Consider the following 57,671-nt stretch of genomic DNA (forward strand, 5'->3'; position numbering starts at 1 on the left):
GGTTGGGATGACCAGTATCTGCTTAACATTCTTACCCTTTTTTAAATGCGTTTAACCTGATTGACATTAGTCAATTCGTTTTCGTGATATAGGTCAATGCATATTCACGTATACACCTGCTACTTTTGACCTATCAAAAACAGGCAATTATGGACCTATCAGCAACACTTTTGGAAGACAGTCTGCTCGTCATCTGGAATGACCGAAACGCAGAAAATAGATTGGAAGCAATGAAAGCGATTTATGCCGCTGATATTGTCTTTTACGAAACAAACGGAGGCCCCGCCATTACCGGTTACTCGGCCATCAATGAGGTAATTTCAGGATTACAGGCCCAATGGCCATCCGAATTCCAATTTGAATTGACCAGCCCAGCCAAAGTGAACCATCAGGTGCAACATATCTCCTGGCGACTTGGCATTCCGGGTCAACCTATGGTCGCTTCTGGAATGGATGTTGCCCTTATTGATAATCACAAAATAAAGTCGCTTCACCTTTTTTTAGACACTCCGGAAAACGCCTAGTGCTTTGGCAAACTAGATTCTAGGGGATTCTATAGATTCTCGGGGCCGCCCGCGCGGTTGGCCCTATTGTGCTGATAGTCAAAGACAATAGAATCCAAAGAAGCTATAGAAGCTAAATTGGACGAGTACTAGCTTGACAAGATCTCAGGTCGTTTAATCCTTACCCGAGTACTGTTTTTTCCGGATGCGGCTTAGGGTCTCGGGCGATATGCCCAGGTAGGAAGCAATCATACTTTGTGGAAAGCGTCGGATAAACTCAGGATATGTTCTAGCCAACAACTCATATCGCTCTTCTGCATCGAGGCTAATCGACGATTGAAGGCGCTTTTGAGTAGCAATTGTTCCTTTTCGGTCAATTTCCCGAATCATTCGATCAATGGCAGGTACCACGTTCAGCAACTCCTGCAAACCTTCATTGGTCACCAGAAGAACATTCGAGTCCTCGGTCATATCGATATAATAAAGCGACGGTGTCTGCAGGTTGTAGCTCTCATAATCGCCCAGCCACCACGATTCAATAGCCAGTCGAATAATCGATTCCTGGCTATTTTCTTTTATCGTATACATTCTCCCGGCCCCATTGACGATAAAGGCCATGTGCTTACATACGTCTCCTTCCTGCAACAAATACTGACGTTTTCGTAAGTGTCTCTCCTTAAACGTTTTTTGGATCAGTTCTTTTTCTGAATCGCTTAATATAAGTGAGGATTTAGATTCAATGTAGTCAAAAAGAGGTCCGTAGGTAGTCATAGAAGGCGTATTCATCCGTCCGATCGTGAAACAGTAGCTACGGGTAAAAGTAATCAAATCGTCAGCGACGCACAATTACGAATGGTTCGATCGTACTGTACATTGACAAATGTCAAGCCGAATTTGCTGCGTTTGTCAAGAGAGCTCCGTTTGAATAACCCCAATTTTGGCCTGTCAAAACAAGAGCAAAACAATGAAAACTACAGACAAAAGTGGGGTTGTTCGCATCAGCAGGCAAGGGTCGCCCGCTGTATTTGAGTATGTCAGCGAAACCGTTGTTGCCCCCAACGAACATGAAGTCTTAATCAGCCAGAAAGCTATAGCGCTCAATTTTGTTGATGTCCTGTTTAGAAATGGCAGCTTTCCTCTAAACCAGCTCCCGGCTACTCTCGGCGTGGAAGCCTCGGGGGTTGTTGAAGCCGTCGGTAGCGGTGTCACCGAGTGGAAAATAGGTGACCGGGTTGCGTATTACTTTTCTCTGGGAGCATATGCTGAAAAGCGATTGATTCATCAGGACCAGTTGATCCGATTACCCGAAGATGTATCCTTTGACGAAGCCGCTTCGCTACTGGCGAAAGGCCTTACAGCTCGGATGTTGGTTAAAGAGGCTTATTCAATACAAGCCGGTGATACCGTTCTGGTTCATGCCGCAGCGGGCGGAGTCGGGTCTCTCGTAAGCAGATGGGCCAAATCGTTAGGAGCTACCGTCATCGGCACGGTAGGCGTTGCGTCAAAAAAAGCCCAGGTACAAAGCCAGGGAGTAGACCTGGTCATTGCGCTCGATTCGGAGGATACAATTGAGAAAGTCAATTCCTTCACAAAAGACCAAGGGGTTCAAGCGGTATTTGATGGAGTAGGCAAAGCGACCTTCGGCATATCAACTCAAGTCGTACAAAAAAAGGGCACTGTTGTTCTGTATGGCGGTGCGTCTGGTACACCCCAAATTGACACCGCTTATCTCGAAGCCAAAGAAATTAACCTTGTCCGTCCGGCGCTTAGCCAATATCTACCCGACAAACAAAGTCTGAATACAGCGGTAGAAGAGTTATTTGAGGCTTTTCGCCGTGGTGTGTTTGGAGAGATTAAGCCTACTAGTTATCCCTTAACGGAGGTATCCAAAGCCCATCAGGATCTGGAAGCGGGCCGAACAACCGGCTCAATTATACTTCACCCTTAATTATTTAGTTCAAACGCATTCATTTTCAATCACATGTCAACGTTAAGAAACAAAACGACCCTGGTTACGGGTGGTAGTCATGACATTGGAGCTGGGAACAAAATGCCTAATCTAAATAGCTAGCCTGCTGACATTTATTCAATCTTGATCAATCTTAAGGCATAGATCGTTATCAATCAAAAAGCGGCCAGAATGAGCCGCTTTTTGATTAAGAGGTTGTTTAACGTTGAGTAAAATGGTCTATAGTAAAGCCGCTATAGGTAGCAGCGAACAACTGAAAGGAATAAACCACCTATACTTTTAGGAAACCTAAAGTAGGCCAGATTCAAAGCACTAACCCTACAGCCTCTGCTTATCTTGGCTGCACATATAGATTCGCTTTATTTAACTATAGTAAGTGTACGATTAGCTAAATTCAACAAATTAAGCGCCATCAAATAGGGCATAATGAAGGGGAAAGCAGGAATAGAGACTAAGTAGGTGGCAATCACCAATAGTTCAACCGAAAAGGAGGGCAACACACTCAGCAAAGCGCCGACCAGGCTGAAGATCAGATAAAGCCGGCAAGCGCTGGGCTTGAACCAACCAACCGATTGTAGGGCTTGTGCAAAACCAGCGGTAGCCAAATAAAATAGGGCAACCTCCACCCCACTGATCCACGTAAACAGGGCTCGCATAGCCAAATACCAATCGGGTCGCTTGGCGATGGAGACCGCTGAAAAGTGGGTGAACGATTCGACTAAAAAGCTCCCCCAATACACCATGTTGAGGATAAATAAAGGAAGCGCTATACCCATAGCCAGTAAGCCAAGTAACCAGTACGTCTTCTCACCACTTTGCCGAAGTTGGTTGGCCAGTAAGGCGAGTCCAGCCGTGATTGAAATTCCTCCTGCTAGTAACAATGCATAGCGAATCTGTTGTTCAGTAGCGGTGGCCACCCAGTCGGGAATAGAAGTAGGCGGAGGTCCCATGCCCGCGAACACGGTAAAAAAGATCCAAGGGATGATCACGAGTAAAGCAATGGCACCTCGTTGCCTTTGTTGAGGATCGAGGCTAGTTAGGCTATTATTTCCCAAACGCCAAACGGCAATGATCATCAGTAGGACATGAACTAGCCAGATGGGTAGATAGAGTTGGGGTTTGCTGTGGCCGATTGCTAACGCCACAGCAGCGGCTAAAAAGGGAACCAGGGTAAGGTAGATCCGGCTGAGTGCTTGTGGGTTGGTCATCAGGAAGTGGCTTGGCAAATTGGGCTACTTAAGGTAGCTAATCTACGCATTACTCAGCAAACTACGGTGAACGACGTTTTCCTACAAAAATGCTCCCAAGCGAGACGAACGAATCATCGTGCATTTACTTCAAGAATGTAACGTTTGATAAAATTAAAAACGCCCGTCAAATTGTCCGATTTGTCCAATTTACAGCGATGGCGAAAGAACAATTTTGTGCCATCACGTAAAGACAACGAACATGAAACTGAATCACATCAATATTGTCGTCACCGACGTTCCCAAAGCAATCCGCCTGTTTGAAAACCACTTCGGTTTCAAATGCATTAATAATCGAAAAGATATGATTGCGGTATTGACCAATACCGATGAGTTTGCCTTGGTTGTATGGTCTTCAAAACTCAACAAGGTGCAAACCGTACAATACCCAGAAAATTTCCATATTGGCTTTTATCAACCGAATCGGGAATCGGTAATCGCTATTTATGACAAACTTCAGGCAGAAGCTGTGGTGTTTGAGAGTGAGCCCAAGAAAATAAGAAATACCTTTGGGTTTTATTTTCACTTTGAGGGATTGATGATCGAAATCAGTATCATTCCTTCTTCATTTGAGTGAGCAGCACACCTATAGGGTCTCCACATTCGAGCAAAACTAGTCCTGGGTATAGTGGCCTAATTGGACAAATCGGGCATCTCGTTGCTGATAGAGTTGTTTGGGCGTACTACCCGTATGTTTTTTGGTTTGTCGGATAAAATGAGACTGATCATAATAATACGCCTGAGGGTAAAACTCCCCCTGACCAATCTGCGCTAAGGAAGAAAAAAACTGAAGTTGTTCTAAATATTCTTTTAGCGGTAAGCCAAACCTAGTCCTGAAATACCGATTGATTTGGCGAGCGGCCCAACCGGTTTCAAGAGCTAAGGCATGGACCGAAACGGCTCCTTTAGACTGATAGACGCACTCTAAAAGCTTGCGTTTTCTTGGGTCTATGATTGACCAATTGAGTTGTTGCTCTAGCAGCTCACTCATTGAATCGACAAACTTATCCAATGGTGTTTCGGCATGCAGCTCCACAGCCCCAAAATTCGTTGGCGGCTTTTGACTGGAATTGGTTGGCAAAGTAGTTTTAAGCAAGTATTCAACCGCTAAGAGTTTAAAGCGCACCCCGAATAAGACCCCTCCACTGGGGATGGTGATATCAAGTATATAAGTGGATAGACCAAAGAGGTCCATTTGGTTAGGTCGATCCGGTTGAAGTGAGATAATCAGTTCGATACCCGCGTCGGGCACTATTGTATAATGGCTATCTATGTCGGTGTTATTCTGGGTCTTCCAAAAAGTAAAGACGAAGTCGTTCAGGGGTCCGCTGGGCAGTTGATCGGAATAGTTGATAGTCATCAATGATCGTCACGAGGATTTAGTAAAGTAGTAACAAACAACTGAGCTAACAGAACAAACAGCAAAGGTCGGTCTTAGTTTTAACCTCCATTTAACCTCGTCGCAATAAATCCTCCCCAATAATACGAACGATCGTTCATATATCGGCTTCTTTCAATAGGGCGATTTGTAAAACGGAAAAGGAAAAAGTATCGAGCATAAATCAACGCTTTTAAAATCGGGAAGCTTGCCTGTTTATTCGTTTCACAAACTTTTTACTAGGTTTATTAACGCCACGTTTATACTCTGATAACTGATAGTGACAAAAGCAAGGCTGAGCGACAACACACCGGAGCCCGCAAAGACCCACTAGGGTAGATCCGCTTTATAGGTGTAACCCTGCAACCATCGACGTAATTGGCCTTGATCGTTTTGCGGATCTTGGTCGTTACCATACCCCCACCATACAACTACTATAAACACAACCTAATTTTATACAAAACTGAATGGTTGCAAAGGTGTTTCCCGAGGGTTTGCCTTACAGTTTATTCGCTTTGAGATAAAGCATCCCTTGTAGATAAGCGAAAACGGAACTTAAAAAGCTAATACAAAAAACGCCTGCCAGGATCGACAAAATCGCTTTGATTTCCATCGAATTAGCTATTATCGACAAAATGAAGTTGGTCATCGGTTAACACCAGCTGTGCGGTCATGCGCTGATATAAATCAGCTTCGGATGAGGTGCCAAAGAACGTGGTGAACGCCTTCAAACTAGCTGCATTTTGGGGTAGAAACGTTTCGGCATTACTTCGGGCATTGCCCTGAAATTTCTCAATGATCGGCTGCAGCAACGCATTGTAGTGCTGACAAGCCAGGTTGATATCATCGGGTGATTGGCTAATAAAATGCGCCAGTGCTTTAGCGCCGTAAAGCGATAAGGAAGCGCCCATGCCGGACAGGGCTGTAGGACAGTACCCGGCATCCCCAATCAGAACGATCCGCTTATTGATTAGATTGGGCGCATGAGCCATCCCCATTTTATCCGAAAAGAGCAGCCCATGTTGTAAGAAGCGCTCAATCAAGTGTTGCACCTCGCGACCATACCCTTTGAAAGTTTCCTTCAACAGGTGGTCCGCCTTGGCCTGTATGTTGGCTACTTCATCTGTATTGTAGATATAACACTGCATAGCCAACTCATCAGCACTGATGGGATAGATGGCCAAACTTTTGTTGACGTCGATAAACGTTTTGAAGGTACCCACAGGATAGGTGTGCTTCTCGTTCAGTCGACCACCCATATAGAATACATTGAAGTCTTCTACATGGCTATTGGCCATATAGCGGTTCCGGGTTGTGGATCGTAATCCTTCTGAAACCAGAAGAAGATCGGCTTCGATCAATTGGCCATTTGATAGGGTGACGTTTACGGTCTGTCCAGTTTGTTCGACTTGTTCAACACGGGTATTTAACCGAATGGTTACCTTATCCTGAATGGCATTGAGAAGTACGTGATGAAGTCCGCCCCGAGTGATTAGGCGGATCGATTGATTGATCTGCTGATTCATCTTCTGATAACTCACACTACGAATCAGTTGTCCATCCGAATCCAGGAAGTTCATAAACTCGGCCGGTGAGGAGGCCTCCAGCAGTTGCTGGCTCAGCCCCAATTCTTCCATAATGGTGACCCCAAAACTTTTTAAAGAAAGCAGAAAGCCAGCCTGAGTAAATTCGGTTGCTCTGTCGACGACAATGATCTGGTGACCTTGTTTTTGCAAGAGGTTAGCGGCCGTTAGACCCGCTATGCCGCCCCCTGAAATGAGGATGCGTTTTTTCATGATTGATACCAATTGTTTTTCTGCTACAAAATTCTTTACACCTTTACGAACAAAATAGTCGATTGACTAGGAAAAATAGTCCATAAGTATGGCTCTAGCACACAACCAGCAAACAATGCTTGAACTAGCGGTCAGATTGGGCATTCCCATGAGTACCCATCTGGAGGAGTTAGCCTTACTGGATCTTCACGAACTAAAGATTGTCGATCTACTTCCCAACATGATGGTCATGGTTCGTTCATTAGTCTCCAGGGAAGCGGTTTCATTTCGCAGAGATCCAATCACCCTACTGGAGCAGGGCTTGTTGATCACCTTTCAGAATATCGTTTCTGACCGAACGAAAGGAGTCGATGAGGTAAGTCAGGAACAGCCCCACGTACGAGTGATGCCGCTCCAACTGTCCAGTGAGATCCGTTTTCCGAAGCGATCCCGTATCCAACAGATTACGATCCTGATTGAGCTCGCTTATCTGCAGCAGTTCCTGGGAAACGATCAGCACCGGTTTAGTTATCTGTTTGAGCAGGAAAACACCTTCTGGATTGAAGATTTTATGTCCCCTCAAATGGCGTTACTGGTTGACGAGGTGGTCAATGCCCCCTCCGATGTAGCACTGTCAGCGTTTTATTATCGAACGAAGTCCCTTGATCTGCTGTACGTTTTATTCAACAACCTTTCCCGTCGGGAGTCGACCATCCATCATCCGATGCGCCCGGAGGAGATCGATGCGATTTATACCGTCAGAAATGCCCTGGCTTCCTCCCTGGATCGGCCCATACCCATTGAGGAGTTAGTAAAAGGAAGTGGCATGAATGAACTGAAACTACGGCAGTTGTTTACTCAGGTTTTTGGGAAAGGGCTGTATGGCTATTTCCAGCATCTTCGCATGCAGGAAGCCGCCCGCCTATTAAAAGACGAACGGCTAACGGTATCGGAAACAGGCTACCGATTAGGATTCAGCAACTTAAGTCATTTTGGGCGATTGTTCGAAGCGCATTTTGGGATGAAGCCCAAAAAATGGAGCAGTCGCTACTAATGGCTGACCGAAAAAGGAATCGTTCCCCTACTGGGCGTAGCTTACGGTAGATCGCCCTCCACGCTCAGTAATTGCTCCTGCCTAAGACGAGGGGGTGTCTATAATTCGGGCGTTTAGTGAATCAACTTTTATCCTATAATAAACAAATGGCTTCTTCCATTTAAAAGGCTTGGATTCAATCTAGTGCTTTGGCAAACTAGATTCTAGGGGATTATATCGATTCTCGGGGCCGCCCGCGCGGTTGGCCCTATTGTACTGATAATCAAAGACGATAGAATCCAAAGAATCTATAGAAACTAAATGGAACGAGTACTAGATAAGAAGAATTGGTTCTGGTTGGTGTCCTTCAATAGAAGGGCAAACAAAGATCAGCGAATAGTAATCTCTACGCGACGGTTTTTGCTCCGTTCGCTTTCCGTCGTGTTGTCTCCAAGGGGCCTTTTACTGCCAAACCCCTCTGTGGTGATCCGATCATCAGCTATTCCCCGTTGGGTCAGGTAGGTAGCAACTACTTTCGCCCGATACTCGGATAAGGCCAGATTCAGCCGAGGATCACCGACATTGTCTGTGTGGCCAGCAATATGGATGTGCCACTGTAGATTAGCCTTCATGGATTGAATCAGTTGGTTCAACTCAGTCGATGCTTCGGGCAGCAATACATAGCTGCTTTGCTCAAACTGCACAGTGCGTAAAATCAAGGGAACTCCGGGCGTGATCGCTGCTGGCGGTTCAGCATCCGACCGATGGATGATGGACACGGTTGCTGACGTATCTTTAACTAATACCGCCGTTATTTTTTTTGGTGGTATTAGTGCGGAAATCGGTTTCGGTTTTGCGAATTTTAGTTTTGCAGATAGTATCTGTTTGGGAGTCGTTGCAACAACGGCTGATAGCTTGGTAACGGCTGTGCTAATCGGTTTAGTAACTAGTGGAGCTTTCTCAAAAAAATATTGCGCAGCGATTGGTTCCCCACTTTCGGCAAATGGATTCAAGGCGGATTTGGCCGTTGGCGGTGGCTTCCAGTAAAGCTCAATTTCGCCCCACTCGATGGCGTTAAAATAATCCACCCGGAGATCATAATAGTGGCCTGCTTCCAGCACGATGCTGCCACGATAATGTTTATACGAGTTCAGTTGCCAGGAATCCAGCACCTTCTTATTGCCGACCCAAACCCGAATGCCGTCATTCACTTTAGCAAAAAACAGATACTCTCCCGTAGTAGGAGCCAGCAGTTTACCCGTCCAACGAATCGAATAGTAGGAGCGGGAAAGTCCCTTCCCTGGACTACGTCTGTCCCAGTTGAAACTGATGGCTGGATCGATTCGGGAGAAGGCTTTCTGTTCAAAATTCGTTCCAACGTAGTAATCACCTCTCAATCCTGACTGAGCCCAAGTCTGTTGCACAAGCAGACTAAGCAACATATATCCATGAAGTACGATTAGCTTCATAAACAGACTTCTACAGCAATAATATCCGTGACTAGAACGTAGAGTACAAGATTCTTTAATTCGGACATGCGCTTCCAGTTGCCCCCATTGTGTTTGTGGCCTAGCTGACTCGCGTTACCATAGCTGAGCGATACCTGCGCTCGCGGCTTTTCGCTAATACATCGCTTCTACCTATACAGGAAAAGGGAATAGATAAACGAGAAGCCGGAGGGAGGTTGATGATCAATACTCAACCAATCGAAACAAATCAGATTATTCGCTTTTTAGATAGATAATTGGATTGGCACGAGCCGCTTTCAGTGCTTGCCGCGAGACAGTCAGGCCGGTTATCAGACCCGTTAAAAGGAAAGTACCGGCTAGCAACCAACCATTGATCGAGATTCGATGCGTATATTGCTGTAACCAATTCGATAGCAGCCAGGCTCCCACTGGTGCAGCTAGTAAGAAGCCCAGACCTAATAACTTGCCAAACTCGCGTCCCAACAGCCAAAGCAGTTGTCCGGTTCGAGCGCCTAATACGCGACGAACACCAATTTCTTTTGCTTTTGTCTCCGTGAGGAACGTAACCAGCCCATACAAGCCCAGGCAGCTTAATCCGATAGCAACCAGCGCAAAGGCTTGGACAAAAGCGGCCAATAACCGCTCGAGTTCAGTAAAGTTTTCCAGTAGATCGGTTACGGCCTCGGCATGATATACCTGATCGGGCAAAACAGTATCCCAGACCTGTTGAATGGCCCGGTGAGCCTGATTGGAGGCCGTTGGACTCAATCGGAGCATGGCTATCCGGCTATGAGGAATATCCTTAATTAACGTGATGGGTAAAATGGGTTGGTGTAAATCGCCACTTCGAAAGTCGCGCACCACGCCAACAATAACCCGTTCGGCATCTTTCACCCGCAGGTGTTTTCCCACGATGGCGGCAGGCGAGGAAACACCTAACTGTTTGACCATCATTTCATTAACCAATACATCGCGGCCCGTCGTGTCGGTGGATCTGACGTTTCGACCGGCCACCAATGATAGGTCGAAAACGGACAGGTAATGCTCATCAATCGCCCGAAGCCGCGTGTCAAACGCTTCCGGTTCGGTAGCCGAATGGTAGCTGAACGGAACGGGCCGGTTATAAGGCGAAGCGGGGGGATCACTACCGAAAGTCACCTGTTCGACGCCTGGAATTTGCCCCCACTTCTCGCGTAGGGTCGAGAGGGGGGCAGAACCGTGTTGGGGCAAAAAAACGGCTACCGTCGATTCAGGCCGAAAGCCCCATGAGACCTGCTGCATGTGCCGAAGTTGTAGGGTGATGACGAGCACACTCAGAATGAAAATTTGCATCAGCACGAATTGCCCCCAAATGAGCCCCTGTCGAACAGTCAGTTTACCCGTTAGCCGCGTTGTCGATTGGCTAGCCAATGCTTTGGCGGGGTTGAAACGGGCCAAAACGAACGCTGGATATAGACCAGAGAGCAGCACAACCCCAATGAGTAGCCCCAGGAACCAGCCTACAGCCCGAGGCTGAGTCACATCCAGAATGGACAGGTTTGGTCGGAGCATATCGACGGTCGCGGCCAACGTACGATTAATGAACGGTAAACACAGTTGAGTGAACAGTAGGGCAACCAGCATCGCCCCAATCACCAGGAGGGTCGTTTCCAACATAAACTGACCAACCAATTGCCAGTTCGTGCTTCCCATTACTTTACGAACCCCGACTTCCTTGGCTCGTCTTAAGGCTCTGGCAGTTGCCAGATTGATAAAGTTGATGCAACCTGCCATCACGAGCAACACACCGACCCCTATTAAGGCATAGAGAACTGGCCGGGGAGCCATACCACTGCGTTCGTGATTGAGTTCGGCCAGCGGTAAAACCTGGTAATCGAAATGGTCGACGTCTTTGGCTGGTAGATTCTTACGCCGAATGAGGGGTAAACTTTGATGGAGAAGGATTGGGTCGGTTCCTTCCCGAAGTCGTACAAAGCACATGGCCTGTAAGCCTTTCCAGTCGTCTAAAGCGGTTGGGCCTTCCAATACGGGAATGGTAGCGTAAGACACAAAGGCATCATACCGAAGTTGGGTGTTTGTGGGGGGATCTTTAACGATACCCGTTACGGTCAGGTCAGTGCGGTTATCTAGTCGTAGCGTACGTCCTATGGCCGAGGCTGAGTCGAAAAATTTACGCGCGTATCGTTCACTCAGTACAATCGTGTTGGGAGCAGCCAAAGCGGTTTTACGATTGCCGCTCACCCATTCTACGCCAAATAGATCGAAATACTGAGGTTCGGTAAAGCAGACATTACGAGCTTCAGCAAATTTTTTGATCCAGCCGCCCTTTCCATTGGAGACACTTAGTGTACGCCCGAAAAAAGTCTCCAGCCTGACTGCGTTTTCGACAAATGCATAATCGCGCCGGAGCACTTCGGCCAGCGGACGAGGAGCCGCATCTGTGGGCATAGTTCTTTCTCCTTTGATATCGGTCACTAGCCAATAGGCCCGATCAATATGCGGGTGGTAGCGGTCAAAACTGAACATGTAATTGACTACCAGAAAAATGACTAAACCACTCGTTAATCCTACAGACAATCCTAGTAGGCTAATCAAATTGACATGCCAATGCTGCCACAGGTGACGCTTGGCCACTGTGAGGTAATGAATAATCATCGGAAAAAGGGGGTTAAGTAGAATGAATAGCTAGCTGACAGCTAAGCGAAGGGTTAGGTAGTTAGAGGCCGTTTTGATTTGCGAAGCTTGGTTGTCAGCCACCATCGAAGGAGTAGTATGCCCGCTAATCCCGCTGCACCCCAGGCCGTTCGAAAAGCGTCCATTGGTATGGCCAAAGGGCGGCTTACGACTAGTAGAAAACCGATCAAGAGCAGAAACGTGAGAATGCTGGAGAGTTGCATAAACTGAAAGGGCCTGGTTGCCGGACGTCGCTTCATCCGAATTCTAGCCTTTGACATCGTAGGCATTACCGATTGTAACTGGGTGCTGAACTCCCGAACGTACAACTGTTTTAGTTGAGCCATAGACTGAGAATTAGCCTGTTGCATAACCTGTTCAGACGCAGTCGGGAACGTTTGTCCCCGATCCATCTGATGTTCAATAAGGGAGGCAATATGGTCGAGTAGTTCGGCTTCTAATGCCTGATGCGGATTGGTTTGCTGAAACTGCTGAGCAATTTGATCGAGTTGAGCGCGAGACAGTTTGTTCATAAATAAGTGTAGGGCTAAAGGGGAACAGAGTATTTGTCCAATTTAGATTCTAGAGATTCTTTTGATTCTAATTGACAATTATATGCTGATAATCAGCAGAATAGTGACAATAGAATCTACAGAATCTACTTTGGTAAAGCAAGAGTTTGTTTATTGCCCGAAGACTACATTGGGCGTGGGATTGATGATCAATCGCATGAGTTGGATAAATCGCTCAAATTCGCCCGCCTTTCGAACAGCTGTCTCGCTCCCTGATGGCGTGAGCTGATAGTATTTCCGCAATCGCCCGTCCACCTCCAGACTTTGCGTCATGAGTAAGCCCTCATCTTCCAGTTTATGGAGTACGGGGTAGAGCGCGCCAAATGTAAGCGTGATCTCCCCACCCGTCCGCTCTTCAACGGCCTGCGTAATTTCGTATCCATACATGCGCCCCTGTTGAGCCAGCAATCGAAGAACGATGGTTTTCAGTGTTCCTCGTAAAAATTCCTGATTACCTGATTCCATTGGCTTTAGTTGATCGTTATGACTTATTTCCAAACAAAAATATATAAGAAAATTATATATAAAAATTTTAGAATCAAAATTTGCTTTTAGTGAGAGAGTAACTGTAGAAGGATCAATCCATCATAGGATTTGTAATAAAAACTGGTCTCAATAGTCTCCTAATTATATTCATCCCTAAACCAACCGATGCATACGAACCAACCAAATCGGTGCTGACCGATCGTTATATTTTTTTACTGGATCAGGTAGAGCAGTTGATTCGTTATCGTGGGCTGAGTGTCGCCATTTACACCAAAACGACCGATGGTGAACATGAAGTAAACGGGCTACTTGCTTACGATCGCAAGGTCGAACAAATGGCAGCAGAGCGTATTCGTGCCGTCAATCAGGCGGTTATCCAGGCAGGGAACAAGCTAAATTCCCCGAAAGAGTAAAAAATAAGCAGGTGCCCTTCGGCACCTGCTTACAGTTGTTAGCTATGAACCTATTTAAGCCTTCTGAATTTCTTTACCGCTGAATAGTTTTTATTTTCTAGTTTAAACTGGTTCTACCTTAAAGCTAAGCCTTACCAAACGCTTATTCTGTCCTTTTCGGGTTTATACATTTTATCGCCGGGCTGAACATCAAACGCTTTGTAAAAAGGCGTGAAATTCATCAGTGGCCCGTTTACTCGCCACTTGGCCGGAGAGTGCGGATTCGTATTGACGTACATCCCCATATAGGCGTCTCTTGTTTTGACCCGCCAGATTCGGGCTATGGAAATAAAGAAGCGCTGGTCAGGGGTAAAGCCGTCCAGTTTAGTTGTGTCTTTGCCTTGCTCGGTCAATTTAAAGGCATCATAGGCAATGGCTACACCAGCAATGTCGGCGGTGTTTTCGCCCACGGTTAAGGCCCCTTTTACATGCACCGAATCCAGCACTGTAAACGAATTGTACTGGTCGATCACTTGCTGGGTTTTCCCTTTGAATTTGGCATAATCGCTTTTGGTCCACCAGTTGGTCACGTTGCCGTATTTATCATACTGGGCTCCCTGGTCGTCAAACGAGTGGGTTATTTCATGACCAATCACCATCCCGATTCCCCCATAATTCAGCGCATCGTCGGCATTTACATCGAAATAAGGAGGCTGTAAAATGCCCGCCGGGAACACGATTTCGTTAAGTGGCGGATTGTTGTAGGCCGTAACAGTAGGTGGTGTCGTATGCCATTCTGTTCTGTCGACAGCTTTGCCGACTTTAACCAGCCGGTCCAGGTACTCATTTTTCGTAGCGGCCAACCGATTCTCAAAGTAAGCGTTTCGGCTTATGGTTACGTGCGAGTAATCCCGCCATTTATCTGGGTACCCAATTTTTTGCGAGAACGCATGCAGTTTGTCTTTCGCCTTGGCTTTGGTGGAATCGCTCATCCAGTCCAGGCGATTGATGCGGGCTTCAAAGGCTTTCTTGAGGTTATCGACCAGAACCGCCATCCGTTTCCGGGCCGATTCCGGAAAGTATTTTTTCACGTACAACTGCGCCAACGCATCGCCCAGCGAGCGATCAACAGCCTGCGTCATTTCTTCGGCACGGGTTTGTTTAACGGCCTGCCCAGTTAAAATCTTGGCATAGGCAAACGACGCATCGATAAACGGCTGGCTTAAGAAATTCGAATAGTTGGTCAGCGCACGGGCTTTCAAATAGACTTTCCAATCCTCAATGGGAACAGATGTTAACAACGTATTCAACTGATCATAATAGGCGGGTTGTCCTACGTTAATGGAGTCAACCTGTAGGCCTAAGTCGGTTAGCAGCGTTGCCCAATGCAGAGCGGGCTGTTTACTCGCCAAATCAGCGACTGCCAGTTTATTGTAGTTTGCCTTTACGTCTCGAAGTTCAATGTTTGTTCGATGGGCAGTCGCCAGTTGTTTTTCAAGGGCATATGCAACGGCGGCATTCTTACTGGCCGTAGTTGGCTCAGTTCCGATCAGTTCAAACAGGCGAGTCAGGTAGTTTTTATAGGCCGTTTGAATCCCCAGTGTCAACGAATCGGTCTTGAAATAATAAGCTCGTTCGGGTAGTCCAATGCCCGTCTGACGAAACTGAGCAATATTGATTGAACTTCGTTTTTGATCGGGACCTACACTAAACCCAATAATAGAACCATCCCCCGATTTCTGTTCGTCAACCACCAGCTTCAACAGCGAAGTAACGTCGGTTATAGCGTCGATCCTGGCAATTATAGGCGTGATCGGTTCATAACCACGTTTGTTTATGGCGTCCATATCCATGCCCGACGCATAAAAATCACCCACTTTTTGTTCCAGGCTTCCGGGCGAATTTTTGCCAGCCGAAACACTGTCCAGAATCGCTTGTAGTCGTATCCGTTGTGGGTAATTCATGAAAGAATAAGAACCTACGCCCGTTTGACTGGCGGGTATGCGGGCGGTATCGTACCAAATACCGTTGGCATAGCTAAAGAAATCATCGCCGGGCTTTTTGGCGGCATCGACTCCTGTGATCACCACCCGCTTTGTCATCGGAACAGACATTCGCTGGCAGGCGCCTGCCAACAACAGGAGCAGCGAGAAAAAGATAACTTGTTTCATAGTTTGTGATAAGTACGGGGCAATATTGGCCAACCGATTTTCATTACGCCCAAAATTGGCTCAATTTACATTGATCTGAACTGGATGCATGTCAAAAAATCAATTTGACAACAACTAAGCCCGATTACGGCTTTCAAGACAAAACAAATCCAGGCGCACAACTACCCAACCCAAATAGGTTAACAAAGGCGTTTTCTGATAAAAATCGCGCAACAAAAATTTACCTTATCTTCATAATAGACAAAAACTAATTTAACTGACTTGTAAATTGTATACAAAATAGACAATCCTAAACCGATCACAGAGGGAGTCGATCGGATAGACAAATAGAATTTGCCAGACTTCGAACGCGTATGAAAGACTTTAGGGGGCGCCAACTTACGTTTCTTTTGGTCATCTTCTTCCTGAAAGCAGCTCCTGCCCTATCGCAAATTGATTCTCTTTTTCGATACAAGACCGATCAGCGCATTTTTAAGCTTTGGCAGCATCCGGTCTGGAAAGATATTTGGGAAGGGCCACACTATACCGCTAAGGATACTACCCGCATTTTTGCTCAATTGGATCGACTACAGGACTTCGCCAACCAGCAGGACGATGAGCGTTTATATTGGTACGCCGATTTGCAAAAAATCCTGTTTCGACATAATCTGGTTGACTTTACGGGTAAATTTTCGACGGTACTCGACGAAGCCGAAGCCCATATGGACCAATGTCCGGTGCCGGTTGTTAAGGCTTCGTACTGGCATATGCGCGGCATGTATTACTTTGGAGAGCGTGAGTTTGACAAGGGATTTCGGTGGCTACTCAGGGCGCAGCATGAGTTCGAGCGAATTGGTTATCAGAACATTCCCGAGATCAATAAATACTTAACCAATTTTGGAAGTCGCTATTATGCCTTTGAAGATTACGAAACGTTTCTCCAATATATGGAGATAGCGTTTCGCTATCCGTTTCTGACCAGGCGGGATGAAGTGGCCACTTACAACAACACGGCCATGGTTTATCAGCGCCAGAAAGCGTATGCCAAGGCCGAAGCCCTGTTTCGTCGGGTTATTGCCCGATCACGATCGTATGGCGATTCGACCTATGTAGGGATTGCTTCGAGTGGGCTGGGGCATAATTTACTGTTACAACAGCAACCTCGACAAGCCTTGCCTTACTTGTACACAGGCTATACTCATTCTATGAAGGAAGCGTCAGAGTTATCGTCCGTTACGGCACTATACCTGGCAGATGCGTTCTTATCGCTGGATAGCACGGCAAAGGCCAAAGCCTACATTGATCTGTCAACACAAATTATTACTCCCAATAAATACTGGGCCAATTACCCCCTCACCTATTATCAGGTTCAGGCGCTGTATTATAAAAAAGTACACAACTATCCGAAAGCAACGCTGTATCTGGACTCAACCCAATTGTTAAAAGATTCGTTACGGGCCGTTTTTACCAGTAAAGTGGTCACCAACTCAACCATTAAGCTGAATGCAGAACGGTATGTGAACCGTCTCGATCAGTTGGAAACCGAAAAGGCAAATGCTATTCTGATACGTAATATCATTCTTGTGGCCTTGGTTTTACTCACGGTTGCAGGGATTTACGCACTCAATCAGAATCGGCTAAAACGCCAGCGGGAGAAACAGATTCAGGCCGAGCAGCAAAAGCGTGCCGACGATCTGCTAGCGCACGCAACCACGCAGTTGGATCAATACATGAGTCATTTACAAGAGAAGAATGAACTCATTGAGAAGTTATCGACCGATCTGACCCAGGCAACCGACGCAGCGACTACATCAACCCAACGGACGTTACTTACCCCGGCCCCAATGGAAACGATGCTGCAACGGGTGATTCTGACCGAAGTGGACTGGCAACAGTTCAAGCACTTGTTCGAGCAGGTGTACCCCGGTTTCTTTCAGAATCTACAGCAAAACTATACCGACCTCACCCCCGCCGAAATTCGCCTGCTGGCGTTGTCGAAGCTGGGTATACCGAGTAAAGACATGGCCTTTATGCTAGGTATGGCGCAGGAAAGTGTTCGAAAATCGCGATACCGGCTTCGTAAAAAACTCGAACAACTACACCCAGACACTACCCTGGAAAGTCTCCTCAAAAACCTGTAGTACTCCCGACAACTAACACACAATGAGTTGATTGTGTACTTTTCTATGGCTTGTCCACGCTTTGTCCACGGGCAAAATTAGCGATTCACTTCACTCTTTTTCTGTTTTGCAGCGACCAACTGTTCTACCCAATTGGTCACGGATGCCTTTGTCCTATTCCTCATTTGCGGATGCCAGTCAACGTCGCTGGTGGCTCATGGTAACGCTTTTAGTGCTGGTTGCGGGCCTTCTCATAGGTGGGGTCTGGCTCTACTACGCGAAGCAGGTACAACAGCTTGACCAACAGCTCCATCAGCTACCCGATTCGTCGGCAGTGCCTGTTCTGAATAAACCTTCCTAACCATTTATCAATCAACATTATGAAGCACACGTTTACTCTTTTTTTAGTCAAACTAGCAGCACTCCTACTAACTGTACTATATCATCAGCACACGTTGGCGCAAGCGACTTATAGCACATGGCATCGCGACGCTGACAATGTGAATCAGCTGCTTGCTCAGCCAACGATCAGGCAGGAGTTATACAGCGAACCGGTAATTGGGGCGGTAGTCAAGACCGCATCGACAAACAACCAGCTTCTGGTTACCTGCCCAAATCCGCATCCAGATTATGCCCCTCTCGTTGACTTATATAATGCGACTAATGGACCTAACTGGAACACGAATACCAACTGGGTTACGAATTGCAACCCCTGTACCTGGTACGGGATTGGTTGTGATGGCAGTGGACGGGTGAGTTCGATAACCTTCGCGAAAAACAACACGAGTGGTACTCTGCCCGCCAGTTTGGGCAATCTGACCAGTTTGACGGCGGTTTTTATGCAGAACGCTAACCTGTCGGGGAGTATTCCGGAAAGTCTGAGTGCGTTAACCCAATTGAAATCGTTAAACTTGGGGAGCAACAAACTGACAGGTACTATTCCGGCTAGTTTGACGGTGCTCTCGAACCTGCAAACACTATTGCTTGGTTCCAACAAGCTAACAGGCAGTATCCCCGCCAATATGGGTGCTATGACGAGCCTCAAAATGGTGGATTTATCGATGAATCAGCTAACGGGCGGCATTCCAACCTCTATAGCAACACTGCCGAATTTGACTTCCCTTGACCTAACGGGGAATCAACTGACGGGTAATCTCCCAGCGGAATTCGGTAACAGCAGCACGCTGCAACGGCTTGTTCTGTACAGCAATGGGCTAAGTGGCTGTGTTCCCAATAGTTATTCCGCTTTATGCGGGAAAAGTGTTGATTTAGCGGCCAACCCAAACCTGCCCGGAGGAGGAAACTTTCAGGCGTTTTGTGCTAATCGAATGGGGAGCGATGTGATTACGGCAGGAGCCACGCTACCCGAAAGCTGCGTAGGTAGTACGATCAGTTTGACGGTCACCCCCGGAGATTCGTATCGTTGGCAGGGACCTATGAGTTTTTCAACAACCGATGGACAACCCACGCTACAACTGACGTCTGCCAATCAGAGTGGCCTTTACTCGGTAACCGTCACCAATGGGGTAACCTGCATGCCTACGGCATCGGTAAGCCTGACCGCCACCGAAACCGCATCGACCCCGGACTTACTGGCACTAAATGATTTTGCCTACTCAACAGGATTTCCGTACGATTGGTATGCCAATGGCTGGGGAAGCGGCTGTACGCCCTGTAGTTGGGAAGGAGTCACCTGTAATGAGCAAGGACGGGTAATTAAACTGGATTTAAGCAGCACAACTCTACCCATACAATTACAGGCTGCTATTCCTAACAGCTTTTCGGCTCTTAGTGAATTACGGGAGCTTAATTTTTCAAATTTGTCTTCCGTTGGGGGCACAAAATTACCCGTCAGCCTGACAGCTCTGACGAATTTAACAACAGTACTGCTTAATAACACGGGATTCGCTAGTGTGGACAATATGAAGTTGCTAGCCCTGATGCCAAGCATTAAGCATCTGGAAATGAAGCTATTTAAACTTAACCTTACGGAGGCTCCGCTGCCGCCCAAGCTAGAATATCTTGATATTAGTCGTAGTTCTTATTTAACAGAATCAGTAAAGTTGACTAGCTCTATTCTTACGAATCTAGCCTCCGTAACTAGCCTGCAATATGTCGATTTAAGCCAAAATTCCTTCAGTGTTTCGATCCCAGCCAGTCTGTCAGCATTAACGAACTTACAATACCTTAATTTATCGACCTGTAAATTGACAGGTGCTATTCCAACGCTGCCGACAAGTCTAACGTTGCTGAGCCTGGGTAATAACCAGCTAACCGATGGCCTGTCGGGGCCGATTGTAGCGCTAAAAAATATTCAACGTTTGTACTTGCCTAATAACCAATTCAGCGGTTATATCCCGGCTGGGCTGGGCCTATTGTCAAGGGTAGCGGAATTAGACCTAAGAAATAATAAACTAGTCGGTTGCTTCCCGGTTAGTCTGTCAGCCTTATGTGGCAAAACGGTTTTACTTGATGGGAACAATATAGCTAATGGGGGTAATTTTAGTGCGTTTTGTGCAACAGGCGCTGGCAGTGAAGCTGCCCCTCAACCTGACCCCGCCGAAACACAGGCCCTGATTGATCTTTATAACTCAACCAACGGCGCGCAATGGACGCGACATAATTATTGGGTTACGAGTAATTGTGGCCCTTGTGGCTGGGAAGGCGTCAACTGCGATGGCGATGGCCATGTTACAGCCCTGTTGCTCAGTGAGAATAACATGACGGGAACGATACCGGCCAGCTTATCGGCGTTAACTCATTTACAGCGATTGGAAATGGCCGTGAATTCGCTGAGTGGCCCGATTCAGGATGAATTGCTTGCCTTGCCAAATCTCGGATTTGTTCGACTGAGTAATAATCAGTTAAGTGGCTGCCTACCTGCTAGCCTCGCGCGTTTTATGGACTTTGACCGAGCTATTTATTTAGAGGGGAATCTGGGCATTTATGGTCAATATGTCAGTACGATAGACCTCCTTTTTGATTTCTCCACTCACAAACTACCAGCCTGCCATGAATTCGCACCCAATGCGAACCAGACGGCGTACGTCGGTACAGCCTTTTCATATACTGCTAGTCCATTGTCGACTAATTCATCACCCTTATCAATAACGTATTCGGCCAGCATCAATCCTGCCAATGGTTTTACGTTTGATCCAGCCACACAGGTTATATCAGGAAGCCCATTGGTAACGGGGACAAGTCAGGTGATCGTTACGGCACGAACGGCAGACGGCACGACGGCAACCTCCGCATTCACGATCCTGGTAGCGCAGTCCTGCACCAGCGCAAAACTGGATTCAACCGCGCTGGCCGACTTTTTTCAGATGTCGGGCAACGGTGCCTGGAAAACCAAAACCAATTGGCTATCAGGCTGTCCCTGTAACTGGTATGGCGTCAGTTGTAATGAGGCAGGACGGGTTGTAGAGCTGGCGCTACCAGCCAATTGGATGTATGTTCGCTTTCCGGCCAGCTTTACTTCACTCACCGAGTTGCAGCGACTCGATCTTTCGGGTAATGTTTTCGAAGGGACATTGCCTGATTTTGGGAATGGTTTGACGAAGTTGACCTACATCAATCTGGTAATTGCCAGCACGGGGGGCCTTACAGGAACAATTCCCGGAAGTTTGTCGGCGCTAACCAACCTTACCTATCTGGATTTATCTGGCCATCAGCTTACCGGGAGCATTCCGGCAGGGCTGGGTTTACTCACAAAGCTTCAGACGTTAACCCTGAAAAACAATCAATTAAGTGGCTGTTTTGAACCGACGTTGTGGAATCTTTGTGGGAAAAACGTAGACGTAAGCGGGAATACAAACCTGCCGGGTGGGGGCGATTTTACTAGTTTTTGTACAACTGGGGTTGGCAGTTGTTCAGGCGTTAACACGGCTCCAGTAGCCACCATCAATGTAAACCAAACGGCTACAACAGGACAGACTTTTTCGTACACAGTCAATGCATTTACGGATGCCCAAACGCCGGGCTTGCTAGGCTATTCGGCTACCATTAATCCTACCAATGGCCTGACCTTCGATCCGCAATCCAGGGCCATTAGTGGATCGCCATTGGCTAATGGTGTCAGCACTGTCACCGTTACGGCTACCGATCCACAGGGCTTGACGGCCTCTACTACGTTTACCATCACCGTCAATGCGGCACCTTGCCAGCTGACAGTAACTGCCCAGCCCAGTGCGACGACCATCAATGTAGGGCAGCTCTTGAGTTTAAGTGCTACGGGAGGCACAACCTACCAGTGGCTAGCCCCTTCCGGCGTTACGTTTACTGGCCCGGCCACCAACGCTGTAGTATCGACTACCCTACTGTCAGCTGGTCCGCAGGCGTTTACCGTATTGATTAGTCAGGGAGCCTGTAGTCAGGCGAAGATAGTGAGCGTTACGGCTACTAATGGGCCGGATTTGACGGCAACTATTAGTCTGCCCGATGCCAATTTTCCGGCTGGCAACAGCAGCAAAGATTTTATTGTAACCATTTATGAGGTTGGCTGGCTACCTACTTCATCGGGTAATATCACCATTACGTTGACTGCTCCTGTTGGCTATACCCTATCTTTTGCTCCTGAGTCGACTAGTATCAATGTGTCCGGAGGAACTAGTGAACCTGTTGCCGTGGATAATAGTCAGTGGCACATTAGTAATAATCTGAATGGCCGCCAGCTGAGTTTGACCATAAACCCCGGCACATTTATCGGGGCTGCGGCCCGGTCGATCATCGGCGTTACCCTTACGCGCACAACAGCCAGCTCAGGCAGTGTATCGAACATAACAATCAATGTAAACAATGACGCCAGTAAAAGTTATGATATAAAATCAACGAACAACGTTTATGCACGTATCTTGAATGCGCTATAAGGAACAAGTCTTATTGCAATTCACATAGACAACTTGTTGCCCATAAATTGCATCTGTGAAGAGTAATCAGTATGATTTTTTATGAAATACATTCTCCTCTGTTTGTCGTTTATTCTAGCACCAACGTATTCATGGGCTACCTGGTCGATCATCCTCATTAATCCTAAAACAGGTGAAATCGGCATTGCTGGTGCTTCCTGTACCTACAACTGTAGTGGTATCGGTAAAATCATTCCTGGTCAGGGTGCCATCATTGTCCAAGCCATGAGTAATGCCGATGCCCGACGGCAAGGAGCCCAGATGATTCAGGCTGGTTATTCACCTCAGGAGATTATCCAAGCCTTGCAAGATCCCGCTTTCAGTCCTGAAGAGCAACAGTACGCTGTGGTTACGCTACAACAGCTAGCCCAGCCAAGTACCTATACCGGAAGAGCTACGAATCCTGCTGGTGGGAGTTTAACCGCGACGGGTATTTCCATCCAGGGTAACACATTAGCCAATCAAGATGTATTATCGACTATCATGCAGGCGGTAGTAAAAGCTCAGGCCCAGGAGCTACCGATGGCCGAAATGCTTATGCTAGCCTTAGAGGCAGGCTCGGCGGCTGGTGGGGATAAACGGTGCGGAGAGCAGCGAGCGAGCTGTGCATTCATCCGCCTAGCTAGCCCAACTGATCGGTCCAACAAATCCAGTTTATTTCTGGAGTTTTTTGGTCAAAAGCGTGGGGGGCTGAATGCCGTCGAGTTATTACGAGGCAAGTATGAACGCTGGAAAGCCAAGCACCGTGGTTAGGGCATACATGAAAATCTGACGTCATCTATTATGAAGCCACAAGTACTTATTCTCACATAAACGCTCCCAGTTGAGACGAGAGAAGCTTATGGATAAAGCTCCGTTTTTTGGGGGGGTAGTGAAAGGCGTTTTTTGTCCTTAACTTCCGGCTCAATCTATTGGATGGACCGCCCAATCCTGAATAAAAACGTCTAATGAACCCACAAAGCCAAAATACATTTCTCCTCCAGGTGCAAAAGGGCAAATTCGAAGGGTGGCGATTTTTACTGTTTTTTGGTCTGCTTACTAGCCTGTTTCTACTGGCCTTTGTTGGCTTGCCTTGGCTAGTCGATGCAACCTATGAGGAGAATTCGATCAACCCTGATAGGCGGCAACCTATCCTCGATTTGGCGGGTGAAGGCCTACAATTCCTGATTGTATTGACCGGAATAGCCTGGGGGATAAACCGGATTCATCAACGAACATTCACCACTTTACTCTACACCCACCAAAAGCCGGTAGGACAATTCCTGGAAGGGCTTCTGGTTTGGGGACTATTGGTATTGAGCGGCACATTGATTACTAAACAGGGTGCTTTAACTGGCTCGCTTACTGTATCATGGCTCTATAGCTTACCCATAGCGGCCAGTGCTATTTTTATTCAGTCCTTCACCGAAGAGGTTATTTTTCGAGGCTATCTCTTACAAAGTGCCTCGCTGGTGCTGAAGCGTACTTCGTTCTTAGTGGTCATCCCTTCCTGTGTGTTTGGCCTTCTTCACCTTCAAAACGGCCTGAGTGATTGCCTACTAGCGAGTTTGTTCGGTTGCCTGCTCTCGTTGATCGTTCTGGAACGAGAAAATCTTGGCTTTGTCAGTGGGGTTCATTTTATAAACAACTTTATTTTTGGGTATGTAGTCGAGTCCGCTGGCCAGCCAACGAGTGAACCGGATTTTTTTGCCCTTGACCCTGTGGATATAGCCTTAACTTGTTGTCAATTCGGCTTACTGTTTGTGTACGTGAGTTATAGGCAAAAGCTAGCCAATAGGCCTGTTTGAGCAGACAAGAGCAATCCATTTACCAGCTAAACCCATAGATGTTCTACTTTACGTAAAGTAAGCCTTGGATTACCCATACTACTTCACCCACTTCTCGCCTTCAACTCGGCCATCGATGCGAGCTGAGCACTAAATAGCTTACTAGTGCTCATCCCATTTAGCTTCTATAGATTCTTTGGATCCTATAGATTCTGATTATCAGTATACTAGAATCGACCGCGCGGGCGGCCCCGAGAATCGATAGAAACAGGTAGAATCTATTTTGTCAAAGCACTAGTTTGTCAAAACACTAGGTATTTTCTCAAATTACGCTCCATTTTTTGAGATGAGGTAAACTGAAAACGAAAACCATCATTCTCGTTTGAAACCATAAATTTTCGCCCGTCTGGAAGAAGAAGGCCTTATCTAGGCAGGCCAATTGTATCGTGGTACCGCTCCGGGCGAAAGTCCTATAGGATTAAACAGGATTTTTGGGGCTAGGAATCCTGTTTAATCCCGTAATCCTGTCGAAAAACAGCTCAGGCTATTCAACCCTAATAAATTTCTCTTTATCCACCTGGAAGTTAGACAACTGGACTGACTGCCGACCGTAACTGGACCAGTTCTCCCAGTAATCGAGTGCGAGTTGCCAATTCTGGTTTTCCCAATTGGGTGGCCAGACGAGCTACTGCCAGATTCAGGGAATCTATTTCGGTTGGACGGTCGTGTAGAATATCGACCAGCGTAGAAATGAGTTGTCCGTCAGATCGTTGACTAATTTGTATCAACCGATTCTCGACGTCTTGCTGATTTAAGCGAATACCCACTTCGTTCGCAACGGCAATACATTCGCCGATGACCTCCCGCGCTAAAGCCAATGCTGACGTATTCCGATGAAAAAGACCATTGTCGATCCCGAGCAGCGGACAGATGGCGTTGAAAACACAATTGGTAATCACTTTTTCCCAGACAGTCTGTTGAATGGCCTGCTCAACCCGAAACGGAAATTGACTGGTATCAAGTTGTTCAACCAGATTTGCCAGTCTGGATTCATGTCCGCGCATGACGCCAATCGGGGATGCCGCTACGGGTTTATAGAGAACTGTATACGGTCCGCTTACCTGACTGGTTGCCAGCAGCACACATCGGTAAACCGCAGGGAAACCAGCTTCCAGAAATGGTTCTTCAATACCTAACCCATTTTGCAGTAAAACCAGCGGTGACTGGCCCGTCTTTCCCAAAAGTCGCTGGGCTAATTCCTGATTACCATACGTTTTAGTGGTCAACAGCACGATTCCGTCCAATGAATCGAGCTGGTCAAGTAGTCGAATCGGGATGCTTTCCAAAAATGAGTTACCATCGCTACAGTCAACTGTAACACTGGCGTCTTCATCGGTCAATGGCTGATTGGAACGACCGCGTATAAGCGTCACGTTTTTACCCGCGTGCTTCAATAAAACGGCCAGAGTCATGCCAATGGCACCAATTCCAATAATATAGATTGGGGTTTGCATGGTGATACGAATAAAGGTATAATCGAATAGTTCGGTTGGTTCAGGGCAAGATGGTCATCTCAATTGCGGAATCACTATAAACTCGATGACGGGCAGACGTAAAGTCGGCTTCACTGGCTTTATAGATAGTTGAAACGAACGTCTGCGGGTTTCGGTCGATTAGTGGAAACCAGCTGCTTTGTACCTGCACCATCATTCGATGACCTTTTTTAAAGGTGTGCAATACATCCTGAAGTTGAAAGCTCACTTCCGTAATCTGATTCGGAATAAAGGGCGCTGGTTTCTGAAAACTCTTACGAAATCGCCCACGCAGAACGTCCGCCCGAACCAACTGCTGATAATTAGCTAACTGCGTTTTGGGGTTTGGCAAGTACGGATGATTCGGCTCGTCGGGTGGGTAGACATCGATGAGTTTGACCACAAAATCGGCATCGGCCGCTGTCGTGCTCACCTTCAACCGAACGGTGATTGCCCCACCAACTGTGCTGTTTTCGGATAATGGGGCCGTTTGAAAACTAAGTACATCGGCTCGTTTACTGACAAATCGCTGATCGGCCGACATATAGTTAAACAACGTACTAAAATCGGGTTCAGTCATCAGGGTTGTTTCGATAAATGGTACCGGTTGGGCCGGGTCGCTGATATACTCCCGAAAACCGGAGGGGTTGTCCGCCTGCTTGCTTAACTGACCATTTGAAGTTAAATACCAACGCTGAGCGTGAGCGGGGCTTGCGGGCCAGTTTGAAAAAGTACGCCAGGTTTTCAGTCCGGTATCGAACAGGCAGATTTTAGGAAGGCCCGTTTTCCCATCACCAGCGCCTTTCAGGTAATGATGAAAGAACGGCGCTTCCAGCTGGCGTTGGTAGTACGTAGCCAGACTATCACCAAAATACAAATCGTTGTGCAGGGTATGGCCCCTCTCTTCCGACCAGCCCCGGTGACCAAACGGGCCCATCACCAGCATTGGCCATGCGCCTGGACTGTGCTGTTTAAGCGTTTTGTAGATACTGAGTGGACCGTACAAATTTTCAGCATCGAACCAGCCACCTACGACCAGAACGGCAGGCTTAACGTTTTTCAGATGAGGCAGTATATTCCGTTCTTGCCAGAAAGCATCATAATTAGGATGCGCCACTGTTTGCTGCCAGAACGTATTATTGCCTAAATATCGTTGCGCATTTGCCAGTGGTCCCAAGCCCATATGCCAGGCAAATTCCGTATGGGTGCCCGTTTGAATCCAGTCATTCATAAACCAGGGCTTTGTGGTTGGCCCCGATGGACGATCCCCAAATAATGGATATGCCAGTAAAGAAAGCTGGGTAAATGCACCGTTGTGATGAATGTCTTCCCGAAAAAAATCGGCGATGGGCGCTTGTGGTGATGTGGCTTTCAGGGCCGGATGGGCGTTGATCGAACCGGCCATCGCGTAAAAACCGGCATAGCTCATGCCCCACAATCCAACCCGTCCATTATGAAAACGCACATGTTTGAGAAGCCAGTCAATGGTATCGTAGGTATCGGTACTTTCGTCGGTAACAGTTGCTGTTTTTTTACGATCACTGACAATTGGAGTCATATTGGTCCAACGTCCTTCAGAAGCCCAGCGACCTCGTACATCCTGATAGACAAAGATGTAGCCATCTGCCTGGAGTGTAGGCGAAGGCCCCAAAGCGGCTTTGTACTGATCAGGACCATAAGGCAGGGAACCAAAGCAGGTCCGCTGCATCAGGAAAGGGTACCGCTTGGTTGGAGAGGCATCATGTGGTAGGTAAACAGCCGTGTAGAGTGAAACCCCGTCACGCATCGGAACTCGATACTCCACTTTCTGATACTGCTCGCGTACCGCATCGGTTGCTTGCGCAAACTCGCTCCACCCGAGCAGCAGAAATACGACGAATCCAACAATGAAAGAATTTGATGGCCAAAGTCGACGAATCATGTGCGTAATTGTTGATGAATAAGTTGCCCGATTGTTTGCAATCCCCACGCCACACGTTCGTCGAAGGGAAGGCCATAACTGAGTCGCATGCAGTTGTTGTACTGCGGCTGAAGACTGAATAAACTGCCCGGCATAATACTGATTTTGTCCGGAGCCAACTGATCTACCAGTTCCAGTGTATTCACCCGCTCATCGACCTCAACCCATAGGGTAAATCCGCCCTGCGGTTCGCTGATGCGTGTGCCCGGCGGGAAGTGGGTACGAATGGCTTGCTGGTACCGTTGGCAATTGCTTTTCAAAACTTGCCGAAGTCGGCGTAGGTGTAGCTCATAGCGATCGTTGGCCAGAAAGTTGGCCACTGCCTGATGGGTTATACCCGGCGAAAAACCAGCTTGATACCGCTTGATTTGAAGGAGTTTGTCGTAATAACGTCCGGGTGCTACCCAGCCCACCCGATAGCCAGGAGCCAGTGTTTTACTCACAGAGCCGCACCATAAAACGAAACCCTGCCGATCAAATACCTTACAAGGTTGCGGACGATCAGGTGCGAAATGTAGATCACCATAGAGGTCATCTTCGATGAGGGGAATCTGGTACGTTTCCATCAGTTTCACGAGCTGTTGCTTGCTGGCAATGGGCATACAGAAACCGAGTGGATTACTAAAGTTGGGGACCAGTAAGCAGGCTTGTACTCGTCCAGCCTGTAAATGAACTTCTAATACATCCAGATCGATACCTGCAAGCGCATCGGTGGGGAGTTCGAGAACCTTCAAACCCAGAGACAGAATCGTCTGAAGAATACCGAAATAAATAGGGCTTTCAACCGCAACGGTATCGCCGGGTTGGGTAACGGTTTTCAGACAAAGAGTCAGCGCAGCCGTACAGCCCTCAGTCGTAATCAGTTCCTCGTCGGTAAGCTGACTGCCCCAGAATAGGGAATACCGAGCAATCTGCCGACGCAGGGCTACATTTCCGGCTATCAGATCATATTCGATGCCGCCGTGTGGAAGCTCACGCTGGGCCTGCAGAAAAGCCTTTCCTAACTTCTCGACAGGCAATAACGGTGGATCGGGCACGCTCAGGGAGAACGGAAGCCAGCCGGGCTCCCGTTGTTGCCGCATGAGCCTGGTGAGCATTGGTTCATGATCGGACAGACTGGTTTGCCGGACCAATGCCTGCGGTTCAGACCGGCGCGGCACATCATCAATCCGCTTGCCGAGTGTGCGGACGTAGTAGCCCGATTGGGGCCTTGCTTCTACTAACCCCTCTGCTTCCAGACAATAATATGCCTGTTGAACAGTATTAATGCTAACCCCAAGTTCCTGGCTGAGTGTACGAACAGACGGCAGTTTATCGCCCCCATTTAGCACGCCAAACCGCAACGTGTCGCCAAGCTGGCGAGCAATCTGCTGATACTTAGGAGTCGATAACGTCATTGTCGGGCTGAGTAGAGAGGTTTTGCATGGTCGAGCAAATGTAGTTGTCGAATCTGTACGCATTATCATACAGATTTCATCAAAATGAACCGTACAGTTTGTGTGCGCGGATAAATCTTCAAGAAAGTAAACTGTATGGCCTCTTATCGTAAAAAGTGTATCTGTTTCCGTACAGATTAGTTCCTTTGTTTTGCGCCATGCAAATCCAAACGACTCCTTATCTCGATGTAGCTCAACTCCGGGCCGATACGCCGGGTTGCCAAGACAACCTGTTTATGAACAGTGCCGGCGCTTCGTTAATGCCTCAACCTATCGTGGCTGCCATGATGGACTATCTCCAACAGGAAACTCAGGTGGGCGGTTACGAAGTCGAACGGTTACGAATGGGGCAGATAGGTCGATTGTACGCCGAAACAGCTCAGTTGCTGCATACCCAACCGCATAACATTGGGTATGCCTATAGTGCAACCGATGCCTATTTTCAGGTACTATCGGCCATTTCCTTTTGCCCAGGCGATACAATTCTGACGACCTCAAACGACTATGTGTCAAACCAGTTAGCGTTTCTGTCCATGCAGCAGCGATTAGGCATTCGGCTTATACGGATCAATGATCTTCCCAACGGTGACCTGGATCTAACGCATGCCGAGGAATTGATCCGAAAATACCATCCGGCACTGGTAGCCATTACGCACATACCCACGAACTCAGGATTGGTGCTCCCTGCCGAAGAAATGGGTAAACTTTGTCGGCAATATGGCGTCTGGTATCTGCTCGATGTAGCTCAATCGGTGGGGCAACTGCCGCTCGATGTGAACCGCCTTCAGGCCGATTTTCTGGTAGCGACTGGCCGTAAGTTTTTGCGCGGTCCCCGCAATACGGGCTTTTTGTATGTATCGGATAAGGCGCTGGAATCGGGGCTAGCCCCACTATATATCGACCGCCGGGCGGCTAACTGGACCGGACCAGATTCGTATACCTTGCAAACAAGTGCCCGTCGATTTGAGCCACAGGAGATTTCCCTACTTAGCGTCGGTTTGGCCGAAGCCGTTCGGTATACAAATCAGGTAGGTCTGGAAGCAATTGTCCAGCAAAACCAGCAACTCATGCAGCGACTCCGAATGGGTTTGGAACAGATTGATGGGTTGGTATTGCTAGATTGGGGCACGCAGCAAAGTAACATTCTGACCTTTCATACGGTCCGTAAATCGGTGACGGAGCTTGAGACCGCTCTCCGCCGTGAGCGAGTCGTCTTCACTATCCAGTATTCCAACTCGGCAGTAATTGATTTTCAGCGGAAGGGAGTCGATTGGTTGATCCGGCTTTCTCCACACTACTTTAATACGCTCGATGAAATCGACGAAGTGGTCGATTTACTGGGTCAAATTATTCACTAAATCGAGTTGACATCTAATCATTGTAAGACTTTCATAAACGCGATAAAAACCGTGGTACGGCTTTTACCGCGTTTATGAAAAGCCCGTTCAGCGTAGTATGGACGCCTTGCTAGTTCGGGGATCAAACCACCAGGCTTGTTTCTGGCTTCCCGGCATCGTCGTTACATCAACGGTTACGGGTGTGCGTTGTATCCGACCTGATGGTGCCATAAGTAAACCCAGACATCCCCGCAAAACACGCCGATACAGCCGGGTACGGATATCATAAGCTTAGAATCATCACTAACCATAAAAATCAGCGTTCTATTGTCCTAAAAAGACGTCGTTTGGGTGTTTCTAATGCGAATAGCTTCTTCGGTTCTTGGCACAAGTGTGTCTAGGCCTATTCGTACTACATTTTCCTGAACTTCCTCGATATAGGGGCGTAAACTTCTGTTGTATTCCTGAAAGGCTAATTCAAAATCTTCGCCGTGCTTTTGAAAAGCATCCCCTAAAGCGGCAGCGCCATCTATAGCCAGTGACCCTCCTTTTCCGGCAGCTGGCGACGCACAATAACCGGCATCCCCCACTAATGCTACTCTACCTTTTGTCCAGGATGGCATTCTCACCTGACAAAGTTTATCGAAGTAAAACGTTGGTGAATTTTTCACTTCCTCCAATAACTCTGCAATTCGCCAGCTTTCCCCCTCAAACTGATCCAAAATAATTTTCCGCTGTTGGGCTTCATCCCGATAGTCGTACGGAATTTCTTTGTCTGAACGAAAGCAAAAAACGATATCGGTCTTCTGGTTGTACCCATTCAGCATGACCGCCTTGTCGGGTACATTGTAGAATTGGGTAGTATTTTCTCTGATCAGCAATTTGTTTACGATGGTAATAGAAAAGTATTGACCCAGGAAATGTAAGTAATCCGCTTCGTTTCCAAACCAAAGCCTTCGCACAGCTGAATGGATGCCGTCGCAACCAAACACTAAATCGAACGTCTGTTGTGTGCCATCTTTAAAGCTGACGTCAATCGCATCGTTTGTTTCGGTTAGGGCTGTAATGCTGTTATTGAAAATGAAGTCGACATCGTTCTTGATACGGTCAACTAATAGGTGGAGTAATGTGTCTCGCTCAATTTCACAATCCTCGGTTGGCAGTTCTTCGCCTTCATTTCTGATGCTGATTTTCCCCTCCGTAACATCATCATCATTTTTAAATTCCAGCATTTCCATAACCAGTCGATGGGCCTGAATTTGCTCGAAAATGCCCATCCGCTTAACAATGTCGACGGTATTTCCTTCTATATTAACCGGCGTTCCACCCAGTTTAAGCCCATTGGCTACCTCAACAACAGTCACTTTGTAGCCTAACTTGTTCATCCAGTAAGCGGTTGAAAGGCCAGCAAAACTTGCCCCCGAAACGAGCACTTTTTTTTCGGTTAATGATTCCATTTTCTATCCCGTTTTTTGGACAAAATTCTGGAATAGCGCTATGCTAGTCTTGAATAAACGCGACAAAATTGGCCTCTAGCGCTTGTTTATGCGTCTTCGCTTCTCGGGCAAATACGGCTGGTGAAGTGCCACTATACCGTTTAAACTCCCGGCTTAAGTGGGCCTGATCCGAATAGCCGACCTCATGCGCGAGGCCCGCCAGTTTGGTCTGTGGGTCAAGCCATAGTTGATCTCGTACCTGCTCAAAACGCATCAGCGCAGACACATCTTTAACCGAATAGCCCGACGATTGCTTGAATCGCCGTTCCAGCGTACGCACTGTTGCATGGGCCGCCGTCGCGACTCCACTTACCGGCATCGTTCCGTTTGCCTGTCGCATCGCCATGCCGGCTTTATAGAGCATACTATCTGTGGCAATTCCCATCCTTACTTTCAGAAAATAGTGCTTTATCTGATTTATAGCCTCCTCTATTTTACCCATCGTAACCAGCTCATTTAAGGAACTTTGAAGGCGGGCAATCGGATGTTCAAAAGTCTGTAAACCAACTTTTTTAGAAGGTAGTCCGAGCAAATCGAACACCGTCCAGGGATAACACTTAATACCAATACACTCGAACTCCTTTTCTGCGTGTAGTCGAACCGGTTGATTAAGCAGGCCCATCATAAACGGCGAGGGCAATGGCTGCAAACCTACGCTGGTATCAATACTGCAGGGGCTTCCGAAATGAAATATTAGCTCAGCATAGCCATCGGGCAATACATCAAAACTGGATTGTTGTTCGCTGAGGTCAATTCTGGCGTACCAAAAATCCTGGATGGCATCCCGCAGTTCTTCAGGCGGCTCAAATCCCTGGTGTTGCTTTATGAACGGTAACATAGTTGTAGCTATTCAAGTCTGCTGAAGTAGTCCAGGGTATCACGATTTTGTACAGACATATCTTTATTTTTTTTTAAACCTTCACTTCGTTCATTAGTTTCTAGAAAGTAATTCGCACAAAAACGAAACAGCTATGAAGACCGTTAGATTCTATTCGCCAGGAAACGAAGCAAATCAAGGAGGAAGCTCGTCTGCCGACAGCAAGCCTGCTCAACATCAGGAAGAACAGCATGAACCCGGAAATACGCCGTTAGACGATCAGGAAGAACTGCCCGGCGGCTACATTCATGGGCATGTTGAGGAAGACGAAGAATAAGTTATTGACTTCAGATTAGGAAGGCTGTACGTTAACAAGTATCCTAGTTAAGTTTTCCTATTTTGGCTAAAAATACCTGACTTTGTCATTCCGACGATAGGAGGAATCTCAAGCTTGACTTTTGGGGGATTTTGAGATTCTTCCTATCGTCGGAATGACAAAAAATCTACTTAGTTTGAACAGAATCAGGTAAAAGCAAACCAACAGAGTTCATTCCGCAACCGTTGATCATCAATGACAAGATCCCGAATGCTTTCGGGAAGTTGATCTCGTTGCCATTGACATTCCTGCGCTCTAGCTAACTCTTTTTTATCGTCGGGCGCGGCTGCCATAACCGCTCTTATGGCGTAGGCAGCAGCGCCCAATTCGTGGGCTGCCACATGGGCTACGGCCACGGCCTGTCCGGCCGATAAAGCGGCTAGTTTCGCAGCTCCCGATACTTCTTTGGCAGCTGCGTTAGCCACAAATGCGGCCATATGCGCCTGTTTCATCGTAATTTCTCCATCCACCCATGCCTGCGTTAGTTCAAGAGCACGTCTTGGTCGATCATCATCAGGCCTTACAGCATCGAAATAGGGCAACACATGTTGAGCGCATTGAGCTGCCCAAATCGCCAATAGGTGATGGTCTTCGTCTGTCAACGTGCCCCCACGACGAATCGTAATAAACCGTTTATCCCGAATTTTAGGAAGTATCATATCATTTCCAGTTGGGTATCTCCAGGGGTGAACTACCTACTACCAAAATACACCATATTTAAGGGTAACGTAAGCGGGCATGTACAAGGCATATTCCGATTTGTGGAACGTCAAGGCAGATATTGGAACAACTACATTCAGATCAAGGTAGTTAGTTGTCGACACTCTAAACTGCCCACCAACCGTACAATAGCCAAACTGGAGCAAGTTAAACCCTTCGTTAATAATGCCAATATTGGTTCGCTGCTTTAAAAATTGCCCCCGATAATAGGTACTCGCTACTATCCCCCAGGCAGATTCAGCATTGGCTCGCAGATTCGCGAAAAGCACGTTTTGGGTTTGGAAGGCGATGTATGGATTGAAAAAAATAGATTTGTTACTAGCCAGTTGCTTTTTCTTCCAAATAGGCAGGTAATATTTTAAAGCGAGGGGCATCTCAACTGTAAACAATTGGGAACCAGGCCCGAAACCATAGTTGGTTTCAAGACCGGCCGAAACGACCAGCCCTGACCATATAATTTTTTCATAAGAGGCATCGAGTCCAATTACCTTCCACGCTGGACTAACAGAGCTTTGCCTGAACAGAGGCAAGCCTACTCCGGCCTTTAGCAAGTGAGTTTTTGTTGAAAATGGCGATGGGGCAATTGAACCAGTTGAATCAAATTGATCAATTACTCTTACCTGGCAGAAAGCTGGCAGCGAAACAAGCAAACAGAAGATGTGGAGACGTATCATCGATCTTATCAGATGTTTAATAGATAGATTAGTCCTGCCTGTAAGGTCTGATTATAAAAATCATGCTTAGTGGGTCCACCAGGCAGGTTAATATCTAAATGATCATACTGAACAAACCCTCTGGAATAGCTAATTTCTGCTTTGATTTTCTGAAAGGAGTAGACACATTTTACGGTTGGCCCAATGTCTAATGGGGTTACTTTCCCCCAGGCATTTTTATTGATGATCATCAGGTTAACTTCAGGCCCCGTGTAGATTGTCAACGGTCCGGCCAATTGCAAACCAATCAGTGGAGCAAACCCTGCATAGTAGTAGCTCATGGTGGCCGAGTACGAATTATACGGGTTGACTGTTTTGGTACTTTTTTGCTGCAATGTGCCATCTAATCGTAGACTCAATCGATTCGTGGCTAAATCTGTATAATAGCTTCCTCCCACATAAAAGCCCGTTTTAGGCCTAACTCCCCAAAGAATAGAGGTCGGAATACTACTATTGACATAGTAAGTAGTAACCGTTGGAATGGTGTATGTTAAACCTGCTCTGAGCATAAACCCATTGCCTTGTTTAACGGGCTTACGATAAAAATCTGGCCTTTCCTGCGCATGAATAGCCCAGGAAAGACTCAAACAGAGACACAAGAGATAATACCTTCGATTGCTCGGCATAGTAAATTGTTCGTTTACGATCGATTAATTACGCTAGCTGATACACCTCATCTATAAACCTAAAATACTAGCATCCTACTGCAATACTTTTTTCATCAGGCTATGGGAATTTTTAGACCGATGCGAATTTCATAAATAGAAGGCCTGCTATGATCAACAAAGCAGCAACCAAACGGGCAGTCGTAACAGGCTCCTGAAACCAGATAATACCAACAATAAAGGCGCCTATAGCCCCAATACCCGTCCAAATTGTGTAGGCTGTACCAAGAGGTAGGGTACGCATAGCGAGAGCCAGCAAGCTAAAGCTAGCGACCAGAGCAACACCCGTAATTAATGAGGGAACAAGTCGGGTGAAACCCACCGACTGTTTCATGAAATAGGCCCAAACAACCTCTAAGAGACCTGCGAAAACTAAATAAATCCAAGACATGGCGTTGACCGTTTTAAATGGCCGGGCCGTCCCGAATCAGTTCCCACTATGGGGGAGGTCGTCCTCCTGACTGACAACAGTCCTTTAATTCCTAAAGGCTATTGGGTGATCGTACAAAGATAACACATTTACTAAAAGTAAACTTTCAGGGAAAGCGGTTGTAATTCTATATTTCAAATGAAATACGTTTGGGTTAAGCAGATGCTTTGCTTCTGTTTTTAGTCCATCCGCAGACTAAAGCTGTAACCCTATCTGGAACAGATTCTCCGTAAATTGTCCCCATAAACCATTAATCTGCCATCAACGATTAGGCATATACGTCAGCTGATCTTACGGGTTACTGCTTCTATAATTACAAGCTCTGTATTATGGAAAATGTACATCATTTACTCCTGATACACACCTGTATATCAGGCACAAATTCGCACTCTCGACAATCGAATATCCGAACGATTAAACTGCCGCTGCATTTCTGCATATACCCAATCAATGGCTTCGTCGGGGTCAGTAGCTGTAACCGCCAAATCTTCATCCGAACGGATATTCTGTTTCATCTCGTCAAGTACATCAAAGACAACGCGGATTAACTGTTTCTTTTTAGAGGCCATGGCTGTAAAAAAATCAGGTGTATTAATTGAATAGTAACTATAAACTCCTTATACATAATTGAATAGAAATCTAAACTAACAGCATATTGAGCTTATAGGCAAAATTTCAGTTGATTTGTTGGTTCTGCTCAGCAGGTATTTCTGGAGCAAAATTAATGCTTATAGACTACACATGTATTATATATAGCAAAATAATATCATAATCCTTTACCAAACCTCTCCTATTCATTATGCTCTTCATCTGGGAACGCATTTATTTAGAAAAAATCTAAATAATAAATTCAACTATTTGGAATGAATATAAATAATAATTAGGTTTGCCTTACATCAAGACAATTACGTCAATGGTTACTACCTGGTACTATGTTGACAAAATCAATGAATTAAGTACCACTTAGTTCTTTACTCATACTCAATTAAGTGTACCAAGCCCTAAGCGTGGCGGTCGTTGTTCAGAACTTACTCGCAAAAACATCGGCCGCCCGCTCAGGCACAAAACAAGGATACTCATGAATAACCAGATAAAATGCCCCTTATCCGTAGCGCGCACCCAGCAGGGAGAAATCATACTGCATACGGATGCTGAATTTCAATATGCGTTTACGTTTGGCTCTTTGCATCGGCTCCTGACCGCCGAACAATTCCATTTTCTGCATAACTCCGTATTAAGTGTTGATTTGAATCAGAGTTTGGCCCACGCCAGGCAACTGACAAAGGAAACCCCATACACGGCGCTGATCATGGCCTTATTGGGTTCACTGACCCACTCCGAATTTCTGGAACTGCGAAATTTACTTAGTACCGCAGCGCTGTTGGTGACGAGCTTATCCAGAGCCTATAATCATGTAAATTAAGAAAAGGACCCACAGATCAATCACGCATACTATTGTTATGGCGCATCATCATCAGTTTCGCACAATTGTACAGAATGAATTGGGTTATGTGGGTATTTGCGCGTCTTGCCGTACCGTTAACGTGGCCTTTCAAAATTCCCTCTTCTGCCTGACACTCGACCAGTTTGCATCGTTTGCCGAAATCATGCACGACCGGCTCGATATGCAACCATTCTGCACTACGCATGGGAAGGAGTTACTGCTGACCACACCCATGCCTAATTATTTTCTCTTATTCACCGAAGACGAACTGGACCTGTTCTGCGAACTACTCACCGAAGTAGCTCCAGTTCTGGAAGCCGAACGCATTTTAGCCTTAAATCTCATGAACTAGTGCTTTACCAAAGTAGATTCTCGGGTTCGCCCGCGCGGTTGATTCTATCGATTCGTAGAACACATCGGCCAGTCGACACCAATATGATGCAATGATCGATTACTAGCGAACCAATTGACGCTTAGCCCACCTGGGTCTACTGGCAAGGTGTTTGTCTTTACCTTCGATGAATTACTGGACTTACAGGTTCTGGTAAATGGCTCGCTCGCGATGGCGGATTTATACGATTTTCTGGACAACAATCAACTTCACATTGGCTCCTGATCAGTCGGCGTTAGTCGGGTTAGTTTACACCATCTGACGCAAATCCAAGACTTAAAACCGTCTTAACTCACTTACGTATATATACGTTCGTTAGTCATAAACGACTCCAATTACTGTCCTATCTGCACTTTATCCCATGTAGCGGGCGCTTGTCTTCCACATGAACACGAAAATATTATTCAGATAAATTCTAAATAACACTTGTTCGAATCGGATGCTTTAGTACATTTGCACGTTGTTTTTATTTTGTCTAAATAATAATTACATTTATTTTAGGCATTAACAATTCTAGTTGAACAGCCTATTGGCCTTCAGAACGCTACCTAGTTATTATGAAAAAGACGTATACCTCTACGCTGCTGGCAGCATGGCTTATAACTCTGCTGATAAATACAACTACTCTCTGGGCGCAACAACCGATCGGTAGCGTTGAGGGAACAATTTTATTGGCAGATGGTACGCCGGGGGCATTTGCTACGGTGCAGATTAAAGGCGTAAAAAAGGCGACAATGGCCAATGGATCGGGGCATTTCAACGTAACAAACGTTCCGATTGGAAACCATGAATTACAGGTATCGATGGTTGGCTATGAACCAGTGAATCAGTCGATTCAGGTTGAAGCCAACAAACCAACAGTCGTTTCTCCCCGACTAAAAGCGAGTAATAACGCACTCGATGAAGTGGTTGTAACAGGGCAATACGAACCGCAATCGATCAAAAAATCAGTGTACCAGGTACGAGTTATTAGCAGCGAGCGTATCCGTTTACGGGGTGCCTTAAACGTCATGGGCGTTCTGAATAATGAACTCGGTTTCCGGTTTTCCAATGACCTGACCCTCGGCACAACCGATGTTCAGTTGATGGGTATGGCAGGACGTAATGTAAAGATCCTGCTGGACGGACTGCCTATGGTTGACCGGGGCGACACACGCGAAAGCCTGAATCAGATTGATATAAACAGCATCGAACGAATTGAAATTGTAGAAGGCCCTATGTCCGTTTCGTACGGTTCAGACGCGCTGGCCGGGGTTATTAACATTATCACCAAAAAGCCAGGCGCTGAGCGATTGGGCGTCACAGCCCGGATTCAGGAAGAAACGGCTGGTAGCGACTATAATTTCCTAACCAAGCAGGGCGTGCATCTACAAAATGTAGGAGTAACCTGGCAAAAGAAGGGCTGGAACGTATCGGCGGGAGCTACAAATAATACGTTCGGTGGTTGGCAGGGACTTTCAGAAGGCCGGGTAAATGACTGGCTACCTAAAGATCAGCTATTTGGCCACGGCAAGGTTGGGTATCATGCGAAAAATGCGAACATCTATTATCGGTTAGATGCCCTGAAAGAAGACCTGCTTAGCCAGGGGGCGGTCAATGTAAATACTAATCTGGCGCGTGATCAGAAATACATTACCAATCGGTATGTGCATCAATTGCAGGGTGTCTGGAAAGCAAGCGATCGTTTTCAAATCAATGGGCAGGCTTCCTACACAGATTACCAACGTCGGACACAAACCACGATTCTGGATTTGACCACTGGCCTCCGCACGCTTTCGCTCGGCACAGGTGAACAGGATGTATCGAAATTTACGAGTCAGACGTACCGGGCCACGGCTTACTACACCGTTTCGTCAGCATTTTCGCTACAACCGGGCATCGACATCAATCTCGATGGGGCTTCTGGTGCCCGAATTTTGGGTTCGCCTACCATTAACGACTACGCGTTTTTCGTTTCGTCAACCATAAGCCCTACGTCCCGCATCAACATTCGTCCGGGCTTGCGCTTCATCAAGAATTCGGTGTACAATGCTCCCCCGGTTATTCCTTCCCTTAACGCCAAATTTTCGCTTACCAACAAGCTCGATCTTCGAGTAGCCTATGCTCGCGGATTCCGCTCGCCCGCTTTGCGTGAATTGTATTTCAACTTTTTCGATGCCAGTCATTCCATTCGTGGAAACCCTGATCTGAAGGCAGAAACCTCCAACAGTTTCAATGGCTCGCTGGCCTTACAAATCAGTTCGAAATTCAAGTCGACACTCGGGATTTTCTATAATGACTTCAATAACCTCATCAGCTACGGTGTCGACCCAACGAATCCGAGTATCTCGATGACGATCAACATCGATAAGTTTAAAACGACTGGGGCCACCTTAGAGAACGTCTTTACCTGGAAAGACCTTCAGGCAACGGTAGGCTTCTCCTACATCGGTCGCTACAACAGCCTGCTCTCCGATACGACCAATTATGGTTCGCTCCCCACGTTTGTTTGGTCAACGGAGGTAAATACCAACCTGACCTATAACCTCAAGAAAATCGGAACGAAGCTGAGTCTTTTCTATAAATACACTGGCCGACGACCCAGCTACACCGCAACGGTAACGTCGGATAATAATGTATCGGCTACGCTAACAGAGATTGCAGCTTTCCATTGGGCAGATGCCACGCTCACGAAAACGATCAATAAGTGCCTGACTTTCAATGCAGGGGTTAAAAATCTATTCAACATTACCCGATTAGCTAATACTTCAACCGATACGGGCAGCGCTCACAGTACAGCCGGTCCTGTGCCTTATAGCTATGGCCGTTCGTACTTCGCTGGTCTCAGCTTCCAGTGGTATAAAAACTAATGATGAATGATGAATGATAAAAACCACAAGTCCCTGATTATAAACATCATTCATCATTCATCATTCATCATTCATTAATCAACAAACCTTATTAATGTCTTTTACCAAGTCAAACTCCCAAAATCAGATGAAAAGAGTCATTATAATCATGTTCGCGCTGGCGGTAAGTACGCTAAATGCCTGTAAGGAAGCCGATCCACCACTACCTGACAATGTAGTGCAGTTCGAAAGCGCAGAGCAGGGTATGGATGCAACCACTACTGAAGCAACTATTAAACTGAAACTATCAAGGGCAGTTGATGCCGCTACCCCTGTAACATTACAGGTTACACCTTCTGGCATTACCTACGGAACCCAGTTTACCACTACGCCAGCCGTCACGACAAACACCCTGTCGCTGACGGTGCCAGCGGGCGCCAGCGAAGCTTCGTTTAAACTGACCAAAGCGGCTGATCTTTTCCTCGCCGGAACAGAAACCATTGCATTCTCGATTGCCTCGGCAAGCAGTCCAGTCATTGTTGGAACCACGAAACAGCTTACCGTTAAATTCACATCCATTGTTTCGTCGGGTACCACGCTGACGCTCGACGGAGGAACGGGTGGTTCCAGTGCGATCAATGCCGTGTTTGTCGATTTAAGCAACAACGCCCAAAACTCCGTGAAGCGGGCGAGCTGGGATTTAGGCTTCTCTACGGGTACCGATTTCCGGGTTATTCTTAACAACATGACTGCGGCAACAGCCATCGCTCTAGCTAAGACCGATTTAACGCAGGTAACGGCAGCAGATACGGTTGGCCTTATGCTAGCCCTTAGTGCCACTGAACCCACTACAGAAAGTCTAAAATTAATTGATGATGTATCGGGTGATCTGACGAAAACGGTACTCCCAACCATTTCAGCTATCGACGCTGACAACAAAGTGTACATTATTAACCGGGGTACAGGTGGCGCAACACCCGCCAAAGGTTGGGTAAAAATCAGAGTGTTACGCAATGGCACGACTGGCTATACACTTCAGTATGCAGGTATAAAAGAAACGACGTTCAAGACCGTTTCGATTACGAAAGATGCTGCTTACAATTTCAACTTTGTCTCGTTCGATACAGGTGCGGCCGTAGCTGTTGAACCTGCTAAAACAAAGTGGGATATTGAATGGACTGGCGGTATCTATACTACCAGCTTTGGTACCGGTACCGTACCGTACTACTTCTCCGATCAGGTTTACATTAACTACCTAGGTGGTATAACGGCTGCCGAAGTCATGACCAGCACCATTACGTATGATGCGTATGGTGAAAGCAACATTGCCACAACCACCTTCAAGGCAGATCGCTCCGTAATCGGTTCGAACTGGCGGGTAACGCAGGGAACACCAATCGGTGTAAAAACCGACCGGTTCTACGTAGTTAAAGATGCTGCGGGTAACGTATATAAACTCAAATTCATCAGCTTCATCTCTGCCGATGGTGGCGTTCGGGGCAACCCTAAATTCGAATTCAAACTGGTTAAAAAGGCCAGCTAATCAGGCAATCTACCAACAGGCAGCCTCCTTGGGGAACTGCCCGTTGGTGCTTATTAATCGAAAATCAGTATGATAAAATCAGTCCTTTCCCTAACGCGGCTTATTGGCCTTTTGTGGATCATTATTCTCGGAAACGTTTCGGTTCTTACGGCCAAACCACGTACCGACGATCCGGTTCGGATTGTATCACTCGATGGTACGGTCAGCGAAATCCTGTGCGATCTGGGTTTACAATCTCACCTGATCGGGGTCGATGTAACAAGCACCTATCCCGAATCGTTGAAAAGCCTGCCCAAAGTTGGCCACAATCGCAATATTTCGGCCGAGGGAGTTATTTCGCTTAAACCAACGCTGGTACTCACCACCGAAAATGCAGGAACGAAACCCGAAGTGGTTGAGCAGATAAAAGCCGCCGGTATTAAGGTTATCTCGTTTCAGCAGGAGTATAGCATTGCCGGTGCTAAAAAACTCATTCAGGACGTAGCTACCACCTGTCAGGTGGGATCGAAAGCCAAGCCTTTAATCAAGAAACTGGATGCCGATCTGGCACTAGTCAAAAAGGCGATGAATAGCCCCAAAGTGCTGTTCATTTATGCTCGTGGCACCGGCACCATGATGGTATCGGGCCGGGGAACGCAGGTGGCTAAAATGATCGAACTGGCGGGGGGCGTTAATGCCACGCCTGACTTCGAAAACTACAAGCCACTTACGGCAGAAGCCCTGGTTACGGCAAATCCAGATGTGATTTTGTTGTTCGATAGCGGGCTTCAAAGTCTAGGTGGCAACGAAGGACTACTGAAAGTACAGGGCATTGCCCAAACGAATGCGGGTAAAAATGGCTGGATCATCGAGATGGATGGCCATTTACTGAGTGGCTTCTCCCCTCGTTTAGGCAAGGCACTTCAGGAGCTTACCCAGAAAATTACTATGAAACCTAAAGCGTAATCTGCCATGACCAGCGCCACAATCGACCCGCCATCTGTCACTAAGCCAACCCAAACATCGGTGCTTAAAACAACCATCAACCCGTGGTTGATGCCCATTCTGGTCGTTGTCTTACTGGTAACGATTGTCCTATCGGTTGGCATTGGGGCTGTCTACATAACACCCAGCGAAATCGGACTTATTCTTCGGAAAGCATTGGGCGAAACGCTAGAGGTTGATGGAACGAAAGAAGCCATCCTGTTGGTGATTCGAATGCCCAGGGTTTGTCTGGCCATTTTGATTGGCGCAGGATTGGCCATTTCCGGGGCCGCTATCCAGGGTCTGTTTCGAAATCCCCTGGCCGATCCGGGTCTGATTGGCATTTCGTCGGGGGCGTCACTAGCCGCCGTGACGATGATCGTTCTGGAAGTATCGTTTTTTCAAAAACTCACGGGTGTTCTAGGGATGTATGCCTTATCGGTGGTAGCGTTTTTGGGGGCCTGCGCAACGGCTTTTTTCGTCTATCGCATTGCCCGAGTAGCCGGAAAAGACCTGATTACAACCATGTTGCTGACCGGCATCGCGATCAATGCACTATCTGGTGCCATAACGGGCATTATGACGTATCTGGCAACCGACGAACAACTTCGGAATATCACCTTCTGGAGCCTGGGCAGCCTGGGCGGAGCAACCTGGACATCTGTACTGGCCATCTTGCCTTTTACGGTAATCGCCTTAGTGGGCATTCCCCGCTTAGCCAAATCCCTGAACCTGCTGGCGCTGGGCGAAAGTCAGGCCAGTATGCTCGGCGTGAACCTAAAGAGTGTTAAGCGACAGGTCATCATTTTCGCGACGATGGCCGTGGGAACATCGGTTGCCGTGGCGGGCATTATTGGGTTTGTCGGGTTAGTTATTCCGCACCTGATTCGTATTGGCGTCGGTTCCGACCATCGTCGTGTGCTAGTGGGCTCAGCTTTAGGCGGAGCGATTGTCCTGACATTGGCCGATTCGCTCGCCCGAACATTGGTTGCTCCTGCCGAACTGCCCATTGGGATTCTTACGGCGCTGATCGGAACACCGGTCTTCTTATGGATTTTGTTTCGAAACAGACGGTGGTGAGTCTGGAAATGAGCACTAATGGATTCTATAGATTCTTTCTCTTCTGTTAGAGCGATGAGGAGAAAGAACCCATTGCAATCATGAATGTAATACCGTCTAAAGAATCCAAAAAATCAAAAGGATCTATAGAAACTAAACTCTAAAAGATGCTGGGCGTCAGAAACATATCATACCAGATACGAAATCGGAAACTCCTCGATGGGGTTTCGTTTCAGGCCAAACCGGGCGAATTGCTGGCCATTGTTGGGGCTAATGGTGCGGGCAAATCGACACTGCTCAAATTGTGCACCCGCGAACTCATTAAGTTTACTGGCGAAATTCGACTCTTCGACCGACCACTTCCTTCGTATTCCGACAAAGAGCTTTCGCTATTTCGGGCGGTGCTGCCGCAGCAAAACTCCGTTGTCTTTCCGTTTCTGGTTAGCGAATTAGTCCTGATGGGTCGGTATCCTCATTTCGAGTTTCACCCCTCCGAACGAGACTATGCCATTGCTGAAATGGCCCTCCAAAAAGTAGGCATGTGGGATTTTGCCTCCCGCATTTTTACAACCCTGTCGGGTGGTGAGCAACAGCGGGTTCAATTGGCACGCGTACTGGCGCAGATCTGGGATGTGGAGCAGGGCATTCTTTTTTTAGATGAACCCACCACGGGGCTCGATCTGCTGCATCAGCATCAAATGCTCGAAATTGCTCATGAATTTACCAAGAAAGGGTTCTGCGTCGTCGTGATTTTACACGACTTGAATCTGGCCGCACAATACGCCGATCAGATCGTTATGCTGCGTTCAGGTCGGGTTGAAGCGATCGGGACACCCCGAGAGGTAATTACGGAGGAAACGATTCACCGCGTTTTCAATTTGAAGGTATGGCTCATTGACCATCCCGAAATGGACTGCCCTATGGTGGTCCCACAACACTATCAATTCTCAGACAATCAACGATTAACTAATAAATAATGACTACAACACAAAGCCTCAAAGAGCGCTGGGCTGCGTTCAATCTGGAAAACCCCAAAACCCGAATCCGCGATGCGGCCAAACAATTGGGTGTAAGCGAAGCTGAACTCCTGGCTACGCAAGTTGGCGACACTGTTCAGCGGCTCGAAGGTGATTTCCGGGATCTGCTGAAAGAGATTACTAGCCTGGGCCACGTTATGGCATTGACGCGTAACGACAACATCGTTCATGAACGCAAAGGCGTTTACCAAAAAGTATCGTTTAACGATCAGACCGGGCTGGTTCTGGGTCCTGATATTGACCTCCGGTTATTTATGTCGCACTGGCATTTTGGGTTTGCCGTCGATGAAAACGGACGGAAGAGCCTTCAGTTCTTCGATCTGGATGGGGCAGCGGTACACAAGATTTATCTGACCGATAAATCCGATGTAGCTGCCTATGATGCCCTGGTTCAAAAATACCTGGCGGCCGATCAGAACAGTCCAATCGTTACGGTAGCTTATCCAGAAAAAGCAGCCCTTACGCCCGATGAAGACATCAACGTTCAGGAGTTTCAGGCCGAATGGCTAGCAATGGAAGACACTCACCAGTTTTTTGGTCTTCTACGCAAGCACAAACTTGATCGTGAACAGGGACTTCGGCTTGCTCCCGAAGGTTATGCGCAATTGATCTCATCCGGGCAACTCATAAGGCTTTTCGAAACGGTAGCCGAACGCGAACTGCCAATCATGATTTTTGCAGCCAGTGCGGGTTGTATCCAGATCCACACCGGACCAGTTAAGAAGTTGGTCACCACAGGCCCCTGGTATAATGTACTGGACCCTGAATTCAACATGCATCTGCGCTTAGATCAGGTTCATCACATCTGGGTAACGCGCAAACCAACCAAAGATGGCATCGTAACGGGACTCGATTTGTTCGATAACGAAGGCAATAACATTGCCCTGATATTTGGCAAACGCAAGCCGGGCGTTCCTGAATTAAAAGAATGGCAGGACGTAGTTAGTGAAGTGGTTAACGCAGCGTAGATTACAAATAATACAAAAAAGCGGAGGGTTGAATTGTATCTAACAACATACAATTCAACCCTCTGCTTTTTTGTTATCATATACCCGGAAGAACAAAAACCATCCAGTTTAAACAACGAGTTGTGGCTAATCGATTTTTGTCATGCTGACGAAGGAAGCATCTTAATATTGAAGCTGTTTAAACTTTCTAAAATCAAGTATTAATCAGCGTGTTTTTGTCATTCCGACGCCAGGAGGAATCTCAAGCTTGATTATTACGGGAGCTTGAGATTCCTCCTGGCGTCGGAATGGCAAACAATTAATTCCTATTCTCTTTAGCGAGAAAAGTTTAAACAGCTTCATTGCCTAATAGTGAACTCCAAGATGCTTCCTTCGTCAGCATGACAAAATTTGCAATCAGTTCAACCAGAGTTCTAGAACTTATACGCGATACTTCCCACAAAGTTCCGCAGCTTTTGGGCATTCATCGTTGTATAACCAATCCAGTAATGCTGATTGGTCAGGTTATCGACTTTAGCTGATATTCGGAATTTGCGACGGTCATAGAAAGCCGAAGCATTGAGCACCGTGTAGGCGGGTAAGCTGAATACGCCCATACTTACGCTGTTCTGAATCTTGTTCTCACTCGCATAATTCCCCCCAAAACCAACACCTAGTCCACGTAGTCCATACGAATTAAAGCGATAGCTAAGCCATAGATTGGCCAGAACAGGTGAAGAAGCCGTTGTAGGTCGACGGCCGTCCACATCGGTATCCGCTTTGGTTAGTTTGGAGTCATTGTAGGAAAAGCCAGCCACCACGTTAAGCCCCGTAATTGGATTCGCAATCACGTCTATCTCAACACCTCGGCTTAGCTGCGTGCCATCCTGTGTTTGGGCAAATTTGGCAGCTGCCAGCGGATTCGGATCGGTACGAAGCAGGTTTTTCACCTGAATATCGTAATAGCTAATGGTGGTTGTTAAGCGGCCACTCAAGGCGTTCAGTTTCACTCCTGCTTCAAATTGGTTCGCTTGTTCCAGTTTCGCAAATTTCTGGGTTAAACTGTCAGCGGAAGTCACGTCGTAGGCGTTGTAAATTCCCTGGTTATTGAAGCTATTCTGGTAGTTGGCAAATAGTGATACCTTGTCTTTAATTGGCTGATAAACTAAGCCAAACTTGGGAGAAAACGCCGTTTGGTTAAAGCCAGCCACTTCGGTACCAACCATTCCACCCTTGTTATGGAAATTATCAACCCGCAGAGCTGCCAATACACTCAATCGGTCGGTTAGGTTAAGTACGTCGGACAAAAAGCCGCTGTAGGTGTCCTTGATACCCGAAAGAGGATACGTAAAATCAGGAGCTTTTGTGGCATACAAAGCCGCCAAAGCCGCTCCACCAAACTGGCTGTAATCGTAGCCCGACGTAATGGGTGCGGTATCGTAGGTACTACCGAAGAAGAGCTGATTCGAGTTGACATGCAGATAATCTAACCCTATTACGACACGGTTCCGTAGGTTACCTAACCGAAAATCACCATTGAACAGTTGCTGGATTTCCAGAACATCGTTGGTACTGTTGCGGGTCGATTGATCAGCTCTTACTAATAGGTTCGATCCTACTGTTTTGCCATCCGGAATTATATAAAAATAGGGACCGAATCCATTCGAGAAACTGTGACTGGTACTGATATTGGTCGACGATCGGAACGATTGAGAAATCAGATAATTTACCTGCCCAAAGAGGTTCGTACTGCGCGATTGCTGCGTCAGGCCAGGCCCCATATACGAGTTACGGTAGTCAACTGTTAACTGATCGGCACTGGAAGCGCCAAGCGTACTGCCGGGTACGTAGAAAAAGAAAATCTGCTTACCTACACCCTCAATCCGGTAAATTTCGGCGTCCAGTTGAATGGACAATCGATCGTTGGGTTTGAATAACAAACTTGGCGCTACTGCAAGCCGACGGCTGAAACCCTGCGTTTGAAAAGTGCCTTCGTGGTTGAACGCTGTGTTTAAACGCAGCATCAGATTCCGGCTTTTGTTGAGGGGAGTGTTTAGATCAAGGCTAGCACGCTGAAAATCGTAGCTCCCCGCCGACAGGCTCACTTCGCCCCCAAAGGTTTCGTAGGGTTTCTTGGTCACCCGATTCACTAAACCGCCATAGGACGTAAGCGAACTTCCAAACAAAGTAGCTGATGGGCCTTTTATTGTTTCCAGCTTTTCCAGGTTTGCCGCGTCGATGTCGCTGGTCACATTACCAGCCAGACCATTCCGTAACTGACTCTGCACAATGAAGCCACGACTACTGTAATAGCTACCGCCGTCGCCCGCCCGGCCCGTTGCTTCCCACATTTTCTGAATGCCCGGTGCGTTACGCATCGCATCATCAACCGAAAAAACGAGTTGCTCTGTCAGCAACTCCTTACCGATCGTATTATACACCTGCGGATTTTCCAGATTTTTCAGTGGCATCTTCGACACATAGTCGCTGGAAGAACGCGAAAACCGATTGTTACGGCTGGCATTTACGATTACCTCTGTCAATTGCGATGCGCTTTCTGTTAGCGTGAAATCGACCGTAACTGTTTCAGTCCCGTTAGAGGTTATTGTTTGCTCCACTGTTTTCAAGCCAATGGCTGATACCTGGATCTGATACGTACCGGGTTTGATATGGCTGATCGTAAAGTCGCCTTTCGAGTTGGTAATGGCCCCCTGCCCTTTTCCTTTCAGACTGACAGTTACGGCCTCAGCAGGGTTTCCGTCGGAGGTTTTTACAATTCCCCGGATAGTTCCTCCTGATTGAGCTTGTGCGGCTATGGCTACCGACACCAAAAATAACACATGTAGTAATTTAGCAATATTCATTTGTACTATTATTTAGAAATATTCTAAAGAGTCACAAATGAACGGCACGATCCGGTGAAATAAAAATTATTTTTATTAATTCTAAATAAATATCTGGCGATTAGTAGTCATTTTAATCAATAGGCCTCCCTTTATTTTTCATTCTCGCCGGATAAATTGAGTTGAATTAAATAAGCGTCGAATTGACTAGGTAACCCCTATCAGCCCACAGCTTTAGCTGTGGGCTGATAGTTAGGTTTTTCGGCGATTAATTTCTTCAAGTCAATAAACCCGGCGAGAATGAAAAATAATAGCAAAACTTAACAATCTGATTATCAGCAACTATAAATCTAATTGTAAAGCCTGTTAATTTGAATTGGTATCCTGTTCGATGGTTGGGTCAAATTCCCATAAATCATCGTAACTGGTTGTGCTGTTGATGCCAGTAGTTATATAGCCTTTGCCATTAATGGCGAATCCAAACGCGTTTAAACGAGTACCACCTTCAAAAACCCCAAACTCGGCCCAACTATCGGCATCGGGATTGTATTGCCAGACGGTCGCACTCCCATCGCCAACCGTTATATACCCTCGAGTCCCAATGGCAAAGCCTACACCATAACTACGAGCCACGTATTCGCCATTGTCGGTATCGAACTCATCTTTTTCAATCCATAAATCCTGCGCCGGATCGTAGGCCCACACATCGGTTAAAGCGGCTCCGTTTGTACCTGTAGCAACGTAGGCTATATTGTTGATCACAAAGCTCACGGCGCCTATTCGTTTAGCCCCACCAAACGAAGTTGTTTTTTCCCAACTCGCCGTTTCAGGGTTGTAGGTCCAGAAATCTTTCAGGTAATTCCCATCGTAACCTGTGCCAACGTAACCCTTGCCATTTACGGCAAAAGCCACCGCATTGCGTCGTGCTGTACCACCAAAATCAGCGATTTGCACCCACGTATTAGCAGTTGGATCAAACTCCCAAAAGTCTTTTAATCGAGTCGTGTTCGCATCGACGCCCGTGCCAACATAACCTTTGGTGCCCACAGCGAACCCGACTCCCGCGCTCCGGGCAACTCCGCCAAAATTGGCCATCTGGGTCCAGGCATTCGTTGACTGATCATACGCCCAGAAGTCGTTCAATAACTCATTCGACGAGCTAATGCCTGTACCGATATAGGCTACATTTCCAATAACAAAGCCCGTTGCGGCACTACGGCTCACGCCATCAAGGTCAGACTTGGTTATCCAGTCGCCTAATGTTGTAACATCTGAGCCAGAGCAGCCAACCAGCAGCGCCGTCCAGCCAACACAGATAAAAAATAGAACTCGATTCATAACCTTGTGCGTGAGTAGAGTTGTCGTTTGTTCAGAAGAGAGTGGTGTTCGAAAATGCATATGAAAATAAATTGATTACGAGGAAGTTAGACGCAAAGCTGTATCGAGCAACCGGTGCTGCCGCTCTGCTGAATGGATCAGTGAATTGTGTTTACGGGTATGGTTATTTCAATTACCTCCGTTTTTTTGTCAATAAATGACCCTAACGATGATAGAGTGCTTAGTGGAGGGACGGTAAAGGAGGAGCCCGATAGTGTGTCCGAGACGGGGCCTAACGCGGCATTCTTCAGTGCTTTGTTTGTATCTCCTAACAGAGGACGACTAGGCGGTACATCAACTACCGAGATAGGACTATTTGTTGTATCAACCTGTCGCGAGTTAGCTACTAGCGTAACAGCAATTGGTGGTATACCGCCCTGGGTAGTCCATTCACGACTCAAAATTGTATCGCCTGCGAGCGTGACGTTCAGGTCAACGATTAACACGCTATCCCCTTGCGTATTACTTAATTTCTGGACAAGTGAATCAGGGACTGAAAAGAGTAAATTGGCAATGACTGCGCTAGAATCTGAGGAGTTATGGGCCAGCCCATTGAGGTTGCCAGCCAAACTATCTTCCAGAACAGGCTCCGTTTTGGCATACCAGGCAATAAAGCCACCAGCCTGACCAGTCGTATCGGCCTGAGTAGACGAACGTGATTCGAGGACGCTTTCGGTCGTTCTGCTTTTGTCGCGAGTAGACTGCACGGTTTTGCTATCCGCAACTACTTCGTGCAGGTAATTTAAAATCCATTTGTTGAGCGCCTGCTTCTCGGCGGGCCCGCTCGGTATTCGGTCAATATCGATCTCCTCCTCTGCCTCATTCGAGCAACCTGAAAGAGATAGCATAACGGTCGCAAAGAGCAACCATTTAAGTGGCTCTTTGCGGACAATCTGCGTCTGAAAACGAATAGAGTCTGCAATCGTCAAAACGAGATTTCTCATCTTGATTTGGTTAAGTTTACCTTCGTTCGAATGATATAGCTACTTCCGATACGAGGTTCCTAAACCCAGCGTTGCACTTTAAATGACCTGAACTGGCCTGTTTAAGCTATTTTAACAAAATGCAATTATGTAAACTTAGTCGGTCCCGCCACTGATCAGTTGACGTCTATTCCCGACCGTAATCATCCTAATTTTCTGACAGGCAGAAAATTAGAAATCATTAAACGATCAAGGTCTTTTATTACTTCTTCGAAAAAACGGGCTATTTAGTGAACCGTCCGGCTTTAAAGGCGGCTTTAAATTGAGCATAATCCTGGTATACCTGCAACGCGTAGGATTCGGCTCTTCCCAATAGCTCGGGGGCCCAGTCTGACTGATTCGCGAAATCAATCAATCGATCCGCGGTGGCCGACCCCTCCCGGCCCCCACTACGAAGATGAGCGGAAGCCGTTAACTGCGCCATTGTTTCGATTAGAGGAAGTAGTTGCTGTATGGCCCGAATCCGTTTCGCTTTCAGCCGATCGGCTTGCGGTTGCAGGTAGCGCACCACAAAATACTCATTATTGGGGCCTTTCATTGACCAAAGATTGGCCGGAGGAACATCCTGTAACCGATTTTGCAACGTGACAACCCGAGTGGCCTGATCTGACCAGGACGGTTGAGGTATGCCTACGTAAGGTTCCGCAACAGATGGGCGAGTGGCTTTTAAATCAAGCAAATGCAGTTTCCCCGTCGGACCTTTTGCCAACGCAACATAGCGGTTTAGCCCAATGCTACTCGTACCGGCAATTCGGAGCGCTACATCGCGAAGCTCGTATCCGTCTTGCTCCCGCAAAGCAGTCGTTAGCCAATTCCTCACAGATTCACGTTCCTCACCAACCAACGGGCGAATCTGTTTATGAACGATTTTTCGTTTGAGTCCTGTGCCACGCGTATAACTTTCAATCAGGTCGGCCCGTGTTTGCTTAGCCGCTTTAGTCAGAAACTGCTTCAGAACGCCATCCGCCGTTTCCCGTTCTATGGATCGGGGTTTCCCCTGCAACAGCATTTTTGTATAGGCCGCCAGAAACTGCTGCGCCAAAAACCGACTCGTTTCAACCGGATAGTTTAACAATTTAGGGGCACCTGCTAAAAATAAACTGGTCACAAGTCGCCCAATATCGGCCGTACAGGGCGCTAACAGAGCTTCATCGAAGTCATTAATATCGAAGTATACCAATCTATTCTGCCCTTTAAACGAGCCAAAATTCTCAAGGTGTAAGTCGCCACAAACCCAGGTATTTGGATGTTCTTTCGCATAAGCGGCAATCGGCCAGTCCTTGTAAAACAGATATGGTGTAGCCCGGTAAAATCGGAAAGGGCTCTCAGTCATGGCTTCATATTTAACCTTGAGGAGGTCTTTCCGCCGGTCCTGATTAGCCGTCCGAATGCGCTCCAGCAATTCATCAACACGGGTCATACAGTTTGTAATCTGGTTAAGCGAATGAACGTCAATTGAGTGTATGACAAGTTTATTTTTCGACAGGATTAACAGGATAAAACAGGATTTGTGGTGTCTTTTTAAATCCTGTTAATCCTGTCGAAAAATAAACTTGTCCCTAAGTAAAGGCTAATTTAAACGAGCACTTAGTTGAGACAATTAAAACCGAATTAGTTTACCTTCCACTTGACCTTGTTGCTTCGTGTATTGAACTCCGCTGGTTTTTATACCCTGACTATTGAGTAGCGAGATGGTGCCCCCTTTATTGGCTAAATTAAAATTACTATCGGCTGTGATCTTGATTTCGGCAGTGCCATAAGCCCCAATGGTTACGTTATGGATCACAAACTCCTGCCGATTTCGATCGACCAGCTTCCAACCATCGAGCAAAATGTCGGTATCGGTAACGTTGATCAGAACGACTTTCTCTTTACCGGTTTCGTTGCCCTTAGGATTTACCAAAGCAGCCGCAATGACAACCTCGCCATCCACCTGCGTATCCACAACTGGGGTATTATTATCCGTAGTGCCTGTGATGCGGTTACCCGTCTGATCGTCGGTATGTAAGGTAGCCGGATTAAGCGTATTAAACTGGGTCTGGAAAGCTAGCAGGATCGCCGTCCAGCGATCTAAGCTTGGGTAATAAATTAACAAACCACCATCCTGAAAAACGCCATTATCTTTTTCGAACGAGCCACGTGGATTTCCCTGGTTCATGTGGATGTCATGCAATCCCTGATCTTTCATCTCGTGAAAATAGGTATCGGGCTTGGTCGTACCTGGCCACTGCTCACCAAAGGCAAAAATCCGGGCGTTTGGGTCTGCCTTCGATTTGTCCAGTGCTGAGGTCAGTTTATCTTCCAGGTCGTTATCTAAACCCGGCAAATTATTGGGCAGAACGAGCATTTTATTAAAATCGCCGACCATATTCCGCCGTAAAAAATCCAGACCAAACTGCTTTCGTTTGGCCGTATCGTTGATATTGTAATTCCCATTTTGCGGGAATGCTTCGAGCAAACGGGCACATAGTTCATGCTGATAATTATCGTCGACAAAAGCCATCAACATAGAGCCATCCTGCGAACGGACATTAACCGCAATCCGGTAAAAATCAGTACTGGTATTAAGTTTTATCTCGAAGTGATTGGCATCTGGCGCCATGAGGCCCCGGTCGTAGCGGCCCACAAGCAGGTGATAGTTGGATAGTGACATTGTCATGTAGTTTTGAAAGTACACCGCAATGAATCAATTAGTCGACAACTATCTCGTAACTTCTTATTAAGCTTTTATTGCTCTTATTAAACGGTAGCTAGTACTCTGGTAAAATAGATTCTAGGGGATTCTATTTTGACAAAGCACTAGTTACCAGCAAACTTCAAAATCGCTCCAGATTGCCTGCTTTAGTTTGCATCCAATATCAATGGCCATGAACTGACGTTATTCATGATTTTATCCGGTTTGTTATTATTTGGTTGTGCTCTGTTGGCGTTCTCCCTCAGCGCAGTTTGTGGAGGTGGAGCAGGGCTTTTACTCCTACCCATATTGGGTTCGCTGTTACCCGGCGCTCAGGTTCCGGCGACCTTGTCGATTGGTACCGTTTCCAGTTCTATTTCCCGTATTGTGGCTTTCTGGTCACGCATTCGCTGGGAAGTAGTCGGTTGGTTTGTGCCTCCTGCCCTACCCGCCGTTTGGTTGGGTGCCCGATTACTGAGCTATATAAATCCGCTTTATCTGGAACTCTTGATGGGCTTATTTTTAATGGCCAATCTGCCGCTGATTTTCCGTCCCAGCAAAGAATTGGCCGAAATGAATCCCTTGCCTAAAGGCTATCTGGCACTCATTGGCCTGGCAGCGGGCTTTGTTTCAGGATTAACAGGCGCAGTGGGTTTACTATTCAATCGATTTTATTTACGCTACGGCATGACCAAAGAAGAAATCGTAGCTACCCGAGCGGCTAACGAGGTTATGCTTCATGGGGTAAAACTGGCTCTATATGCATCTTTTGGGCTATTGACCGGAAAAGCACTGACATTTGGAGCTATGATCGCCCTGGCTGCCATGCTTTCCTCCTGGGGAATGAAATGGATACTCCCTCGCCTAAGCGAAAGTCTGTTCCGACGGGTGGGATACACGGCTATGGTGGTTTCGGGGTTGAGTTTATTTACGGAAGCCGCTGGTCAAGTATTAACCAAGACACCCATCGGTATCGATTATTCGCCCGTGGCCAACGGCATGACTACGCAGCTTCAATGGCGGAATAAACTGTTTTCGCTGGAGTTTGAATACGATGAGGGTTTCGCATTTGAGCATAGCATCTCCTTCCACGAACTCCCTATAGCCAAGCAAACAAAGGTAACGGCGCTGAGTCGAGGGGCTGATAAAGTGATGCTGGAAGAAGTGTTTAGTATCGACAAGCATTCGTATGAAGTCTATGTCTATCGAAACGGGAAACTGGAAAAGTTTGATCTGTAGGTGCGTTGGCAAAAAATAGATTCTGCTGATACTATAGATTCTTTAGATACTCTGGATTCTGTTGATTCTATTGGGATAGTATCCATAGTATCTAGAGAATCAACAGAATCCAGAGTATCTAAACCAGCACCAGTCCGCCCAACCTCATACGAATTTGATAACACAGGGCTCCGTGAGTAATTAGCTAGAATTATCTACTTTAGTCGAGGTATTACACGCCAGACGTAGTTCTCCATCTTTCATTAGCCCAAAACAAACAACTTATGAAAAGAGTATTTGCCCTTATTTTGGTCAATCTAGCAGCCGGTGCTATCGCATTCGCGCAGGCCCAAACCGTTAACTTAAAGCCCGTTTGGGAAAGCGACACCACCTTAACGACGCCCGAATGTGTTTTGGTCGATCCAGCTAAAAAAGTGCTTTATGTAGCCTGTATCAATGGCGGTCCCAAGCTCGAAAACAAAGGCAGTTTCATTGCTAAAGTGGGACTGGATGGCAAGGTGCTCAACTTGAAATTTACCGAAAACCTCAACTCGACCAAAGGCATGGGCATTTTGGGCGATAAGCTGTACGTTACAGAAATGAATCAGGTGGCCGAAATTTCATTGGCAACCGGTAAAGTTCTTAAGCGTTACCCCATCGAAGGGGCCAAATTCCTCAATGATATTGCCGTCGATACCAAGAAAAATATCGTATACATTTCGGACTCTAACGACAGTAAAATCTGGGCCTTGAGTGGTGGAAAAACCAGCCTTGTCTTATCAGGCGATCCCCTCAAAGGAACCAATGGCCTTTATGTCGAAAATGGGCAGGTATTAATCGGCAATGGCGATGGCTCGCTGCTGTCGATGAACCCAGAAACCAAGAAACTGACCACGTTAGGCAAGGTATCGGGCGGTATTGATGGTATCGTTGCTTTGGGAAACAAGGAATACATCGTTACCGAGTGGGCTGGTAAGATCTGGCACGTTCGCGCCGATGGCAGCACAGAACTAAAACTGGATAGCTCGAAAGAGAAAATCAATACGGCTGATATTGGCTACTACCCTGCCACGAAGATGCTGTTCGTACCGACTTTCTTCCATAATACGGTAAAGGCTTATTCGCTTAAGTAAATATTCCTTTACAAAAAATTACAAAGCCCTGATAGTTAAAACTTTCAGGGCTTTGTAATTAACTATTTTTGAGCTGGTTTAAACTGCTATTGATTGAGTGTCGAGTTTGTCATTCCGACTTTAGGAGGAATCTCAAGCTTGCCTTATGAGGGATGTTGAGATTCCTCCTAAAGTCGGAATGACAAACTCATGGCGATTTTTGATTGAAAAAATTAAACAGGTATATACTTTACCCAAGACCAAACTGGCTAGCGATCAATCTGAATAGGAATCTGGATATAGCTATCCGTAGACCACTGAATCGTCAGCGGTTTCCCAGCATCCTTAATTGTTTCCTGACTTACGTCTTTGCCCGTACCGTAATTGATCTGGGCAAACGAGTTCTTATCGATATTCAACACCACCAGTAAACGGCTCCCTTTGCTTACCTTCCGACTAACGAATCTTGTCTTCGAGAACGGAATGGTCTCCCAAGCCCCAGGGCGCAACAACTGTCGACGGCTTGCATCGCGGGCATAACTGGCCCGTCCCAAAAAGTACGACAATGCGAAATATTCGCCCTGTGGGGTCACTTCATAGAGTACGACCCCGATATCCATATCTTTTTTGTTGATCATCGCCTTTAGCTCTCCCGAAAACATTCCACTCACGGCGGCCTCCTGCTCGAAGGGATCGCTGATAAAAAACAGCCCGTTAGTCCGGTTCAAGGTTTTTCGGATGATCGGGTCCGGGTAGTAATCGTTGTTGGAGGTAGTTCGGTCGGCCAAATTAACTACCTGTTTTAGTGTCTTTGCCGTTGTCGGTCGTTGCTTACTGAGCCGATAATTTGCACCTTCTTTCTGGTTTGTCAGGTAAAGTCGTAAGCTGGTTTTACTCACCTCGGCAAGCGAAGGAGCATGTGCCCACGTGTTGCTCCCCATGACTTCATAGTTGATCTTGTCTGTCAACAACGCTGGCTTTTCTGCCCCTTTCAGGCTATAGTCCAGCCAATCGAAGGTGATTTTCCTGGTATTGATCAACGCGATGGGGTCCACCTGATAATCGCGCAATACCGGAACGCCACCCTGCTGGGCACCAAAATGATCGTAAGGACCAATAAGCAGATAATGTTCGGCGGTTGGATTGTATTTATAATGCTCGGTAACGTACTGCATGGCCGAAATTTGTCCGTCATCGTAATAGCCAGTAATACTCAAAATGGGAATCTTAATCTTCGAAAATTCAGGTCCATAAGGTACCATGTTTTGCCAGTAAGCGTCGTAGTCCGGGTGCTTCAACCAGCGTTGTAACCAAGGATTAGGCGTCCCGT

Annotated in this window: 49 protein-coding genes (1 of these 49 running past the window's edge); 23 read left to right on the plus strand and 26 right to left on the minus strand. The window is 46.9% G+C overall.

Features of this window, described 5'->3' with window-relative positions:
• Positions 1 to 149: 149 nt before the first annotated feature.
• The gene (locus tag ACYVGR_RS03825) at positions 150 to 524 is read left to right on the plus strand and encodes a nuclear transport factor 2 family protein (protein WP_460953955.1); all 375 of its coding nucleotides are present in this window, start codon (positions 150 to 152) and stop codon (positions 522 to 524) included.
• Positions 525 to 677: 153 nt separating this feature from the next.
• Here ACYVGR_RS03825 and ACYVGR_RS03830 read toward each other — a convergent pair whose 3' ends face one another.
• Positions 678 to 1,289, minus strand: coding sequence for a Crp/Fnr family transcriptional regulator (locus tag ACYVGR_RS03830; RefSeq protein ID WP_460953956.1), 612 nt, complete (start codon positions 1,287 to 1,289; stop codon positions 678 to 680).
• Positions 1,290 to 1,467: 178 nt separating this feature from the next.
• On the opposite strand from ACYVGR_RS03830, the gene ACYVGR_RS03835 reads away from it, so the two are divergent.
• The gene (locus tag ACYVGR_RS03835) at positions 1,468 to 2,451 is read left to right on the plus strand and encodes a quinone oxidoreductase family protein (RefSeq protein WP_460953957.1); all 984 of its coding nucleotides are present in this window, start codon (positions 1,468 to 1,470) and stop codon (positions 2,449 to 2,451) included.
• Between the two features lie 380 nt (positions 2,452 to 2,831).
• Here ACYVGR_RS03835 and ACYVGR_RS03840 read toward each other — a convergent pair whose 3' ends face one another.
• A complete protein-coding gene (locus ACYVGR_RS03840) occupies positions 2,832 to 3,680 on the minus strand; it encodes a hypothetical protein (RefSeq protein WP_460953958.1) in 849 nt (282 codons plus the stop codon).
• A 241-nt stretch (positions 3,681 to 3,921) separates the two neighbouring features.
• Here ACYVGR_RS03840 and ACYVGR_RS03845 point away from each other — a divergent pair, with 241 nt between their 5' ends.
• On the plus strand, positions 3,922 to 4,296 hold the full coding sequence (locus ACYVGR_RS03845; protein ID WP_460953959.1) for a VOC family protein: 375 nt from the start codon (positions 3,922 to 3,924) through the stop codon (positions 4,294 to 4,296).
• A 36-nt stretch (positions 4,297 to 4,332) separates the two neighbouring features.
• Here ACYVGR_RS03845 and ACYVGR_RS03850 read toward each other — a convergent pair whose 3' ends face one another.
• Both ACYVGR_RS03850 and ACYVGR_RS03855 read right to left on the minus strand, forming a co-directional pair.
• Positions 4,333 to 5,079, minus strand: coding sequence for a DUF6597 domain-containing transcriptional factor (locus tag ACYVGR_RS03850; protein ID WP_460953960.1), 747 nt, complete (start codon positions 5,077 to 5,079; stop codon positions 4,333 to 4,335).
• Positions 5,080 to 5,714: 635 nt separating this feature from the next.
• A complete protein-coding gene (locus ACYVGR_RS03855) occupies positions 5,715 to 6,893 on the minus strand; it encodes an FAD-dependent oxidoreductase (RefSeq protein WP_460953961.1) in 1,179 nt (392 codons plus the stop codon).
• An 88-nt stretch (positions 6,894 to 6,981) separates the two neighbouring features.
• Here ACYVGR_RS03855 and ACYVGR_RS03860 point away from each other — a divergent pair, with 88 nt between their 5' ends.
• Positions 6,982 to 7,926 carry a helix-turn-helix transcriptional regulator gene (locus ACYVGR_RS03860; protein ID WP_460953962.1) on the plus strand — a complete coding sequence of 315 codons (945 nt, stop codon included), beginning with the start codon at positions 6,982 to 6,984 and terminating at the stop codon, positions 7,924 to 7,926.
• A gap of 368 nt (positions 7,927 to 8,294) precedes the next feature.
• Here the strand turns inward: ACYVGR_RS03860 and ACYVGR_RS03865 are convergent, their stop codons facing one another.
• The 4 genes from ACYVGR_RS03865 to ACYVGR_RS03880 all read right to left on the minus strand — a co-directional run bounded on the left by ACYVGR_RS03865 (position 8,295) and on the right by ACYVGR_RS03880 (position 13,084).
• Positions 8,295 to 9,374, minus strand: coding sequence for a PA14 domain-containing protein (locus ACYVGR_RS03865; RefSeq protein ID WP_460953963.1), 1,080 nt, complete (start codon positions 9,372 to 9,374; stop codon positions 8,295 to 8,297).
• 252 nt (positions 9,375 to 9,626) lie between these two features.
• Entirely contained in the window at positions 9,627 to 12,029 is a 2,403-nt protein-coding gene (locus ACYVGR_RS03870; RefSeq protein WP_460953964.1) for an ABC transporter permease, read from the minus strand.
• A gap of 53 nt (positions 12,030 to 12,082) precedes the next feature.
• Positions 12,083 to 12,580: a hypothetical protein gene (locus tag ACYVGR_RS03875; protein WP_460953965.1), complete on the minus strand. Its 498-nt coding sequence runs from the start codon at positions 12,578 to 12,580 to the stop codon at positions 12,083 to 12,085.
• 150 nt (positions 12,581 to 12,730) lie between these two features.
• The gene (locus ACYVGR_RS03880) at positions 12,731 to 13,084 is read right to left on the minus strand and encodes a PadR family transcriptional regulator (RefSeq protein WP_460953966.1); all 354 of its coding nucleotides are present in this window, start codon (positions 13,082 to 13,084) and stop codon (positions 12,731 to 12,733) included.
• A 209-nt stretch (positions 13,085 to 13,293) separates the two neighbouring features.
• On the opposite strand from ACYVGR_RS03880, the gene ACYVGR_RS03885 reads away from it, so the two are divergent.
• On the plus strand, positions 13,294 to 13,518 hold the full coding sequence (locus ACYVGR_RS03885; RefSeq protein WP_460953967.1) for a hypothetical protein: 225 nt from the start codon (positions 13,294 to 13,296) through the stop codon (positions 13,516 to 13,518).
• Between the two features lie 131 nt (positions 13,519 to 13,649).
• On the opposite strand, the gene ACYVGR_RS03890 is transcribed toward ACYVGR_RS03885, so the two are convergent.
• Positions 13,650 to 15,668: a M13 family metallopeptidase gene (locus ACYVGR_RS03890; protein ID WP_460953968.1), complete on the minus strand. Its 2,019-nt coding sequence runs from the start codon at positions 15,666 to 15,668 to the stop codon at positions 13,650 to 13,652.
• 353 nt (positions 15,669 to 16,021) lie between these two features.
• Here ACYVGR_RS03890 and ACYVGR_RS03895 point away from each other — a divergent pair, with 353 nt between their 5' ends.
• From ACYVGR_RS03895 to ACYVGR_RS03915, 5 genes are all read left to right on the plus strand, one after another.
• Positions 16,022 to 17,788 carry a tetratricopeptide repeat protein gene (locus ACYVGR_RS03895; RefSeq protein ID WP_460953969.1) on the plus strand — a complete coding sequence of 589 codons (1,767 nt, stop codon included), beginning with the start codon at positions 16,022 to 16,024 and terminating at the stop codon, positions 17,786 to 17,788.
• Between the two features lie 106 nt (positions 17,789 to 17,894).
• Positions 17,895 to 18,128, plus strand: a complete 234-nt coding sequence (locus ACYVGR_RS03900) for a hypothetical protein (RefSeq protein WP_460953970.1) — start codon at positions 17,895 to 17,897, stop codon at positions 18,126 to 18,128.
• 19 nt (positions 18,129 to 18,147) lie between these two features.
• A complete protein-coding gene (locus ACYVGR_RS03905; protein ID WP_460953971.1) occupies positions 18,148 to 22,635 on the plus strand; it encodes a putative Ig domain-containing protein in 4,488 nt (1,495 codons plus the stop codon).
• Positions 22,636 to 22,716: 81 nt separating this feature from the next.
• The gene (locus ACYVGR_RS03910) at positions 22,717 to 23,427 is read left to right on the plus strand and encodes a DUF1028 domain-containing protein (protein ID WP_460953972.1); all 711 of its coding nucleotides are present in this window, start codon (positions 22,717 to 22,719) and stop codon (positions 23,425 to 23,427) included.
• A 194-nt stretch (positions 23,428 to 23,621) separates the two neighbouring features.
• The gene (locus tag ACYVGR_RS03915; RefSeq protein WP_460953973.1) at positions 23,622 to 24,461 is read left to right on the plus strand and encodes a CPBP family intramembrane glutamic endopeptidase; all 840 of its coding nucleotides are present in this window, start codon (positions 23,622 to 23,624) and stop codon (positions 24,459 to 24,461) included.
• A 563-nt stretch (positions 24,462 to 25,024) separates the two neighbouring features.
• Here the strand turns inward: ACYVGR_RS03915 and ACYVGR_RS03920 are convergent.
• Genes ACYVGR_RS03920 through ACYVGR_RS03930 form a run of 3 tightly spaced genes read right to left on the minus strand, consistent with a single transcriptional unit; the run spans position 25,025 to position 29,329 of the window.
• On the minus strand, positions 25,025 to 25,954 hold the full coding sequence (locus ACYVGR_RS03920; RefSeq protein WP_460953974.1) for a ketopantoate reductase family protein: 930 nt from the start codon (positions 25,952 to 25,954) through the stop codon (positions 25,025 to 25,027).
• 40 nt (positions 25,955 to 25,994) lie between these two features.
• Complete coding sequence (locus ACYVGR_RS03925) at positions 25,995 to 27,893, minus strand: CocE/NonD family hydrolase (protein ID WP_460953975.1); 1,899 nt, start codon at positions 27,891 to 27,893, stop codon at positions 25,995 to 25,997.
• Positions 27,890 to 29,329: an aminotransferase-like domain-containing protein gene (locus ACYVGR_RS03930; protein ID WP_460953976.1), complete on the minus strand. Its 1,440-nt coding sequence runs from the start codon at positions 29,327 to 29,329 to the stop codon at positions 27,890 to 27,892. The genes ACYVGR_RS03925 and ACYVGR_RS03930 overlap by 4 nt, the downstream gene beginning before the upstream one ends.
• Positions 29,330 to 29,526: 197 nt before the next feature.
• On the opposite strand from ACYVGR_RS03930, the gene ACYVGR_RS03935 reads away from it, so the two are divergent.
• Positions 29,527 to 30,726: an aminotransferase class V-fold PLP-dependent enzyme gene (locus ACYVGR_RS03935; RefSeq protein WP_460953977.1), complete on the plus strand. Its 1,200-nt coding sequence runs from the start codon at positions 29,527 to 29,529 to the stop codon at positions 30,724 to 30,726.
• 87 nt (positions 30,727 to 30,813) lie between these two features.
• Here ACYVGR_RS03935 and ACYVGR_RS03940 read toward each other — a convergent pair whose 3' ends face one another.
• The 3 genes from ACYVGR_RS03940 to ACYVGR_RS03950 form a co-directional block, all read right to left on the minus strand.
• Entirely contained in the window at positions 30,814 to 30,936 is a 123-nt protein-coding gene (locus ACYVGR_RS03940) for a putative collagen-binding domain-containing protein (protein WP_460953978.1), read from the minus strand.
• 101 nt (positions 30,937 to 31,037) lie between these two features.
• Positions 31,038 to 32,162, minus strand: coding sequence for an FAD-dependent monooxygenase (locus ACYVGR_RS03945; RefSeq protein ID WP_460953979.1), 1,125 nt, complete (start codon positions 32,160 to 32,162; stop codon positions 31,038 to 31,040).
• A gap of 43 nt (positions 32,163 to 32,205) precedes the next feature.
• Positions 32,206 to 33,039: an AraC family transcriptional regulator gene (locus tag ACYVGR_RS03950; protein WP_460953980.1), complete on the minus strand. Its 834-nt coding sequence runs from the start codon at positions 33,037 to 33,039 to the stop codon at positions 32,206 to 32,208.
• A gap of 133 nt (positions 33,040 to 33,172) precedes the next feature.
• Here ACYVGR_RS03950 and ACYVGR_RS03955 point away from each other — a divergent pair, with 133 nt between their 5' ends.
• Positions 33,173 to 33,355 carry a hypothetical protein gene (locus ACYVGR_RS03955; RefSeq protein WP_460953981.1) on the plus strand — a complete coding sequence of 61 codons (183 nt, stop codon included), beginning with the start codon at positions 33,173 to 33,175 and terminating at the stop codon, positions 33,353 to 33,355.
• 185 nt (positions 33,356 to 33,540) lie between these two features.
• Here the strand turns inward: ACYVGR_RS03955 and ACYVGR_RS03960 are convergent, their stop codons facing one another.
• The 5 genes from ACYVGR_RS03960 to ACYVGR_RS03980 form a co-directional block, all read right to left on the minus strand.
• On the minus strand, positions 33,541 to 34,053 hold the full coding sequence (locus tag ACYVGR_RS03960) for a putative immunity protein (protein ID WP_460953982.1): 513 nt from the start codon (positions 34,051 to 34,053) through the stop codon (positions 33,541 to 33,543).
• Positions 34,054 to 34,092: 39 nt separating this feature from the next.
• Entirely contained in the window at positions 34,093 to 34,788 is a 696-nt protein-coding gene (locus ACYVGR_RS03965) for a hypothetical protein (RefSeq protein ID WP_460953983.1), read from the minus strand.
• A gap of 8 nt (positions 34,789 to 34,796) precedes the next feature.
• Complete coding sequence (locus ACYVGR_RS03970) at positions 34,797 to 35,453, minus strand: hypothetical protein (RefSeq protein ID WP_460953984.1); 657 nt, start codon at positions 35,451 to 35,453, stop codon at positions 34,797 to 34,799.
• A gap of 112 nt (positions 35,454 to 35,565) precedes the next feature.
• Positions 35,566 to 35,883 (minus strand): DMT family transporter, encoded by a 318-nt coding sequence (locus ACYVGR_RS03975; protein ID WP_460953985.1) that lies wholly within the window; start codon positions 35,881 to 35,883, stop codon positions 35,566 to 35,568.
• Positions 35,884 to 36,293: 410 nt separating this feature from the next.
• The gene (locus tag ACYVGR_RS03980; protein WP_182461966.1) at positions 36,294 to 36,491 is read right to left on the minus strand and encodes a hypothetical protein; all 198 of its coding nucleotides are present in this window, start codon (positions 36,489 to 36,491) and stop codon (positions 36,294 to 36,296) included.
• Between the two features lie 509 nt (positions 36,492 to 37,000).
• On the opposite strand from ACYVGR_RS03980, the gene ACYVGR_RS03985 reads away from it, so the two are divergent.
• The 9 genes from ACYVGR_RS03985 to ACYVGR_RS04025 all read left to right on the plus strand — a co-directional run bounded on the left by ACYVGR_RS03985 (position 37,001) and on the right by ACYVGR_RS04025 (position 46,155).
• A complete protein-coding gene (locus ACYVGR_RS03985; protein ID WP_460953986.1) occupies positions 37,001 to 37,345 on the plus strand; it encodes a hypothetical protein in 345 nt (114 codons plus the stop codon).
• Positions 37,346 to 37,382: 37 nt separating this feature from the next.
• Complete coding sequence (locus ACYVGR_RS03990; RefSeq protein WP_460953987.1) at positions 37,383 to 37,718, plus strand: DUF6686 family protein; 336 nt, start codon at positions 37,383 to 37,385, stop codon at positions 37,716 to 37,718.
• A 114-nt stretch (positions 37,719 to 37,832) separates the two neighbouring features.
• Complete coding sequence (locus ACYVGR_RS03995) at positions 37,833 to 37,982, plus strand: hypothetical protein (protein ID WP_460953988.1); 150 nt, start codon at positions 37,833 to 37,835, stop codon at positions 37,980 to 37,982.
• Between the two features lie 332 nt (positions 37,983 to 38,314).
• On the plus strand, positions 38,315 to 40,606 hold the full coding sequence (locus tag ACYVGR_RS04000) for a TonB-dependent receptor (protein ID WP_460953989.1): 2,292 nt from the start codon (positions 38,315 to 38,317) through the stop codon (positions 40,604 to 40,606).
• A gap of 127 nt (positions 40,607 to 40,733) precedes the next feature.
• The gene (locus ACYVGR_RS04005) at positions 40,734 to 42,128 is read left to right on the plus strand and encodes an HmuY family protein (protein ID WP_460953990.1); all 1,395 of its coding nucleotides are present in this window, start codon (positions 40,734 to 40,736) and stop codon (positions 42,126 to 42,128) included.
• 69 nt (positions 42,129 to 42,197) lie between these two features.
• A complete protein-coding gene (locus ACYVGR_RS04010) occupies positions 42,198 to 43,073 on the plus strand; it encodes a heme/hemin ABC transporter substrate-binding protein (protein WP_460953991.1) in 876 nt (291 codons plus the stop codon).
• 6 nt (positions 43,074 to 43,079) lie between these two features.
• A complete protein-coding gene (locus ACYVGR_RS04015) occupies positions 43,080 to 44,171 on the plus strand; it encodes a FecCD family ABC transporter permease (protein ID WP_460953992.1) in 1,092 nt (363 codons plus the stop codon).
• A gap of 146 nt (positions 44,172 to 44,317) precedes the next feature.
• Positions 44,318 to 45,127, plus strand: coding sequence for a heme ABC transporter ATP-binding protein (locus tag ACYVGR_RS04020; RefSeq protein WP_460953993.1), 810 nt, complete (start codon positions 44,318 to 44,320; stop codon positions 45,125 to 45,127).
• Entirely contained in the window at positions 45,127 to 46,155 is a 1,029-nt protein-coding gene (locus ACYVGR_RS04025; RefSeq protein WP_460953994.1) for a hemin-degrading factor, read from the plus strand. Before ACYVGR_RS04020 ends, ACYVGR_RS04025 begins: the two co-directional genes overlap by 1 nt.
• A gap of 413 nt (positions 46,156 to 46,568) precedes the next feature.
• Here the strand turns inward: ACYVGR_RS04025 and ACYVGR_RS04030 are convergent, their stop codons facing one another.
• From ACYVGR_RS04030 to ACYVGR_RS04050, 5 genes are all read right to left on the minus strand, one after another.
• Positions 46,569 to 48,998 (minus strand): TonB-dependent receptor domain-containing protein, encoded by a 2,430-nt coding sequence (locus tag ACYVGR_RS04030; protein WP_460953995.1) that lies wholly within the window; start codon positions 48,996 to 48,998, stop codon positions 46,569 to 46,571.
• 345 nt (positions 48,999 to 49,343) lie between these two features.
• Positions 49,344 to 50,315: a Kelch repeat-containing protein gene (locus ACYVGR_RS04035; RefSeq protein WP_460953996.1), complete on the minus strand. Its 972-nt coding sequence runs from the start codon at positions 50,313 to 50,315 to the stop codon at positions 49,344 to 49,346.
• Between the two features lie 137 nt (positions 50,316 to 50,452).
• Entirely contained in the window at positions 50,453 to 51,298 is an 846-nt protein-coding gene (locus ACYVGR_RS04040; protein WP_460953997.1) for a hypothetical protein, read from the minus strand.
• A 262-nt stretch (positions 51,299 to 51,560) separates the two neighbouring features.
• A complete protein-coding gene (locus tag ACYVGR_RS04045) occupies positions 51,561 to 52,757 on the minus strand; it encodes a DUF2252 domain-containing protein (protein ID WP_460953998.1) in 1,197 nt (398 codons plus the stop codon).
• Between the two features lie 180 nt (positions 52,758 to 52,937).
• Positions 52,938 to 53,990: a DUF2278 family protein gene (locus ACYVGR_RS04050; RefSeq protein ID WP_460953999.1), complete on the minus strand. Its 1,053-nt coding sequence runs from the start codon at positions 53,988 to 53,990 to the stop codon at positions 52,938 to 52,940.
• A 231-nt stretch (positions 53,991 to 54,221) separates the two neighbouring features.
• Between ACYVGR_RS04050 and ACYVGR_RS04055 the strand changes: the two genes are divergently transcribed.
• Both ACYVGR_RS04055 and ACYVGR_RS04060 read left to right on the plus strand, forming a co-directional pair.
• Complete coding sequence (locus ACYVGR_RS04055; protein WP_460954000.1) at positions 54,222 to 55,250, plus strand: sulfite exporter TauE/SafE family protein; 1,029 nt, start codon at positions 54,222 to 54,224, stop codon at positions 55,248 to 55,250.
• A 263-nt stretch (positions 55,251 to 55,513) separates the two neighbouring features.
• The gene (locus ACYVGR_RS04060) at positions 55,514 to 56,362 is read left to right on the plus strand and encodes an SMP-30/gluconolactonase/LRE family protein (protein ID WP_460954001.1); all 849 of its coding nucleotides are present in this window, start codon (positions 55,514 to 55,516) and stop codon (positions 56,360 to 56,362) included.
• A gap of 248 nt (positions 56,363 to 56,610) precedes the next feature.
• Here the strand turns inward: ACYVGR_RS04060 and ACYVGR_RS04065 are convergent, their stop codons facing one another.
• Positions 56,611 to 57,671: the 3' portion of a CocE/NonD family hydrolase gene (locus ACYVGR_RS04065; RefSeq protein WP_460954002.1), read on the minus strand. 1,201 nt of this gene lie beyond the right edge of the window; only the last 1,061 of its 2,262 coding nucleotides appear in the window; its start codon lies off the right edge, out of view — the gene reads right to left on this strand; it ends in the stop codon at positions 56,611 to 56,613.

This window comes from Spirosoma litoris (assembly GCF_054776755.1).

What these genes read in the sequence shown, in the direction of transcription:
- ACYVGR_RS03925 (WP_460953975.1), bottom strand. Translation starts at nt 27,893, where the DNA reads ATGATTCGTCGACTTTGGCCATCAAATTCTTTCATTGTTGGATTCGTC.
- ACYVGR_RS03990 (WP_460953987.1), top strand. Translation starts at nt 37,383, where the DNA reads ATGGCGCATCATCATCAGTTTCGCACAATTGTACAGAATGAATTGGGT.
- ACYVGR_RS03975 (WP_460953985.1), bottom strand. Translation starts at nt 35,883, where the DNA reads ATGTCTTGGATTTATTTAGTTTTCGCAGGTCTCTTAGAGGTTGTTTGG.
- ACYVGR_RS03830 (WP_460953956.1), bottom strand. Translation starts at nt 1,289, where the DNA reads ATGAATACGCCTTCTATGACTACCTACGGACCTCTTTTTGACTACATT.
- ACYVGR_RS04010 (WP_460953991.1), top strand. Translation starts at nt 42,198, where the DNA reads ATGATAAAATCAGTCCTTTCCCTAACGCGGCTTATTGGCCTTTTGTGG.
- ACYVGR_RS03945 (WP_460953979.1), bottom strand. Translation starts at nt 32,162, where the DNA reads ATGGAATCATTAACCGAAAAAAAAGTGCTCGTTTCGGGGGCAAGTTTT.
- ACYVGR_RS04055 (WP_460954000.1), top strand. Translation starts at nt 54,222, where the DNA reads ATGATTTTATCCGGTTTGTTATTATTTGGTTGTGCTCTGTTGGCGTTC.
- ACYVGR_RS04020 (WP_460953993.1), top strand. Translation starts at nt 44,318, where the DNA reads ATGCTGGGCGTCAGAAACATATCATACCAGATACGAAATCGGAAACTC.
- ACYVGR_RS03960 (WP_460953982.1), bottom strand. Translation starts at nt 34,053, where the DNA reads ATGATACTTCCTAAAATTCGGGATAAACGGTTTATTACGATTCGTCGT.
- ACYVGR_RS04045 (WP_460953998.1), bottom strand. Translation starts at nt 52,757, where the DNA reads ATGACCCGTGTTGATGAATTGCTGGAGCGCATTCGGACGGCTAATCAG.
- ACYVGR_RS04025 (WP_460953994.1), top strand. Translation starts at nt 45,127, where the DNA reads ATGACTACAACACAAAGCCTCAAAGAGCGCTGGGCTGCGTTCAATCTG.
- ACYVGR_RS03935 (WP_460953977.1), top strand. Translation starts at nt 29,527, where the DNA reads ATGCAAATCCAAACGACTCCTTATCTCGATGTAGCTCAACTCCGGGCC.
- ACYVGR_RS03920 (WP_460953974.1), bottom strand. Translation starts at nt 25,954, where the DNA reads ATGCAAACCCCAATCTATATTATTGGAATTGGTGCCATTGGCATGACT.
- ACYVGR_RS03915 (WP_460953973.1), top strand. Translation starts at nt 23,622, where the DNA reads ATGAACCCACAAAGCCAAAATACATTTCTCCTCCAGGTGCAAAAGGGC.
- ACYVGR_RS04060 (WP_460954001.1), top strand. Translation starts at nt 55,514, where the DNA reads ATGAAAAGAGTATTTGCCCTTATTTTGGTCAATCTAGCAGCCGGTGCT.
- ACYVGR_RS03850 (WP_460953960.1), bottom strand. Translation starts at nt 5,079, where the DNA reads ATGACTATCAACTATTCCGATCAACTGCCCAGCGGACCCCTGAACGAC.
- ACYVGR_RS03835 (WP_460953957.1), top strand. Translation starts at nt 1,468, where the DNA reads ATGAAAACTACAGACAAAAGTGGGGTTGTTCGCATCAGCAGGCAAGGG.
- ACYVGR_RS03985 (WP_460953986.1), top strand. Translation starts at nt 37,001, where the DNA reads ATGAATAACCAGATAAAATGCCCCTTATCCGTAGCGCGCACCCAGCAG.
- ACYVGR_RS04005 (WP_460953990.1), top strand. Translation starts at nt 40,734, where the DNA reads ATGAAAAGAGTCATTATAATCATGTTCGCGCTGGCGGTAAGTACGCTA.
- ACYVGR_RS04035 (WP_460953996.1), bottom strand. Translation starts at nt 50,315, where the DNA reads ATGAATCGAGTTCTATTTTTTATCTGTGTTGGCTGGACGGCGCTGCTG.
- ACYVGR_RS03965 (WP_460953983.1), bottom strand. Translation starts at nt 34,788, where the DNA reads ATGATACGTCTCCACATCTTCTGTTTGCTTGTTTCGCTGCCAGCTTTC.
- ACYVGR_RS04000 (WP_460953989.1), top strand. Translation starts at nt 38,315, where the DNA reads ATGAAAAAGACGTATACCTCTACGCTGCTGGCAGCATGGCTTATAACT.
- ACYVGR_RS03955 (WP_460953981.1), top strand. Translation starts at nt 33,173, where the DNA reads ATGAAGACCGTTAGATTCTATTCGCCAGGAAACGAAGCAAATCAAGGA.
- ACYVGR_RS03870 (WP_460953964.1), bottom strand. Translation starts at nt 12,029, where the DNA reads ATGATTATTCATTACCTCACAGTGGCCAAGCGTCACCTGTGGCAGCAT.
- ACYVGR_RS03880 (WP_460953966.1), bottom strand. Translation starts at nt 13,084, where the DNA reads ATGGAATCAGGTAATCAGGAATTTTTACGAGGAACACTGAAAACCATC.
- ACYVGR_RS04030 (WP_460953995.1), bottom strand. Translation starts at nt 48,998, where the DNA reads ATGAATATTGCTAAATTACTACATGTGTTATTTTTGGTGTCGGTAGCC.
- ACYVGR_RS04015 (WP_460953992.1), top strand. Translation starts at nt 43,080, where the DNA reads ATGACCAGCGCCACAATCGACCCGCCATCTGTCACTAAGCCAACCCAA.
- ACYVGR_RS03895 (WP_460953969.1), top strand. Translation starts at nt 16,022, where the DNA reads ATGAAAGACTTTAGGGGGCGCCAACTTACGTTTCTTTTGGTCATCTTC.
- ACYVGR_RS03940 (WP_460953978.1), bottom strand. Translation starts at nt 30,936, where the DNA reads ATGGCACCATCAGGTCGGATACAACGCACACCCGTAACCGTTGATGTA.
- ACYVGR_RS03980 (WP_182461966.1), bottom strand. Translation starts at nt 36,491, where the DNA reads ATGGCCTCTAAAAAGAAACAGTTAATCCGCGTTGTCTTTGATGTACTT.
- ACYVGR_RS03825 (WP_460953955.1), top strand. Translation starts at nt 150, where the DNA reads ATGGACCTATCAGCAACACTTTTGGAAGACAGTCTGCTCGTCATCTGG.
- ACYVGR_RS03845 (WP_460953959.1), top strand. Translation starts at nt 3,922, where the DNA reads ATGAAACTGAATCACATCAATATTGTCGTCACCGACGTTCCCAAAGCA.
- ACYVGR_RS03890 (WP_460953968.1), bottom strand. Translation starts at nt 15,668, where the DNA reads ATGAAACAAGTTATCTTTTTCTCGCTGCTCCTGTTGTTGGCAGGCGCC.
- ACYVGR_RS03930 (WP_460953976.1), bottom strand. Translation starts at nt 29,329, where the DNA reads ATGACGTTATCGACTCCTAAGTATCAGCAGATTGCTCGCCAGCTTGGC.
- ACYVGR_RS04040 (WP_460953997.1), bottom strand. Translation starts at nt 51,298, where the DNA reads ATGAGAAATCTCGTTTTGACGATTGCAGACTCTATTCGTTTTCAGACG.
- ACYVGR_RS03865 (WP_460953963.1), bottom strand. Translation starts at nt 9,374, where the DNA reads ATGAAGCTAATCGTACTTCATGGATATATGTTGCTTAGTCTGCTTGTG.
- ACYVGR_RS03950 (WP_460953980.1), bottom strand. Translation starts at nt 33,039, where the DNA reads ATGTTACCGTTCATAAAGCAACACCAGGGATTTGAGCCGCCTGAAGAA.
- ACYVGR_RS03875 (WP_460953965.1), bottom strand. Translation starts at nt 12,580, where the DNA reads ATGAACAAACTGTCTCGCGCTCAACTCGATCAAATTGCTCAGCAGTTT.
- ACYVGR_RS03860 (WP_460953962.1), top strand. Translation starts at nt 6,982, where the DNA reads ATGGCTCTAGCACACAACCAGCAAACAATGCTTGAACTAGCGGTCAGA.
- ACYVGR_RS03855 (WP_460953961.1), bottom strand. Translation starts at nt 6,893, where the DNA reads ATGAAAAAACGCATCCTCATTTCAGGGGGCGGCATAGCGGGTCTAACG.
- ACYVGR_RS03910 (WP_460953972.1), top strand. Translation starts at nt 22,717, where the DNA reads ATGAAATACATTCTCCTCTGTTTGTCGTTTATTCTAGCACCAACGTAT.
- ACYVGR_RS03970 (WP_460953984.1), bottom strand. Translation starts at nt 35,453, where the DNA reads ATGCCGAGCAATCGAAGGTATTATCTCTTGTGTCTCTGTTTGAGTCTT.
- ACYVGR_RS04050 (WP_460953999.1), bottom strand. Translation starts at nt 53,990, where the DNA reads ATGTCACTATCCAACTATCACCTGCTTGTGGGCCGCTACGACCGGGGC.
- ACYVGR_RS03840 (WP_460953958.1), bottom strand. Translation starts at nt 3,680, where the DNA reads ATGACCAACCCACAAGCACTCAGCCGGATCTACCTTACCCTGGTTCCC.
- ACYVGR_RS03905 (WP_460953971.1), top strand. Translation starts at nt 18,148, where the DNA reads ATGAAGCACACGTTTACTCTTTTTTTAGTCAAACTAGCAGCACTCCTA.